Source organism: Sporosarcina sp. BI001-red (assembly GCF_003384035.1).
GTDB lineage: Bacteria > Bacillota > Bacilli > Bacillales_A > Planococcaceae > Sporosarcina.
In genome coordinates this window covers 346,029-403,699 of sequence record NZ_QQAK01000012.1, presented here as the reverse complement: position 1 = coordinate 403,699, position 57,671 = coordinate 346,029, and the positions used below count along the sequence as shown (strand labels likewise).

At 40.9% G+C, this 57,671-nt stretch carries 65 protein-coding genes (2 of these 65 cut by a window edge); 47 read left to right on the top strand and 18 right to left on the bottom strand.

All coding sequences use genetic code 11. The annotated features are described in order from the left end of the window. The 10 genes from DVB69_RS11485 to mce all read left to right on the top strand — a co-directional run. A protein-coding gene (locus DVB69_RS11485) for a GNAT family N-acetyltransferase (RefSeq protein WP_116019233.1) crosses the window boundary here: on the top strand, positions 1-133 show its final stretch. 404 nt of this gene lie to the left of the window's left edge; the window shows 133 of its 537 coding nt (coding positions 405-537); the start codon falls outside the window, past its left edge; it ends in the stop codon at positions 131-133. 259 nt (positions 134-392) lie between these two features. Continuing rightward, the gene (locus tag DVB69_RS17585; protein ID WP_158541085.1) at positions 393-554 is read left to right on the top strand and encodes a DUF5694 domain-containing protein; all 162 of its coding nucleotides are present in this window, start codon (positions 393-395) and stop codon (positions 552-554) included. 59 nt (positions 555-613) lie between these two features. Then, positions 614-781, top strand: a complete 168-nt coding sequence (locus tag DVB69_RS17955) for a DUF5694 domain-containing protein (RefSeq protein ID WP_370452970.1) — start codon at positions 614-616, stop codon at positions 779-781. Positions 782-1,559: 778 nt separating this feature from the next. Further along, positions 1,560-1,802: a GNAT family N-acetyltransferase gene (locus tag DVB69_RS17950; protein ID WP_370452966.1), complete on the top strand. Its 243-nt coding sequence runs from the start codon at positions 1,560-1,562 to the stop codon at positions 1,800-1,802. A gap of 112 nt (positions 1,803-1,914) precedes the next feature. Beyond that, positions 1,915-2,379, top strand: coding sequence for a GNAT family N-acetyltransferase (locus DVB69_RS11470; RefSeq protein WP_116019231.1), 465 nt, complete (start codon positions 1,915-1,917; stop codon positions 2,377-2,379). A gap of 43 nt (positions 2,380-2,422) precedes the next feature. Then, a complete protein-coding gene (locus DVB69_RS11465) occupies positions 2,423-3,022 on the top strand; it encodes a hypothetical protein (protein WP_116019230.1) in 600 nt (199 codons plus the stop codon). 25 nt (positions 3,023-3,047) lie between these two features. Next, positions 3,048-3,170 carry a DUF3784 domain-containing protein gene (locus tag DVB69_RS11460; RefSeq protein ID WP_158541084.1) on the top strand — a complete coding sequence of 41 codons (123 nt, stop codon included), beginning with the start codon at positions 3,048-3,050 and terminating at the stop codon, positions 3,168-3,170. A 228-nt stretch (positions 3,171-3,398) separates the two neighbouring features. Next, the gene (locus DVB69_RS11455) at positions 3,399-3,695 is read left to right on the top strand and encodes a helix-hairpin-helix domain-containing protein (protein ID WP_116019228.1); all 297 of its coding nucleotides are present in this window, start codon (positions 3,399-3,401) and stop codon (positions 3,693-3,695) included. Positions 3,696-3,768: 73 nt separating this feature from the next. Continuing rightward, positions 3,769-4,275, top strand: a complete 507-nt coding sequence (locus DVB69_RS11450) for a GrpB family protein (protein ID WP_158541083.1) — start codon at positions 3,769-3,771, stop codon at positions 4,273-4,275. Between the two features lie 29 nt (positions 4,276-4,304). Then, positions 4,305-4,718 carry a methylmalonyl-CoA epimerase gene (gene mce, locus DVB69_RS11445; protein ID WP_116019226.1) on the top strand — a complete coding sequence of 138 codons (414 nt, stop codon included), beginning with the start codon at positions 4,305-4,307 and terminating at the stop codon, positions 4,716-4,718. 77 nt (positions 4,719-4,795) lie between these two features. Here the strand turns inward: mce and DVB69_RS11440 are convergent, their stop codons facing one another. The 3 genes from DVB69_RS11440 to DVB69_RS11430 form a co-directional block, all read right to left on the bottom strand. Then, positions 4,796-5,824, bottom strand: a complete 1,029-nt coding sequence (locus DVB69_RS11440; protein WP_116019225.1) for a DUF4097 family beta strand repeat-containing protein — start codon at positions 5,822-5,824, stop codon at positions 4,796-4,798. Next, positions 5,817-6,140, bottom strand: a complete 324-nt coding sequence (locus DVB69_RS11435) for a PadR family transcriptional regulator (RefSeq protein ID WP_116019224.1) — start codon at positions 6,138-6,140, stop codon at positions 5,817-5,819. Before DVB69_RS11435 ends, DVB69_RS11440 begins: the two co-directional genes overlap by 8 nt. Before the next feature lie 284 nt (positions 6,141-6,424). Continuing rightward, positions 6,425-6,619, bottom strand: a complete 195-nt coding sequence (locus tag DVB69_RS11430; RefSeq protein ID WP_116019223.1) for a YjcZ family sporulation protein — start codon at positions 6,617-6,619, stop codon at positions 6,425-6,427. A 236-nt stretch (positions 6,620-6,855) separates the two neighbouring features. Here DVB69_RS11430 and DVB69_RS11425 point away from each other — a divergent pair, with 236 nt between their 5' ends. Then, positions 6,856-7,122, top strand: coding sequence for a hypothetical protein (locus tag DVB69_RS11425; protein ID WP_116019222.1), 267 nt, complete (start codon positions 6,856-6,858; stop codon positions 7,120-7,122). Between the two features lie 70 nt (positions 7,123-7,192). Here the strand turns inward: DVB69_RS11425 and DVB69_RS11420 are convergent, their stop codons facing one another. Beyond that, positions 7,193-7,984 (bottom strand): DUF2268 domain-containing putative Zn-dependent protease, encoded by a 792-nt coding sequence (locus tag DVB69_RS11420; RefSeq protein ID WP_158541082.1) that lies wholly within the window; start codon positions 7,982-7,984, stop codon positions 7,193-7,195. 134 nt (positions 7,985-8,118) lie between these two features. Between DVB69_RS11420 and DVB69_RS11415 the strand changes: the two genes are divergently transcribed. The 8 genes from DVB69_RS11415 (at position 8,119) to DVB69_RS11385 (ending at position 13,384) form a co-directional block, all read left to right on the top strand. Then, a complete protein-coding gene (locus DVB69_RS11415; protein ID WP_116019220.1) occupies positions 8,119-8,832 on the top strand; it encodes a class I SAM-dependent methyltransferase in 714 nt (237 codons plus the stop codon). A gap of 17 nt (positions 8,833-8,849) precedes the next feature. Further along, positions 8,850-9,293, top strand: coding sequence for a GNAT family N-acetyltransferase (locus DVB69_RS11410; protein ID WP_158541081.1), 444 nt, complete (start codon positions 8,850-8,852; stop codon positions 9,291-9,293). A 214-nt stretch (positions 9,294-9,507) separates the two neighbouring features. Continuing rightward, on the top strand, positions 9,508-9,891 hold the full coding sequence (locus tag DVB69_RS11405; RefSeq protein WP_116019287.1) for a VOC family protein: 384 nt from the start codon (positions 9,508-9,510) through the stop codon (positions 9,889-9,891). 36 nt (positions 9,892-9,927) lie between these two features. Then, positions 9,928-10,329 carry a VOC family protein gene (locus DVB69_RS11400; RefSeq protein ID WP_116019218.1) on the top strand — a complete coding sequence of 134 codons (402 nt, stop codon included), beginning with the start codon at positions 9,928-9,930 and terminating at the stop codon, positions 10,327-10,329. A gap of 47 nt (positions 10,330-10,376) precedes the next feature. Further along, positions 10,377-10,904, top strand: a complete 528-nt coding sequence (locus DVB69_RS11395) for an isochorismatase family protein (RefSeq protein ID WP_116019217.1) — start codon at positions 10,377-10,379, stop codon at positions 10,902-10,904. Positions 10,905-10,990: 86 nt separating this feature from the next. After that, positions 10,991-11,131 carry an RAxF-45 family protein gene (locus DVB69_RS17700; RefSeq protein ID WP_199562854.1) on the top strand — a complete coding sequence of 47 codons (141 nt, stop codon included), beginning with the start codon at positions 10,991-10,993 and terminating at the stop codon, positions 11,129-11,131. A gap of 87 nt (positions 11,132-11,218) precedes the next feature. After that, on the top strand, positions 11,219-12,832 hold the full coding sequence (gene abc-f, locus DVB69_RS11390; protein ID WP_116019216.1) for a ribosomal protection-like ABC-F family protein: 1,614 nt from the start codon (positions 11,219-11,221) through the stop codon (positions 12,830-12,832). A gap of 15 nt (positions 12,833-12,847) precedes the next feature. Continuing rightward, entirely contained in the window at positions 12,848-13,384 is a 537-nt protein-coding gene (locus DVB69_RS11385; protein WP_116019215.1) for a P-loop NTPase family protein, read from the top strand. A gap of 517 nt (positions 13,385-13,901) precedes the next feature. Here the strand turns inward: DVB69_RS11385 and DVB69_RS11380 are convergent. Further along, positions 13,902-14,723 carry a squalene/phytoene synthase family protein gene (locus tag DVB69_RS11380; RefSeq protein WP_116019214.1) on the bottom strand — a complete coding sequence of 274 codons (822 nt, stop codon included), beginning with the start codon at positions 14,721-14,723 and terminating at the stop codon, positions 13,902-13,904. A 190-nt stretch (positions 14,724-14,913) separates the two neighbouring features. Here DVB69_RS11380 and DVB69_RS11375 point away from each other — a divergent pair, with 190 nt between their 5' ends. The 11 genes from DVB69_RS11375 to DVB69_RS11325 all read left to right on the top strand — a co-directional run bounded on the left by DVB69_RS11375 (position 14,914) and on the right by DVB69_RS11325 (position 28,345). Beyond that, a complete protein-coding gene (locus tag DVB69_RS11375; RefSeq protein ID WP_116019213.1) occupies positions 14,914-15,363 on the top strand; it encodes a MarR family winged helix-turn-helix transcriptional regulator in 450 nt (149 codons plus the stop codon). Beyond that, entirely contained in the window at positions 15,363-16,973 is a 1,611-nt protein-coding gene (locus tag DVB69_RS11370) for an MDR family MFS transporter (RefSeq protein ID WP_116019212.1), read from the top strand. Before DVB69_RS11375 ends, DVB69_RS11370 begins: the two co-directional genes overlap by 1 nt. Positions 16,974-17,187: 214 nt before the next feature. Beyond that, on the top strand, positions 17,188-17,529 hold the full coding sequence (locus tag DVB69_RS11365; RefSeq protein WP_116019211.1) for a thioredoxin family protein: 342 nt from the start codon (positions 17,188-17,190) through the stop codon (positions 17,527-17,529). 96 nt (positions 17,530-17,625) lie between these two features. Next, complete coding sequence (locus DVB69_RS11360) at positions 17,626-19,332, top strand: ABC transporter ATP-binding protein (RefSeq protein ID WP_116019210.1); 1,707 nt, start codon at positions 17,626-17,628, stop codon at positions 19,330-19,332. 33 nt (positions 19,333-19,365) lie between these two features. Further along, positions 19,366-21,120 carry an ABC transporter ATP-binding protein gene (locus DVB69_RS11355; RefSeq protein ID WP_116019209.1) on the top strand — a complete coding sequence of 585 codons (1,755 nt, stop codon included), beginning with the start codon at positions 19,366-19,368 and terminating at the stop codon, positions 21,118-21,120. Positions 21,121-21,151: 31 nt separating this feature from the next. Then, a complete protein-coding gene (locus tag DVB69_RS11350) occupies positions 21,152-21,667 on the top strand; it encodes an LptM family lipoprotein (RefSeq protein WP_116019208.1) in 516 nt (171 codons plus the stop codon). A gap of 81 nt (positions 21,668-21,748) precedes the next feature. Continuing rightward, the gene (gene yfmF / locus DVB69_RS11345) at positions 21,749-23,044 is read left to right on the top strand and encodes an EF-P 5-aminopentanol modification-associated protein YfmF (RefSeq protein WP_116019207.1); all 1,296 of its coding nucleotides are present in this window, start codon (positions 21,749-21,751) and stop codon (positions 23,042-23,044) included. Then, positions 23,044-24,327, top strand: coding sequence for an EF-P 5-aminopentanol modification-associated protein YfmH (gene yfmH, locus DVB69_RS11340; RefSeq protein WP_116019206.1), 1,284 nt, complete (start codon positions 23,044-23,046; stop codon positions 24,325-24,327). Before yfmF ends, yfmH begins: the two co-directional genes overlap by 1 nt. A 114-nt stretch (positions 24,328-24,441) precedes the next feature. Then, positions 24,442-25,758, top strand: coding sequence for a sensor histidine kinase (locus DVB69_RS11335; RefSeq protein ID WP_116019205.1), 1,317 nt, complete (start codon positions 24,442-24,444; stop codon positions 25,756-25,758). A gap of 22 nt (positions 25,759-25,780) precedes the next feature. Further along, positions 25,781-26,518 carry a LytR/AlgR family response regulator transcription factor gene (locus tag DVB69_RS11330; RefSeq protein ID WP_116019204.1) on the top strand — a complete coding sequence of 246 codons (738 nt, stop codon included), beginning with the start codon at positions 25,781-25,783 and terminating at the stop codon, positions 26,516-26,518. A 231-nt stretch (positions 26,519-26,749) separates the two neighbouring features. Continuing rightward, positions 26,750-28,345: an acyl-CoA synthetase gene (locus DVB69_RS11325; protein WP_116019203.1), complete on the top strand. Its 1,596-nt coding sequence runs from the start codon at positions 26,750-26,752 to the stop codon at positions 28,343-28,345. Positions 28,346-28,365: 20 nt separating this feature from the next. Here DVB69_RS11325 and DVB69_RS17815 read toward each other — a convergent pair whose 3' ends face one another. Continuing rightward, a complete protein-coding gene (locus DVB69_RS17815; protein ID WP_116019202.1) occupies positions 28,366-28,707 on the bottom strand; it encodes a CHY zinc finger protein in 342 nt (113 codons plus the stop codon). A 142-nt stretch (positions 28,708-28,849) separates the two neighbouring features. Here DVB69_RS17815 and DVB69_RS11315 point away from each other — a divergent pair, with 142 nt between their 5' ends. Next, complete coding sequence (locus tag DVB69_RS11315) at positions 28,850-29,272, top strand: DUF948 domain-containing protein (RefSeq protein ID WP_116019201.1); 423 nt, start codon at positions 28,850-28,852, stop codon at positions 29,270-29,272. Between the two features lie 13 nt (positions 29,273-29,285). Beyond that, a complete protein-coding gene (locus tag DVB69_RS11310; RefSeq protein WP_116019200.1) occupies positions 29,286-29,837 on the top strand; it encodes a DUF948 domain-containing protein in 552 nt (183 codons plus the stop codon). Between the two features lie 214 nt (positions 29,838-30,051). Here the strand turns inward: DVB69_RS11310 and DVB69_RS11305 are convergent, their stop codons facing one another. From DVB69_RS11305 to DVB69_RS11295, 3 genes are all read right to left on the bottom strand, one after another. Then, positions 30,052-30,498, bottom strand: coding sequence for a DUF948 domain-containing protein (locus DVB69_RS11305; protein ID WP_116019199.1), 447 nt, complete (start codon positions 30,496-30,498; stop codon positions 30,052-30,054). Positions 30,499-30,514: 16 nt separating this feature from the next. Next, positions 30,515-31,036 (bottom strand): DUF948 domain-containing protein, encoded by a 522-nt coding sequence (locus DVB69_RS11300; protein WP_116019198.1) that lies wholly within the window; start codon positions 31,034-31,036, stop codon positions 30,515-30,517. Between the two features lie 99 nt (positions 31,037-31,135). After that, complete coding sequence (locus DVB69_RS11295; RefSeq protein ID WP_158541079.1) at positions 31,136-31,480, bottom strand: DUF3899 domain-containing protein; 345 nt, start codon at positions 31,478-31,480, stop codon at positions 31,136-31,138. Positions 31,481-31,723: 243 nt separating this feature from the next. On the opposite strand from DVB69_RS11295, the gene DVB69_RS11290 reads away from it, so the two are divergent. The 5 genes from DVB69_RS11290 (at position 31,724) to DVB69_RS11270 (ending at position 37,579) form a co-directional block, all read left to right on the top strand. Then, on the top strand, positions 31,724-33,445 hold the full coding sequence (locus tag DVB69_RS11290) for a peptide ABC transporter substrate-binding protein (RefSeq protein WP_116019196.1): 1,722 nt from the start codon (positions 31,724-31,726) through the stop codon (positions 33,443-33,445). Positions 33,446-33,606: 161 nt separating this feature from the next. Further along, a complete protein-coding gene (opp3b, locus tag DVB69_RS11285) occupies positions 33,607-34,539 on the top strand; it encodes an oligopeptide ABC transporter permease (RefSeq protein WP_116019195.1) in 933 nt (310 codons plus the stop codon). Beyond that, a complete protein-coding gene (gene opp3C, locus DVB69_RS11280) occupies positions 34,539-35,558 on the top strand; it encodes an oligopeptide ABC transporter permease (RefSeq protein ID WP_116019194.1) in 1,020 nt (339 codons plus the stop codon). The genes opp3b and opp3C overlap by 1 nt, the downstream gene beginning before the upstream one ends. Before the next feature lie 15 nt (positions 35,559-35,573). Beyond that, a complete protein-coding gene (locus DVB69_RS11275; protein ID WP_116019193.1) occupies positions 35,574-36,635 on the top strand; it encodes an ABC transporter ATP-binding protein in 1,062 nt (353 codons plus the stop codon). Beyond that, positions 36,635-37,579, top strand: coding sequence for an ABC transporter ATP-binding protein (locus DVB69_RS11270; RefSeq protein WP_116019192.1), 945 nt, complete (start codon positions 36,635-36,637; stop codon positions 37,577-37,579). The genes DVB69_RS11275 and DVB69_RS11270 overlap by 1 nt, the downstream gene beginning before the upstream one ends. A 68-nt stretch (positions 37,580-37,647) precedes the next feature. On the opposite strand, the gene glnA (DVB69_RS11265) is transcribed toward DVB69_RS11270, so the two are convergent. After that, positions 37,648-38,982, bottom strand: coding sequence for a type I glutamate--ammonia ligase (gene glnA, locus DVB69_RS11265; protein WP_116019286.1), 1,335 nt, complete (start codon positions 38,980-38,982; stop codon positions 37,648-37,650). 211 nt (positions 38,983-39,193) lie between these two features. Between glnA (DVB69_RS11265) and cax the strand changes: the two genes are divergently transcribed. Further along, positions 39,194-40,243 (top strand): calcium/proton exchanger, encoded by a 1,050-nt coding sequence (cax, locus tag DVB69_RS11260; protein WP_199562853.1) that lies wholly within the window; start codon positions 39,194-39,196, stop codon positions 40,241-40,243. A 91-nt stretch (positions 40,244-40,334) separates the two neighbouring features. On the opposite strand, the gene glnA (DVB69_RS11255) is transcribed toward cax, so the two are convergent. Both glnA (DVB69_RS11255) and msrA read right to left on the bottom strand, forming a co-directional pair. Further along, the gene (gene glnA / locus DVB69_RS11255) at positions 40,335-41,675 is read right to left on the bottom strand and encodes a type I glutamate--ammonia ligase (protein ID WP_116019190.1); all 1,341 of its coding nucleotides are present in this window, start codon (positions 41,673-41,675) and stop codon (positions 40,335-40,337) included. Positions 41,676-41,871: 196 nt separating this feature from the next. Further along, positions 41,872-42,405 carry a peptide-methionine (S)-S-oxide reductase MsrA gene (msrA, locus tag DVB69_RS11250; protein ID WP_116019189.1) on the bottom strand — a complete coding sequence of 178 codons (534 nt, stop codon included), beginning with the start codon at positions 42,403-42,405 and terminating at the stop codon, positions 41,872-41,874. A 157-nt stretch (positions 42,406-42,562) separates the two neighbouring features. On the opposite strand from msrA, the gene DVB69_RS11245 reads away from it, so the two are divergent. Together DVB69_RS11245 and DVB69_RS11240 are read left to right on the top strand one after the other, a co-directional pair. Next, on the top strand, positions 42,563-43,513 hold the full coding sequence (locus DVB69_RS11245) for an LCP family protein (protein ID WP_116019188.1): 951 nt from the start codon (positions 42,563-42,565) through the stop codon (positions 43,511-43,513). Between the two features lie 85 nt (positions 43,514-43,598). Then, a complete protein-coding gene (locus DVB69_RS11240) occupies positions 43,599-44,777 on the top strand; it encodes an AI-2E family transporter (protein ID WP_233505385.1) in 1,179 nt (392 codons plus the stop codon). Between the two features lie 116 nt (positions 44,778-44,893). Here DVB69_RS11240 and DVB69_RS11235 read toward each other — a convergent pair whose 3' ends face one another. Continuing rightward, positions 44,894-45,886: a helix-turn-helix transcriptional regulator gene (locus DVB69_RS11235; protein ID WP_233505377.1), complete on the bottom strand. Its 993-nt coding sequence runs from the start codon at positions 45,884-45,886 to the stop codon at positions 44,894-44,896. Positions 45,887-46,094: 208 nt separating this feature from the next. Between DVB69_RS11235 and modA the strand changes: the two genes are divergently transcribed. From modA to DVB69_RS11210, 5 genes are all read left to right on the top strand, one after another. After that, on the top strand, positions 46,095-46,865 hold the full coding sequence (gene modA, locus DVB69_RS11230; protein ID WP_233505376.1) for a molybdate ABC transporter substrate-binding protein: 771 nt from the start codon (positions 46,095-46,097) through the stop codon (positions 46,863-46,865). 9 nt (positions 46,866-46,874) lie between these two features. Beyond that, on the top strand, positions 46,875-47,564 hold the full coding sequence (gene modB, locus DVB69_RS11225; RefSeq protein WP_116019185.1) for a molybdate ABC transporter permease subunit: 690 nt from the start codon (positions 46,875-46,877) through the stop codon (positions 47,562-47,564). A 12-nt stretch (positions 47,565-47,576) separates the two neighbouring features. Next, the gene (locus DVB69_RS11220) at positions 47,577-48,248 is read left to right on the top strand and encodes an ATP-binding cassette domain-containing protein (RefSeq protein ID WP_116019184.1); all 672 of its coding nucleotides are present in this window, start codon (positions 47,577-47,579) and stop codon (positions 48,246-48,248) included. 68 nt (positions 48,249-48,316) lie between these two features. Further along, positions 48,317-48,709, top strand: coding sequence for a GNAT family N-acetyltransferase (locus DVB69_RS11215; protein WP_370452964.1), 393 nt, complete (start codon positions 48,317-48,319; stop codon positions 48,707-48,709). Between the two features lie 103 nt (positions 48,710-48,812). After that, the gene (locus tag DVB69_RS11210; RefSeq protein WP_116019283.1) at positions 48,813-49,184 is read left to right on the top strand and encodes an rRNA methyltransferase; all 372 of its coding nucleotides are present in this window, start codon (positions 48,813-48,815) and stop codon (positions 49,182-49,184) included. 183 nt (positions 49,185-49,367) lie between these two features. Here the strand turns inward: DVB69_RS11210 and DVB69_RS11205 are convergent, their stop codons facing one another. The 3 genes from DVB69_RS11205 to parE form a co-directional block, all read right to left on the bottom strand. Further along, entirely contained in the window at positions 49,368-50,600 is a 1,233-nt protein-coding gene (locus tag DVB69_RS11205; RefSeq protein ID WP_116019183.1) for an MFS transporter, read from the bottom strand. Positions 50,601-50,716: 116 nt separating this feature from the next. Next, the gene (gene parC, locus DVB69_RS11200; protein ID WP_116019182.1) at positions 50,717-53,161 is read right to left on the bottom strand and encodes a DNA topoisomerase IV subunit A; all 2,445 of its coding nucleotides are present in this window, start codon (positions 53,159-53,161) and stop codon (positions 50,717-50,719) included. Beyond that, positions 53,158-55,131, bottom strand: coding sequence for a DNA topoisomerase IV subunit B (gene parE, locus DVB69_RS11195; protein WP_116019181.1), 1,974 nt, complete (start codon positions 55,129-55,131; stop codon positions 53,158-53,160). The genes parC and parE overlap by 4 nt, the downstream gene beginning before the upstream one ends. 217 nt (positions 55,132-55,348) lie before the next feature. Between parE and plsY the strand changes: the two genes are divergently transcribed. Both plsY and DVB69_RS11185 read left to right on the top strand, forming a co-directional pair. Then, entirely contained in the window at positions 55,349-55,951 is a 603-nt protein-coding gene (plsY, locus tag DVB69_RS11190) for a glycerol-3-phosphate 1-O-acyltransferase PlsY (protein WP_116019180.1), read from the top strand. A gap of 38 nt (positions 55,952-55,989) precedes the next feature. After that, a complete protein-coding gene (locus DVB69_RS11185) occupies positions 55,990-56,286 on the top strand; it encodes a HesB/YadR/YfhF family protein (RefSeq protein ID WP_116019282.1) in 297 nt (98 codons plus the stop codon). Positions 56,287-56,486: 200 nt separating this feature from the next. Here DVB69_RS11185 and DVB69_RS17810 read toward each other — a convergent pair whose 3' ends face one another. Together DVB69_RS17810 and DVB69_RS11180 are read right to left on the bottom strand one after the other, a co-directional pair. After that, the gene (locus DVB69_RS17810; protein WP_233505375.1) at positions 56,487-56,582 is read right to left on the bottom strand and encodes a putative holin-like toxin; all 96 of its coding nucleotides are present in this window, start codon (positions 56,580-56,582) and stop codon (positions 56,487-56,489) included. Between the two features lie 715 nt (positions 56,583-57,297). Next, positions 57,298-57,671 carry the 3' portion of an acyl-CoA thioesterase gene (locus tag DVB69_RS11180; protein ID WP_116019179.1) on the bottom strand. Its footprint extends 52 nt past the window's final position, so only the last 374 of its 426 coding nucleotides appear in the window; its start codon lies off the right edge, out of view; it ends in the stop codon at positions 57,298-57,300.

The window sequence follows — 57,671 nt, the reverse complement described above, 5'->3', positions numbered from 1 at the left end:
AAATGAGTCATCGAACAAATTGTTGGTGAATCTTGGATTTGAAAGTGAAGGGATTTTGAAAAGTTATATGTATCAAGACGGTGTTGCTCATGATACTTATATTTATTCCTTAATAAGAAATAATTATCTATAAAAAGCTTGCCTTTATAGGGACGATTGAATGAACTAATGAAGTGAAAAAAGGGAGTGACAAAAGTGAGCCAGACTTCTCCACTACTTTTAATAGGAATAGCACACTTGGAGAGTAATAATAATGGAGATTTGCATGCTCCAAAGACTGAAGGGGTTTTTTAGAACCACAACAATGCCAAATCGAAACAATTGTCAAACGCCTGACGAAATTTAAACCGACAAAAGTTGTAGTAGAGTGCCCAAAAGAGTTTAATAGCAATTTGAATGAAGAATATCAGGAATATTTTAAAGATAACTTTGTACTCACCTCCAAAGAAGTACATCAAATTGGATTTCGATTAGCTAAAGAGTCAGGTCTGAATGAAGTTTTTGCGGTCGACTGGGATAAAGATGTACCTGGAGTGACGGATCTTGTGCAATGAGCTAAAGAAATTGATTCAACTATTTTTAATCAGTTAAATGCTAAAATGACGGTTTTGACATCTGGGATTATCGAAATTTATTAATCTACAAAAACATTGTGGATTTGCTCCAAAATGAAGGAGAACGGATTTTTGTCTTATATGGTTTTGGTCATGCGGCAATTTTACAGCAATATCTTCAGTTAAGCGGTCTGTTTTCTATTGAAACTTTTTCCGACTACTTATGAATAGTTTCTCATAGGAATTTGTAAAGAAATGGGCTGAATACTTGAAACGATTGAAAAAGAACTTCAAAGTAAATTTTACTGCTCAACAACCACCCTTTTTTCAAGTGAGTGAAAAAAGAAAAATGATCAGACCCTTTGGTGTTTTCAGGCATTCTCCATCACTCTTGAAAAATGTAATTTCCCATTTATTTAAAGGAAACTCTCAAATTGATGCTACATTTTTATACTCATACATACCAAATGGTCAGACTAAGTCTCGACGATTCGCAAAGGGATCTTTAAGCAGGTCCTTCACCATTTCAAATTGGAATGAGTACTCGAAAATAACTGAAGAGTTTAAGGATACAATACTCTACGTAACAATCGAGGATGTCAAAATGGGCGAAGTCGTTCATTATGCGAACTCACTACTAAGAAAGAAAAAGAATCTCTATATTGCTTTTTATAACGATAGCTATTACCTTCAAATCGATCATGACGAGCTAGTGATCATAGCAATTAGTAATGAATTAGCGGGTTCCTTGAAGAGGTCTTTCAAGTCTATGGAATAGGGATGAGGTGAAAACGAATACAGATTAGACATGTATATCTCGAGGATGCAGTACAGCTGTGTCAACTGATTCAGCAAGTTGAAAGTGATTCGGAGTATATGCTTTTTTAGCCAGGTGAACGAAAAATAACAGTTGAGCAGATGCAAACAAGAACTCGTTCGATGAAAAAAGAAAGACATTCAGCAATTTTTACAGCTGAATAGGATGGAGAACTAATCGGATATCTCATGGCAATCGGAGGAAGCTCCAAAAGAACACGTCATACGGTATATTTTGTTATTGGGATTTTGACTTCTCATAGAGGGCATGGAGTCGGAACTCACCTCTTCAAACACCTTGAGAAATGGGCAGTTCAACATAACATTCGCCGGCTGGAATTGACTGTTGCTCAGACGAATGAAGCAGGTATGCGGCTGTATCGGAAAATGAATTTTGAAATCGAGGGAAAAATCGTGATTCACTCATTATAAATGACGAATATGTAGATGAGTACTACATGTCAAAACTACTAAGGTGAAATAAGGAAATCGTGTTTCTTTATTAAGAATAATGGTTTTGACGATGTAAGGAAGGTGATAAACGATGGAAATCCGGAAACTGAAAGCGAATGAAAAGCCTCCAATGGACTTATTAATGTTGGCAGATCCATCGATAGATAGGATTGAGGAATACATTGAGGAGGGGGATTGTTTTGTAGCAGAGGATGAGCAGCAGATTGTTGGTGTTTATGTATTGTTGCAAACAAGTTCTGGAAATGTAGAGCTAATGAATGTAGCTGTAGCAGAAGATCTGCAGGGGAGAGGAATCGGTAAGAAATTAGTGTTGGATGCCATCCAAGTAGCTGAAACTAAAGGGTACACCACTCTTTTTGTCGCTACAGGTAATTCAAGCATTGGGCAGTTAGCGCTTTATCAAAAGTGTGGATTCAGGATAGTTGGTGTAGACCAAGACCATTTTGTTATTCATTATCCAGAAACAATTTTTGAGAATGGCATCCAATGCAGAGATCGCATCAAGCTGGAATTTAATTTGAAGGAAAGAGAATGACACTAACGCCAGCAGGATTTATGGTAGAAAAGGAGGTAATATTATGCGAAAGCAGCTATTTTTTCTATTAACTTTAATCGTTGTATTAAGTGGTTGTTCAGGTGTTCTTGATAAAAGAAATACACTCTCAGTTTCGGATTTAACGGATCGTGAACAAGGTCTTCTCTCTATATATTCAGACAATATGTTTGTGTATGATTATCATGTCGATAAAGATTTTAAAGAGGTTACTATTTGGGTAGAAAAGTATGAAGCTGGGAAGTTTATGGATGAACCAGTCTCCTCAATTATCACACCAGTTGAAGCAGAGGGTACCATCATGTTTTCTATGCAAAGACCGTTAGTTGAATATGATAAAAATGTATTAAATTTAGCGGTAACTAGGAAAGACGGCAGCGGCTCTGTACAAAATATTGATGAGCAGCCGGTAGGATTTCAAGAGATGGCCTCCACTTCTAGTTCATTTCCAGGTGAGCTGAGACCCCTTGAGGAAGAGAATGTGTTAGCAACTATTTGTTTTTCTAAAGAGAGTAATGGCATGAGTTCGATGACCTCTGAATTTTACGAAGATCCGGAGGGTTCTATCGAAAAGTTAGGTCAATATGATCTTGTCTATGTACTGAAAATTCAATTCAATAAATGAGATTCACGTAGTGGAGGTGGTAACTGTGATTGTCTTCATCTTGCTTATAATTTTATTTCTTGGGTTGGGAATCCTATTTATTAATGGGAAAGGACATTCGTTAATCGCTGGATACAATACGATGTCTGATGAAGAAAAAGAAAACTAGGAACCTATCCGCTTATGTAAATTTATGGGCAAGGTAATACTTGCACTAACATTCAGTATGTTCTTCTTCGTGCTGAGTGACTTGTTAGACAGATTTTGGCTCATGTACGTGGGTTTAGGAATGTTCCTTTGCATCGTAATATTCATGATTGTCTATATGTATACAGGAAAGCGATTTCAAAAAACAATTGTATAATGCTCTAATTCTTAGAAAGAAAAGGAGGCTGTCATGGGCATCTCGAATACTGACTTAAAAGCGTTCGAGCAAGGTCACCACTCTAATAAGAAAAGTGACTGCCCTACTTGCCCAATATGCGAAAAGGAAAGAAAACCTGAAAGTGGGTTTCTCTCTATACTTTCTGCTCCTGCAAGACGAGCATTAGAGAATAACGGCATTCAGTCATTTAAGATTCTCGCTACGTATACGGAGAAAGAACTGTTACAGTTTCATGGACTTGGACCTGCTTCCATTCCTAAACTGGAGCTAGCACTAAAAGAAAAGGGAATGGGTTTTAAGAACGAATGAACCATTCATGAAGTTAATAGTGAGGGAGGTAATTGCTATCATTTTAGGGTTAGTTAGAGATGAGATTAAACTCGTGGAGCCTCAAATTGGGTGGGAACCTGAATTTAAAAAGACCCAGCAGGCAATCCATGAGGTGACTGGCTTGGACTTCAATCGTATTGAACATATCGGCAGTACCTCTATTAAAGGAATTAAAGCAAAGCCGATGATCGATTTCGCGCTTGGAGTGGATGACATCCATCACGTAACTGTCGAATTGTTAAAAAGTTTAAAAACCATTCAATTTTACCGCCTCAAAGTCGTTTTAGAAAATGAAGTCGTTCTGGCGAAGTTTTTGGATAACGGGAAAATGGATACGAAGACGCATATCATTCATCTAGTTGAGCACGAAGGTCAAAAATGGAAAGACCTTCTTTCATTTAGAGATCAGCTTAATTCATCAGAGGCATTGGCTAAAGAATATGAAGCACTTAAACTGAGTTATTTGTTGACAGGTAATGGGGATATGAACGACTATACAAGGTATAAAGAGAATTTTGTTAAACGTGTAGTAGATAGAGCGAAGACTACCGATTCATAAAACTGGATGTACTCAAAAGGAGAACTACAATGAATTACGAACTCGATCATATCGGTATTGCAGTCAGAAGTATCGAAGAAGCGCTTCCTTTTTATCTAGAAGTTCTCAAAGGATCATTAGAAGATCGGTACACGAGTGACGTACCTGGGGTTGAAGTGCATGTAGCCGTTGTTCAAACCAACGGACAAACCATCGAACTCCTAGAACCGACAAATCGAGACTCTCCGATTGCGAGGTTTATCAAGCAAAAAGGGAAAGGCGTTCATCATGTCGCGTATCGAGTGGACGATTTAGATCAAGCAATTTTAGATGCAAGAGAAAAAGGTATCCGTTTTCTTGAAGACACCTTGCGCACGAATGCACGAGGACGGAGGCTTATCTACATCAATCCAGCCTCTACGGAAGGGACATTATTTGAGTTGTGCAGCTATCCTCAGGAGTAATTCGACTATTCTACCATACAAAAAAACAGAGACTTGTGATCTCTGTTTTTTAATTATCTTTTGTTGAAATTGACCACTTATTGAACGGTAATTCGACCATTATCTGATTTTAGCCGGATTTTATACTCGCCTGCTCCAATTTGGGTACGTGAATTCTTTTCTCCAAACACATCTACTCGCCCGTGGTCGGTTTTCACTTGAATGGTAACATTTGAGGGCTTTTCTTCAGACTGAATCAGTATGCTACCATTGTCTGTTTGCATATCGATGTTGCGATCCAGGCTACCGGTGAGCAATGTAATTCGACCATTGTCCGTTTCGCCGATGATGTTTCCGTTCACATGACTCAGCTCAATACGTCCGTTATCGGTTTCTACTCCAATTGCATCTGCATCGACATGACGCATTTCGATCCGACCATTATCGGTTTTCGCAATGATCCGGTCTGATTGAGTATTCGTGACTTCAATGCGCCCATTGTCTGTTTTTGACTCGAGTAATCGAGTTGCAATCTCACGTAATTGAATACGCCCGTTATCTGAAGTGACTCGAAGCGATTGACTTAGCAACTTTTCTGCGGAGATTCTGCCATTATCCGTTTTTAGCGAAATAGCATCATACAGTTTCTTAGGAATCGAAACTTTCATGATGACACTTTTCATTGAAAAGCTGAACATCATAAATCTCGGGCGAAGACTTTTCAGCTTAACAACAAGTGTATTCCCGTTCACCTCAGCGGACAGTTTCAACTTATCATTACTTCCCATCAGCTCTACTGTCGTGACATGATTTTCAGAAGGGGACAGCAGGAGTACACCGTGCTGAACGTCAATGGATATGTCCTTGAAACTGTCATCTTGGATGCGGATGACTTCAGTAGTAGCGTCCGTCTGAATTTCTTTACTCGGCTCAGGGTAAGATGCGAGTAGTTCACTGGCAATTGAGATAGGAGACCCTAAAGACACTGTGATTTCATCATCCGATTTACCGTCTTTTCGACCGTCAATGAAGTATTCTCGAATGTCTGTTACGATGTCTTGGCGCTCTTCTAAAGGGAGTCGGCTCAACAACCCTTCAAGTTCCGTAATGTATTGTTTTTCAGTCATTTTTAATACCCTCCTTGATAAGTGTGTTGACGCCTAATGAAAAATGCTTCCATTCTTCTAATTGTTCGTGGAGATATTCTCGTCCTGTATCCGTCAACTTGTAGTATTTACGTGGCGGACCTTCCGTGGATTCTTTTAGGTACGTCGTGAAATACCCTTCTTTAGTTAATCGACGTAACAGGGGATAGACAGATCCTTCTGAGATCGAAATTTGACCTGAAATTTTTTGTACCAATTCATAGCCATAGCGATCTTGTTTGTCGAGAAGGACTAGCACACAAAGGTTCAGGACACCTTTCTTAAACTGAATGTTCACAAATGTTTCCCACCTCTCGCTACTATTTAATGAACAGTACCAGTCCAAATGGAGTACCGTTATTAATAGAATAGCATTTAGTAGTGTTCATTGCAAGGTACTATAAATTTTTTTGTTTTGCTTCCATACAACCATTTTTACCAATCAGTGAATCAATATGTATCTTTCGTTCGAAAAGGAAATTATTACGAACTGGGAACTGTAGAAAGAGCCTGGCGAAAAATCGAAGGAATTAAAGAGGCTGAGTCCCATTATTATAACAATGGGACTCAGCCAGTTTTAAATTAGCACTCGTTTCTGTTAGGACAGTTGTCATTATTATTCGATACATAAGATGCACCGATGATGATTAAGAGAATGAATAGAACAACTAATAGCGCAAAGCCGCCTCCGTTACCACGACCTCCACCTCCGCCACCACAATTTCCACCGGGAGCACCGTATCCGCCATAGCCGCAAGGATCACATCCATAACCCATAGTTTTCACCTCCTCAAACGTTTAACTTTAAAAGAGTAGTCATAAGCAGTTCGAGTAAATGGATATCCAGACCCGCTCATCCCACCTCCACGTTGCCTATGTTGATAGAGTATGCGTACAGCATATCTGTGACAGGGACATTCACACAATTGATGATTTTTTTGGGTGTTGTCCCCTTCGATAGATGCTATGCGTTCATATACTGCTAGAGGGTGACTAAGAGGGGAGGGGTAAAAATGGCGAAAGAAAACATGCATCAGATGTGTAACCGTCATCGCGGGAAAGCAGTTGTGATTCGAACGAACGATGGTAGGGAGCATCGTGGAATTATCCAACACGTAGATAATCGACAAGTATATTTACAACCGATGAATGGTGGTAGAAATTTAGGTGGATTCGGTTACGGATATGGCGGCTATGGATATAGACGTAATGGATTCGGTTTAGGAATCGCGATAGGTTCTATTGCAACACTTGCGTTAATTCCATTCTTTTTTTGGTGAGTTGTTAAGGCATGACGAGGAAAGTGGCGCCTGGATTGGTTGGGCGGCGCCTTCCTTGTTTTTTTTGAAGTCATTTTTTCAGTTGAGTAAGGCCGGCGATGACTTCAGCGTTTTCACCCAATATGTCGAGAATGCATACTTTGTGCGTATTCATATATGTCTCAACTAAGTAATAGCCAACACAATATCCAGCCATTTTAGGGTGGCCGTTCCATCCATATAAGTATTGGTTGTGTAGGTGGTGAGATTTCTTTAGCATCCTTTTGGGTAAGATGGACTTTTCCCAAATCCTTGCGAGCTTTTCATGTGAATAGTAATTTGTCCAAGTTGCGGTGAAAGCTTCGCCTAATCGTTCACGCACCGCGTGCTCGGCTAGCCCTTCTAGAATGATTGAGTCGAGCAATGTGAATGAGTTCTCCTCTTTTTTTGTTAGCCACATTCGACATAGATGATTGTATTCATGGATGAATAAGGCTTTCAATTCATGCGCTAAAATGGTTTCGGGTACAAATAGAAATAGTTTATCGGCAAACGCCAAGCCCGCTTTCCCATTCGTATCACTCAACAGCTTCGGATCTGCTGTATTTGAAGGCAAAATAATAATTGGAACGTCTGGACCTTTCCACTTCTTTTGAAGTGCCTGATGTTCTCGTTCGACAATTCCCCAAATGTTGTTTTGTTTCATCGTTTGTACAAGCGTAGCTCCACTTTTAACTGCCTCTTGATACATTCCATGCAACCGAAAGTAGTCGTATATTTCATTAACGGAAACACGAGGGAAGAATGGTTTCATTTTTTTACACAACTTTAAAGGATCTTGATAATGTTCAAGCAACCACTCATTTGTTTTAATGACAGGCATCCCAATTCCTCCTTCCACTATCGTATGCAGTGGTGGGCTAGAAGGCCTTAATCTACTTGATAATGATTGGGGAAAAATGTTTTTCATTTATGAAAGTAATTGCATATCTATAGCAGGAGAGGAAGTGAAGGTATTTGGAGAAGACGTACTTAGATTGTCTAGCCGTTTTTGGGATAGGAGGAGCTCATCCCGGAGGTCTTTTACTTACTAAGAAATTGTTAGCTGAGGAACGGTTCCATGAAAACATGGTGGTATTGGATGCAGGATGTGGAACGGGTCAAACGGCCGGGTATCTCGCCACGGAATTTGAATGTCAGGTACTAGCGGTAGACTATAATCCTTTGATGGTTGAGAAAGCTACAGAACGTTTAGTAAAGTTACAGAAAGATATAAGGATTGAAGTTCAAGATATACAAAAGTTACCCTACGAGGAAAACTCTATTGATTTTGTTCTCTCTGAATCTGTAATTTCTTTTACTACTCCGACTATGAGTATTGCTGAGTTGACAAGAGTCTTGAAAGAAAATGGTAAACTTTTCGCAATCGAAATGGTTCTAGAACAGCCAGTGAGTGCGGAGGAGCGGAAAGAAATAATGGAGTTTTACGGGATGGAACAACTTTGGTCAGTAAATGAATGGATGGTGGCATTTCTTGCAGCAGGCTTAACCATCCAGTCAATCGATGTTCCTGAACTGGAAACCGATAATGAAGACAGTGAAACCGCTACTGATTTTTCACTCTCAGAATCCATAGAGGAAGACTTTCATAATATTTTAAGTCAACATTTGATAGTAACGGAAAACTATAAGAAACAATTAGGTGTACGCATTTTTAAATGCATAAAGTAAAAAAAAGGAGGGGAATTATGGAGATTCGAATGGCTACGGAGATGGAAACGTTAGAGATTTTATCTCATTGGCAAACAGTAATGTCGGAAGCGACTGTTGGGTACTTAGATAGGAAAAAGGAAAGTGAACTGACACCCTTAGCACCATTTTTTTATAATAATTTCGATTACCTGGTTTTTTTAGAAAAGGGAACCGTTCAAGGGTGGATTGGAGTAGGGGAGATTCGTGATGCATATATGGAGGGATCGAAAGGCTTTATATCCGAACTTTATGTACTCCCAGCGTTCAGAAATCAAGGAGTGGGTCGGAAACTTTGTCAAGAAGCCATCAAAAAGTTCAACAAAGAAAACTATAGATCGGTTCAACTGAACGTATTCAAAGGAAATGAAGCAAAATGCCTTTACGAAAATTTAGGATTTTCTGAAGTGAGTTGTCTGTTGGAGCTGAGTCTAGAAACGTAAATTGTCATACGTTGAGTGCTGTAAAAATAATAGAACCTCATTGTTTACGTGATTAGGGTTCGAAGAGGTGTCAATGAAAGTGGAGAAATCCCATTGGCACCTCCATTGAAATAAAGGAATATCAAGTGTTCACAACGAATGAGTTAATGAAATCGACTATGTATGGAGTTCGCCTGTTAAATGGACGTTACATAGAGTTGAAGGAGGCAGAATGTTGATTCAAAAACTTGGACAAGTGATGGTGTACGTCTCAGATCAAGACAGCGTGAAGAAGTTTTGGGTAGAGGATATCGGATTCAGTGTCATTTCAGAGGAAGACAACGGCGAGGGGATGCGTTGGATTGAAATTGCACCATCGGATGGTTCAGAAACAAGTATCATTCTTCACAACAAAGAGCTTATATCCAATATGCAACCGGAATTAAATATGGGGACACCTTCACTTATGTTTGTGACGGACAAGCTGGACGAACTCTATGAAAAATTCACTAACAAGGAAGTGACTGTTGGTGAAGTAGTAAGAATGCCATCTGGACGTGTCTTTAACTTTGCAGATCCAGAAGGAAATTACTTTGCGGTGAAGGAACAAGTTTACTAAATAGTAATGGTTATATACTGAAAGGAGTGATAACCAATGGGAAAAGTAACACCTTTCCTAATGTTTCAAGATGGTAGCGCAGAAGAAGCTATGAACTTTTATACGTCACTTATTGCCGATTCTAAAATTAACAGTATCTCACGATATGGAAAAGGACAATCTGGAGATGAAGGAAGCGTAATGAAAGCAACGTTCTCATTGAAGGGGCAAGACTTCATGTGCATAGATAGTAATGTCACCCATCAGTTTACCTTCACACCTTCTTTTTCCATTTACATCAATTGTGATTCTGAAGAGGAAATTCGATGTTTATACGAAAACCTGGTGAAAGGTGGGCAGCCACTCATGCCACTAGAAGATTATGGGTTTAGCCAACAATTTGGATGGGTAAATGATCGCTTTGGCGTTTCGTGGCAATTGGACCTTCCTCATTTGTGAATAGAGTTTCTGCGATAGAGAAATCTTGAAAAGGTAGGTGCATTTCCATGAGAGCACTTTTAGTCATCGATGTACAAAATGGTATTGTGAATTTCGGGAACTTTACAGAAGAATTAACGAACATTCAAAAAGCGATTCGTGAATTTAAAACTAAAGAACTCCCGATTTTCTTCATGAAGCATCTCAACAGTGAAGAGGACAGTGCATTATTGGAAGGTTCAGAAGGAGCAGAGTTACATGATTCAGTGAAAGAGTATGCCGATACCGTGATTGAAAAACGTACACCTAGCTCTTTTTACAAAACGGACTTAGCCGAGCGTTTAAAGGAATCGGATGTCGATCATCTGATAATCACGGGTTTTAACACGGAATATTGCTGTATGTTCACATCTATCGCTGCCTTTGACCGAGGATATCGGGTAACTTATATCGAAAATGCGACAGGAACAATGAATTCAGGGGAAACGTATGGACAGAAAGGGATTGACATTAAGGATTTTGTGGAAACGGTCCTCCATTGGTCGGATGCCATTGAAGTCATCTCCTATGAGGAGTATGTTGAAAAATATAACTGAATCTAGATGATTGAACGAAGTTTTCTTGCAAGTCAATCATTGGCGTGATAAAATTATAATAACTAATATGAACGGAGGTGGAAAGAATGAAGAAGACAGTCGCGCTGACAGGTGTACAGGTAGATACAGCAATGTATTTTGCACGTGTCATTACTTTCGATTTTTTGGAGAACGGGATACGTATGTCCATTTTTAGAAAACCAAAAAATCAATGCGCAACTGATTAACTTCACTCTTTTCACGAAAAGACTGCTTGTTAACAGGTGGTCTTTTTTTGTTTGCCTGAAATAAGTGCGCTCCTGGAGGCACTTATTATGCATATTAAAGCGGAAAACATTACAAAATCGTTTGGCGGTACGGTTGTACTTGAACAATTGACAATGGAAGTGAAATCTGGCGAACATGTGGCGCTGGTTGGACGTAATGGATGTGGGAAAACGACATTGTTAAGCTTACTCGCACGGGTCGAAACCCCTGACAACGGTCGTATTATCCAGTCAAAGGACAGCAAAATCGGTTATTTGCATCAGATTCCTTCCTACCCAGATCATCTTGTTAAAGATGTTTTGTTGGTGGCGTTTAGCGACCTGTTAGCAATCGAACGCCGCATGAAAGAATATGAATTACAAATGGCTACAGATGTTTCGGAACGAATTCTTAGTCAATATGGGGAACTTCAAGAGACGTTTATGGAACTTGGCGGCTACGAGATGGAGTCTAAACTAACAAGTATCGCAAATGGATTAGGGATTACACACTTTTTCCAGAAGGAGTTCGAAGACTTAAGTGGAGGCGAGAAAACAAAAGTAATGTTGGGCCAAATCTTACTGAAAAATCCGGATATCCTTCTTTTGGATGAACCGACGAATCATCTGGATTTATCTGCTATTGAATGGCTAGAGCAGCACATTCAACAATTTCCTGGGACTGTAATACTTGTTTCTCATGATCGGCAATTCATGAACCGTGTTGTCGGTAAAGTCATTGAGGTAGAAGATGGGCAATGCTGGGTAAGTCACGGGAATTATGATGCATTTCTAATGAATCGGGAAGCTAAATTGGAACAACAGTTTTCGGAGTACAAAGAACAGCAAAAGAAAATCAAAAAAATCAAGGAATCCATCCGTAGACTTCGTCAATGGGCAAATGAAGCTTCACCCCCAAATCCGGATTTATTTCGCAAGGCGAAGTCCATGGAGAAAATGCTCGCGAGAATGGAAGTCGTCAAAAAGCCGAAAACAGAGAAAGCGATGCGTCTGCAGTTAGAAGCGGGTGAACGTAGTGGGAAAGAAGTCGTACGGGTTGAGGAGCTTAGTCATCGTTTTAAATCGGAACAGCAAGTGATTTTTGATAACATTTCGATGTCTGTATACTGGCAAGATCGCTTAGCAATAGTTGGAGATAATGGCACAGGCAAGTCCACGCTTTTGAAGATGATCTTGAAAGAATTAGAACCATCAGAAGGTCTGATTCACACAGGTAGTAATGTCACAATCGGATACTTGGCACAACAATTTGAAACGGTAAACGATGAATTGCGTTTGATTGATGCCTTTCGTGAGGAAATAGCGATGACTGAACCCGATGCCCGACACGTTCTCGCGCAGTTTCTGTTTTATGGTCATGACGTTTTTAAGAAAGTGAAAGATTTGAGTGGCGGCGAAAAGATGCGCCTTCGACTCGCGCAGCTGATGCAACAAAATATTAACTTGCTCCTACTGGATGAACCAACGAATCATCTGGACATTGAGAGTCGGGAAGTGCTAGAAGAAACACTTGATAATTTTGAAGGGACGCTCATTGCAGTGAGTCATGACCGTTATTTTTTGCAAAAGCTATTTAATAAGATTGCGTGGATTGATCAAAAAAAGATGACTGTACACGATGGGGATTTTGAATTTGCTCGGCGAAAGCAAGTTGAAGTTTGAATGAGGGAGGTCGTTATGCAACGGATTCTAGTGATGGGAATTTCCGCGGGCGCGGGGAAGTCGACATTTGCTCGTTCCTTAGGAGAAATGCTCAATTATCCAGTTACTTATTTGGATAGTCTCTATTTTGAACCTGGATGGAAGGAGGTCCCTTTGGAAATATTTGAACAGCGTCAAGTTGAAGCAACGGCAGATTCGACTTGGATTATAGAAGGAAACTATTCCAGTACAGTGTCAGTTCGTGAAAAGCGTGCAGATACCATTGTGTACTTGGAACTTCCTCTTTACCTATGTTTGTATCGTGTGCTAAAACGGCGGATTCGTTATCATCGTCAAACGAGACCTGAACTCGGAAAAGACTGTCCTGAAAAATTGGACTGGGAATTCCTCAAGTATATCGTGACTACGTATGGGCGTAGAAAAGTGGGTATGCGGGGCAGGATGCTTCGATACGCGGAAGAAGGAAAAATGGTTTTCCATCTTCAATCCCGGCGACAAATTCGGGATTTTCTTCACGAACTAGATTCTTCAAAATTAGACGAGCTGCATTAGCAATTCGTCTAATTTGTTTTACATACTTAATTGGACACTATTGCCACCAATTAATAATGTTTTTGTGGAATAAATGTAGGATTGTTTAGCGGGTTTTCATCACGTTTCAGTGGGTATGAGCGATATTGGCTGGTTTATGATCACAATACTGAGGTTATGAGCGGAATCTGTGATTTATGATCACAATGCTGGAGTTATGAGCGGAATTCGAGATTTATGATCACAATGCTGAGGTTATGAGCGGAATCTGTGATTTATGATCACAATGCTGAGGTTATGAGCGGAATTCGAGATTTATGATCACAATGCTGGAGTTATGAGCGGAATTCGAGATTTATGATCACAATGCTGAGGTTATGAGCGGAATTCGAGATTTATGATCACAATGCTGGAGATATGAGCGGAATTCGAGGTTTATGATCACAATGCTGAGGTTATGAGCGGAATCCGCCATATTATGATCAACACCCTATCGCGAGCATTCCGCAAACTAAAAAGAGCAGCTGCGGCTGCTCTTTTATGTGGTTTCTTTTAAAATTTCATCTACTGTTGCGTTCACTTCTTCGCGCTTCATCTTTTCTTCACCTTTTTCAAGTGCAGACAATGTCTTTTTCGCGAGTGCTAGTGGGATTTTGCAGAATAGTGTAATGTTTTTCGTTTCGATTTGCTTCATATAGTCATCCGCCATGTTTAGATTTTCTTTGGCGTAGTCAAACATGTCATCACGCGTCCATCCTTCGGGTAAGAAGCGGACGCCTCGTTCTGCGTCTTCGTCTTGATTACGTAGCATATTGACTGCCTGTAATCCACGACCATATCCGATTGCTAATTCGCGATCGGTTTTTGTCCCATCGTATTGCTCCCAAATATCAGATAGCATGACACCAACGAGTCCTGCTACAAAGTACGTATATTCGTCTAAGTCTTCTTTAGTTCCAATTTGGAAGTCCTTTTCAACCCACTTCGCCATGCCATCTGCCATAATCGCAGTCACATTGCGCACGTTTTCATACAACTCCGAGGGGCATACTGCGAGCCAGTCCGCTAGACGACGTGTCACTTCGGGCAACTGTCCTTCAACAGGTTTTAAAAGGGCTTCATAATCTTCCTGGTTAAATCCATTTCGAAGCAACTCTGCTGTTGCACGAAGTAATGCAGTCTTTTTTACAGGATCCAGATGCTCGTGATCTTCAATTTCATCGATTGCACGTAAGCATAGATAAGCGGATCCAACCGTTTTACGCAGTGTCGAGTTCAATAATTTAATCGGTATGTAGAATGTGCGGCTCGTTGCTTTAAGTACGCGCATCGCATCTTTTTGTAAGGCAGCTTCATTCATGTCAAAATCCTTCTTTCCATAATACGATGTAGTAGACTCTAATGTTTATATCATACCGCTTACTCACTATCTTTTCCATTGAAAGCCTCTTGAATGCTTGACGCAGGCTAAACTGGAACTTATACTAGTAAATACTTCAATGATTAAAGTATTTAACAGGTGAAGTAAATTTGTTGGGAGGTAGAACACTATGTCTGAACGGAACAAAACGGATTTTGTTAGGTTTGAAGAATTATTCTGGAATGTGACGCGGGAAATGGGGAGGATGTGGAAACAAGTTTTCGAAGAGCATCTGCCGGGTTCACAGTCTCATCTAGTATTTACATTAGCGCGAAAAGGCCCACTTAAAATGTCGGAGCTCGCACAAATTCTAGGATTGACTGCTGGTGCCGTGACAGCTGCGTCTGATAAATTGATGAACCATGGATACGTCACTCGAATTCGAGACGAATCTGATCGGCGCATTGTACACCTTGCGATTACTGACGAGGGTAGAGAAATGCTGCAGCAATTGCGCGCAGTAGGAAGAACGAAAATGTCCGAAGCGTTCAGTCATCTTGATGAAGGTCAATTGCCGATGATGATAGAGGTCTTTGAACAGGCAGCTGTCAATATATCTATTATGAAAGGAAATGAGTAATGAACCACTTAACTGCAAAACAAAAAGTGACGATCATGATTGCGATTATGACGGCGATGTTTTTCTCTGCTATCAACCAAACGATTATTGGTGTTGCTATGCCTAGAATTATTTCACGACTGGGAGGCATGGATTATTACACGTGGGTCATTACGATTTATTTGCTAACAATGGCGGTTGCGACAATCCTAGTAGGGAAACTGTCTGATATTTACGGAAGAAAACCGTTTCTACTAGCGGGCATCGCAATCTTCATGGTCGGTGCATTCCTGTCAGGATTCTCTTCAACGATTTTCCAACTTATTATTTTCAGAGGGATTACAGGTATCGGTGGCGGTGTCATTATGTCTACCGCGTTTACTGCTGTTGGGGATTTATATTTACCAAGAGAACGGGCGAAATGGACGGGGGCAATGAGTGGAATCTTCGGGGTTTCTAGTGTCCTTGGACCTTTGATGGGAGGATACATTGTTGATCACCTCGATTGGCATTGGGTCTTCTGGATTTTCTTACCCCTCGGCTTAGTGGCTTTTGTATTAATTGCAAAACTGTTCCCGAAAGTTGCCAAAAGAGAAGGAGAGTCCATCGATTACTTCGGATCTCTATTTTTAACGGTTACGATTGTTTCTCTCTTGCTCGCATTCAGCTTGGCGGGTGAAGGTGTAGGCAAATACGGATGGTCCTCTTGGCAGATCATTGGACTCTTTGTAGTGACCGTTCTAGCGTTAATTGCGTTCATTATTACTGAAAGCAAAGTGAAAACACCAGTCTTGCCGCTTTCACTATTTAAAAATGACATTGTTACCATGTCCAATATCGCTGGGTTTTTATTAGGTGCGGGTATGATGGGGATCATGATTTATACGCCGTTCTTCATCCAAGGTGTAAAAGGCATTTCTCCTAGTGGATCTGGATATATTATGATGCCGATGTCGATTACAATGGTGTTTGCAACGACTTTCGCCGGAGGCTTTATGACGAAAACGGGTAGATATAAAGGGCTGGCCATCATTGGATTAGCCATTGGATCCATTGGCATCTTCTTGATGAGCTTCATTTCTATCAATACATCAGTTGCGTTGATAATCTTGTATTTGTGTATCGTAGGGATTGGTCTCGGTTTGAGCATGCCGGTATTTTCACTCACTGTCCAAAATGCTGTCAGCCTAAGGCAACTTGGTGTTGCCTCTGCCTCCTCACAGTTGTTCCGATCACTTGGGAACACAATCGGAATCGGCATATTCGGTGCCGTGATGAGTTCTGTTATGATGAAAAAAATGACTTCCGCATTTTCCGGACAAACGGACGGTGGATTATCTAATTTACCACCTGAAGAAGCAGGGAAGATTGGGCAACTTATGAATCCAGAAATCTTGTTAGATACCCCAAGACTTGAACAAGTAAAAGCGAGTTTACCAGCCGATATTCAACCAATTGCAGAACAACTTGTTGGAACAGTTAAAGGAGTTTTCAGCGAAGCACTGACGACCACTTTCTTTGTAGCAGCTTGTATCATGGTGTTGGGGGCAATCGTGGCGATATTTTTACGTGCGATTCCACTTGTCTCGGCAAATGATCCATCACATAAGAAAATTGAGAATGAAAAGTAACTAGAATATTAAGTTGCAGCCTTGTCCAACAATCGACAAGGCTGTTTTTTTATATCACGGACAAAATCGACATGATTTAGGACATTATAAGCTATAAATCTACCAAGGTATGCAGGAAGTATTGAATTACAGACATTCTAGACGTAAACTAACGTTAGTATTCAGAAAGTTTGAAAGATTGGTTTACTAATATTTACTAATTGGAGGAATTGAAATGGGAGAATTACGACAAGTAAGCAAAGAGGACTTTAATAATGAGGTATTAAACAGTAAAGTACCAGTAGTTATTGATTTTACAACAGACGGTTGTGGGCCGTGTGAATTGATTGTTCCAATCTTAAAGGACATTGACGAGAAATATACTGGTAAATTGAAAATTATTCAGCACAACGTGGATTTGGATGATTTGATGAACGAAGCTAACGATCATGTCAAGACATATGATGTTATGGGCTTCCCGACAATTGTTATTGTAAAAGATGGAAAAGCTGTTGACAACATCCTTGGAATTTATGATCAAGAAGAGATTGAACGAAGAGTTCAGCAAGTACTGTAACAACAATGTACTTTTAATGAGGGGAAGTGAACCATCTTGGTGACGGCAACTCAAAAGAGCGTGAAACGAGATATCCGGCGCCAGCAGGAGAGAGGCATGTGGAGATCGTATATACGACTCCTTTTTAAAACCAGGCTTCCATGGTTCTGGCTTGGACTTCTAACGGCACTCAATATTGCAGATATAACATTAGGTTTGTTACTACCAGCATATACAGCACAAGTTGCATCGGGAGTAATTACATCCACAGTTATTACAGGTGTTGTTGTTGTGATTGTTGTACGGGTTCTGTTTTCTGGAATAATTCGATACATTGGAAAAATCACATCGTATAAGATTGACATCCGTTATCGGAAGCTAATCTGGAATCGTCTGATGCGTTCGCCGATTAAACTTTATGACACCGTAAAACCGAACGAAATGGTAAGCCGTACCGTTAACGATACTTCTCAAATCAGTGCAGTCATTTCCGGTCTTTTACCTGCACTTGTTGGTATGGTTTACGGAACAGTATACATTGCCAAAGTTCTGTATGACTATGATTGGCGCTTAAGTGCTGGGTTAGTTTTGTATTCACCGGTTTATGTAATCGCCATTATCTTTTACGGGAAATGGAATTATCGAACACATAAATATACGCAGAATCGACTTGCCGGTTTGACTCAGTTTCTTTCGGAATTGCTCGTAAGTATTCCGCTAATCAAATCATTTGCGAATGAAAAGAAAGAAACCAATAGAGGAAAAGACAATATTCAGTTGTATTATAAAGCGAATATGAAACGCTCGTTGACTACCTGGGTGAATACACCATTAACTAGTCTCTTGAATCTATTTATGGAGTTATTTGTCATAATATTCGGAATTTACTTAGTGACTCAAGGAACTATCACGCTTCAAATCTGGATTGCATTCTTCATGTACGTTGGGATGTATTTTGGGATGTTGGAAACGTTTGGTGTCATGTACACGCAAATTAAACAAAGCCAGGGCGCGACATCTAGAATTGCTCATCTTGTTGAAAATGATCTAGAGCAATATCATCGTGAACAGGAAGTCCATAACAATCAGCTAGATCTTGAATTTGATCATCTAACGTTTGCATATGGTGACAAGCTCGTTCTTGACGATGTTTCATTTAAAATACCGTATGGTCAAGTGACAGCTATTGTTGGACCTAGTGGAGGTGGAAAGTCCACCATATTATCCTTACTCCAACAACTGTATCATCCAAATGATGGGCAGATCCTGTTTGGTGACACTCCAGTCGAGAAATTCCACTTAGATAGCTGGCGTGGTCTCTTCAGCTATGTCGCACAAGATAGTCCCTTATTTGCTGGGTCAATCCGGGAGAATATTGTTTATGGACTTGAACGTGAGGTAACTGAATCTGAGCTCGTACAAGCTGCAGAAAATGCCAATATTTTAGGTTTCATAAACGAACAACCAGAAAAATTTGATGCTCCTGTAGGTGAAGGGGGTTCTAGCCTATCCGGGGGACAACGTCAGCGTGTTGCAATTGCTCGGGCATTTTTGAGGAACTCAGATTTCTTATTGCTAGATGAAGCAATGGCAAGTCTAGACGTCCAGTCTGAAAAAGCAGTACAGGCAGCTATGAATGTCTTGATGGAAGGAAGAACAGCTGTCGTTGTGGCTCACGACCTTTCGATCATCCGGAATGCAGACCAAATTATTCTATTGAATGAAGGAAAAGTGGAAACAACAGGTTCACATGAAGAAGTACTAAAAGAAAGTGAACTATATAGACAGTTTGTTGAGTTTTTAAATAATACAACTGAGGGCTGATGACTGCTTGTAGAAAGAACGGGGGAATCAGCAATGAATGATCTGAAACGCAGAAGCTCTTGGGGAGAATTCTTCCATCTAATTCGAACAGCCAAACTGCCTTGGCATCTCTACATTTTTCAAATAGTTGCTTCTTTAGGAACGACAACACTCTTGCTTAGTATGCCTATTGTCATTCAACAGATTATGGAAGGGAACATTTTTGATAAAGCAATTGTTTGGAAATATGTGTACATGAATATTGCCAGTGTAGTTCTTGTAACGATTTCATCCCTTTTTGTTTTCTTGACTAGCCCAATTACGAAAAGGAATATCCAGCGAGTTATCTGGCCGAAGCTAATTCGATTGCCGATGAAAGAATATCGGGATAATAAGTCATTGAATATGATAAGTCGTGTAACACTAGATCCTGCATATATCGATAGTGCTATTTCAGATTTCACTAGTCTGTTCAACACAACTTACAGTTTGGTTGGATCGTTTGTCATCATGTACACTATGAATGTCAAATTGACACTTGCTTTGTTACCGGTCATTCCCTACATTATTATTGTATCTATCGTGGTTGGACACTTTACACAGAGGACTCAACACGGCGTGCAAAGTCAACTGTCCAATATGACCGCATTTTTCGCAGAACGTCTCCCTAAAATTAGACTTATCAAAACGTTCGGTAAGGAAGACTTTGAATTCGAAAAATCGAGCAGAGTCATTGAAAACCAATATACAGCGGATAAGAAACGTGCTTTTGTTGACCTTTTCGCTGAACCTCTTATGCAAAGCGTACAAGCAATTGTAGTAGGTACGGTTCTTGTCTACGGTGGATATTTGGTTTCCAAAGGGGACATGAAAGTCAGTCAAGTTATTTCGTTCTACTTGTATGTACAGTTTATACACAATAATGTGTTGAGGTATGGAATGTTCTGGCAAACGGTGAAACAAGCTAAAGGTGCTTCTGAAGAAATTGCAAAAATTCAAGAAGCAGGTGAAGAACAGCTTGAAAGGACGTATACGTTCAACGAGAAAGCTACACAACCAAATGCAGATTTGACGCTGGAGAATGTTTCGTTCAGCTATGACCAACGGCTTGCCTTGAATAATGTCAATCTAACCATTCCAAAAGGAAAACTAACAGCAATTGTTGGTCCAAGTGGCGGTGGGAAGTCTACCATTTTTGGCATGCTAGAACGATTGTATGAACCAAATGTTGGCCGTGTACTTATCGGTACAACTCCAGCAGACAAAGTTCATCTGGATGAATGGCGAGCAGGTATTGCCTATGTGTCACAAAATGCTCCGTTGCTATCCGGTACCATCCGGGAAAATATTCTTTATGGAATTCATGAAGAAGTCGATGACGAAATTGTTTGGCTTGCTGCAAGACATGCATCAGCAGAAGAATTCATTAAAGAATTCCCCGAAGGACTTGATAAAGATGTCGGAGAATTTGGTACGAAACTTTCTGGTGGTCAACGTCAACGAATCGCAATTGCACGTGCGTTCGTCATGGATCCTGAATATTTGCTGTTAGATGAGGCTATGGCAAGCCTGGATGCTCAAAGTGAACATGATATCAATCGCGCACTTAGATTGCTTATGAAGGGAAGAACAACTGCCCTGATTAGTCATAATTTACGAACTATGAAACAAATGGATCATATTATTGTTGTGAACAATGGTCAGGTGGAAGCATCTGGAACACATGTAGAATTGATGCAAACGAATGAATTATATGGAAACTTAATTGAGATTCAAAACGAAAAGAACCAAATGTTGTCGGCTACTTGATGAATTAAAAATAGAAAAAGGGGTGCTTAAAATGGAAAAAATGAAAAAAGCATTTTTAGTGTTGATGATGATGATTGTTGCGGGAGCATTAGCTGCTTGTGGAGATGATACTTCAAAAGACAAAACTACAAAACCAGAGACAGAGGCATCAGAACCCGGTGCAACTGAAGGAGATGGAGAAGCTAGTTCTGAAGACGTAGATCCGACAGATCCTAATTTCGATAAAATAATCGAACTGCTTGAAGCAGAGGGGCTTGAAGTGGGCGAGAAAACTTCTGGATTTGCTGACATCGATGGTACAACACAAGTAATGAATGTTGTCATTAATGGTGAAGATATGCTTCCTTTCCAAGTTTACATGATGAAATCAGACAGTGAAAACTTGAAATCAGCAAAAGACAAAGGCGAAGTCACAATGGAATTTGAAGGACAATCTGGTCAAATTCCAATGGAAGCAAAAGATGATTTCTTATACTTCATCGCTGATGGACATCCAGATCACGATAAAATATATGACGTGATGAAAAATGACTTCAATCAGGAATAAATAGGTTAATCTCAGGCATAGTCCACATAACCAGACTATGCCTAAGATTTATTGAGGGAAAATTGAAAGGGAGGCACAAAAATGAGTTTACTTAAATCGGCTGATGCCACTATGAATAATTTGAACGTTCATGTAATAGAAAACAAAAACTTCAAAACAGTAACTGTAGAATTGAAATTTCAAACGTTAGTAGATCGGGCTACAATAACGGAAAGGAATTTACTGCCGGGAGTTTTGAGAGCGGGTACTAAACGTTTTCCAACAGCTGCTGCAATACAGGATGAGCTAGATGATTTATATGGAGCATCACTTCTCCTATACCAAAGTGTCTCAGGTAACTGTCACATTCTGACGGTTCAAATAGAATTTGCAAACGAACGGTTTATTGAAAACGAAAATAGTCTTGAGGAAAACATTTTTGGTTTTCTGAACGAGTTGTTGTTCAATCCGAAAATAAGTCAAGATGGATTCGACAAACATACAGTTGCTCAAGAAAAAGAGAAGTTACGAAAAAACCTTAAAGCTAGTAAAGATGATAAATCATCATATGCAGGCGAGCGCTTAATAGATGAAATGGCAATCGGGGAACTGTATTCAATTCACCCAAGTGGTTATTTAGAAGACATTGATTCGATTACTGAGGCTGGACTTTATGCTACTTACAAAACTCTTTTGGAAACAGCTAGAATTGACGTATTCGTAGCAGGTGATGTTAATCCTGAAGAAACAAAAGAACTTATTGGAACGGTTCTGTCCGGAGTACCGGTTGGAAGTGAAAAGCGTTTACGTGGAGGCGCAGCATTACCGAGTGAAGTAAAGTTAGTAGAGACCGCTAAAACTATTCGTGAGACGGATGAAATCCAGCAAGCAAAGTTGCACATCGGATATCGGACTCAAACCATCTTTACGGATGAGGATTTTGAAGCACTAATGATCGGAAGTATGATTCTTGGTGGACATGCGGGTTCTTTACTGTTTACAACTGTTCGAGAACAGCATAGTTTAGCCTACTACGTTGGTGCGGATTTAGATTTATACAGTGATAAGATGATCATCTTCTGTGGAATCGCTCCAAAAGATTATGAGAAGACGGTTAAAATCATCGACGAACAAGTGGCGATTTTAAAGGCCGGTACATTCTCCGATGAAGTTCTTGAAGATACTAAAGCCATGATGATCGGTAGCTATCAGCAGGCGTTGGATGGTATCGGTGGAATTATTTCTACTGAATATCAGAAAATCTTAACGGGCACATCTAAATCACCACAAGACATGATAGAAAAGTTTAAATCTATTACTCGTGATGATATTCAAAGAGCTACGAGTAAGTTAGAGCGTGATACGACGTTCTTCTTAACGAGTAAGGGGGAAGAATAATGGAGAAATTGGATTTCACAACAATTGATGAAGTAGTGTATACGGAACAATTGCTAAATGGATTAAATGTCATCTTAATCCCTAAAAAGACGCTAAGCAAAACGTTCGGTATTTTCACCGCAGATTTTGGTGGTGCGGATTTAGAATTCATTCCTTACAATGAGACGGAAGCTGTTCAGATTCCATCAGGAACTGCTCATTATTTGGAACATAAGCTTTTTGATAAAGGCGATCACGATGTATACGCGGAATTTGGTAAGCTTGGTTCTGATGTGAATGCGTATACAAACGACTCTGAAACCTCTTATTATTTTACAACTGTTGGAAACGAAGTTGAAAATGTCGAGTTACTTTTGAATTTTGTGCAAGACCCCTTTTTGACAGATGAAACTGTAAACAAAGAAAAAGGGATTATTAGTCAAGAGTATCAAATGTATGCTGACATACCTGAACAACGTATCTACCTAGCTGTCCAAGAATCTTTGTTTGCAAAACATCCTGTTCGAAACGAAGTACTAGGTACACTTGAGTCAATTAATAATATGACGAAAGAACAATTACTAACAGCGTACGAGACGTTTTATCATCCAACAAATATGACGCTTGCTATTTCAGGTAATTTTGATACTGAGGAAATGATGACTGCAATCCGTAACAATCAGGAGTTGAAAAAGTTCCCTGAAATCGGTCCATTTACTCGTGTATATCCAAACGAACAGAAAGAAGTCCATGAATCACAACGTACCCAACATATGAATGTAAGTGTTCCTAAAGTGATGATAGGAATTAAGGAGTATGTCGGCCAGATTCCAGCAAAAGAACTTGGGATCCGTAAACTATTGACGAGTATGACCCTCGATTACTTTTATAGTAGGAGCGGTAAGTTCTATCAAGAACTTGCTGATTCGGAGCTAATAGATTCATCATTTATGTTTACATCGGTGATTGATAAAACCTTCGGATTCTCAATGATCGGCAGTAATTCTGCTCATCCTGAACAACTTGCTGACCAGATTAAGACACAGTTGAAGTCCTTAGCTACCGCTGAAATAGAAGAACAACAGTTCGAACGCTTGAAAAAGCGAACAATTGGTAAAACCTTGCGACGTATGAATTCGATTGAAAATAATGCACAAGGTATGATTTGGTATCGTAATCGTGCGTTATCTTACTTTGAAATAATTCCATCGATACAGCAACTGACTCTAAGCGATTGGAAGTCATTTCTTTCTTCTTGGATCGAAGAAGAGCGCTTAACAGTTTGCAACATCATGCCAGAATAACTATAAACCTCTTGTTCCCTTAGGGAACAAGAGGTTTTTTAATTTGCATGATTTCTCCAACTCGTATGGGTATGGTATAATTCGAACAATACACGTTGACAAGGTGATGAATACATGAGTATTCTTTCTGGAATTTTTTTAAGTATTACAGTTTTTGCAGGGCTTTTTCTAGGTCAATCTGCGGTAGGAATTCATCCGTTAAAATCTATAGTAAAAGTACTCCTCTCGGTAATAGCCGCAGTTACAGTTTTCGAAGTACTCCAATTTTTGACCAGGTGGGAGCTTGACCCAGGTATCGTATATATCGTGTTGCTACCTGCTTTCATTTGGTTCGTTCGCATGCCGATCCTCCAAGCAATTTTTACGATTTTGTTTGGGTGGACCTACCAAATTGCGATTGTCTATGTAACCCAACGAAATCTTTTTGAGTTAGCAATTTCACAAGCTAAATTAGACGCAGATTCCTTCATCATGATTATGATGGAGCTGTTTATACTCATGAATAATTTACTAATCATTTTATGGGTCTCGCGTTTAAAACCGATTTTGCTTCCAGGTGAGGTGTTTAAAGAATCTGGATCGCTAGATCAACCAAAATTCAGGCATCGTTCCACATTATTAGTTAGTGCAATTTTGCTTATTGTAATGGGCATATTTTTTCAATATACGTACTATGACCGTGAAATTTTCACTCCAGCGTATCGACTTTTCATCACAGGTTGGTCATTGGTGCTCCTAGCGATTTTAGTGTATTATTTGAAAACTTCACTTCGGCAAAAACTAGCACAAGAAAAATTCTATCTAGATCAGCAATATCAGAAAGATATGCTCTCATTCTTTACAGTAATCCGTTCGCAGCGTCATGATTTTAATTTTCACTTAACTTCTATTTATGGATTATTGAAAAAGAACCAGCATGATGAGGCCAGTGCGTATATTGGCCAAGTCGTACAACAAGTTCAAGATGTGAACGAATTGCTCCCGCTTTCTCATCCTGCAATGAGTGCACTACTAAATACGCAAAGTGAACTAGCTAAGCAAAAGGGAATTGAGATACACTATTCGATATTTGATGATTTACGTGGAATTCCTGTTTCAGTGTATGATGTCAATAAGATTCTTGGGAATCTCATTCAAAATGCAATAGAAGAACTTGAATTGTTACCACTTGTAGAACGTAAAATGCATGTAGAAATTACAAAAGAAAAACGGCATTACGTGATTCGTGTGAGTAATCGGACGACGGCTGACGAACACAGAGTCATGAGCATGTTCCAATCCGGCTTTTCAACGAAAAGTTCTCACGAAGGGATTGGTCTCGCAAGCGTCCAAAAAATCGTATCTGCGAACTTTGGGGTGATTTACCCTGAATTGAGTGAAGAGGGCTTGACCATTCATGTAAGGATACCGGAAAATACAGAAGATTACTGAGACGGTACAGGGGGAAGTTAGTATGCAAATTCGAACAATGATTGTAGATGATGACCAGCAAGCAATTGATTTATTAACAGCTGATCTTGCTTCTTTTCCTTTCATCTCTTTGATTAATACTGTAAATAGCGGTAAATCAGCATTGGATTTTTTGAGAACTGAAAAAATTGATTTATTATTTCTAGATATTGAAATTGGGGATATTACTGGGCTGGAATTAGCTGGGCATATTCAGTCTGTATACCCACACATTAAAATTATTTTTGTGACGGGTCATGCTGGATTCGCACTCGATGGTTATGACTATAGGCCACTCGATTTTCTAATTAAACCCATCAATTTTTTCCGAATGGAGAAAACAATGACTGCAGTTCAAACGATTTTTCAAGAACCGCAGAAATCCACTATCCCAGATCATAAAATCGGTATGAAGGTTTCGGGTGGGATACGTATCGTAAATGTATCGGATATTTTATATATCGAAAAAAGTGGACGTAAAATATCAATTGTCACATCGAATGATTCGTTTATCTCTGGTGGTTCCATGAAAGAAATCGAAATGATGTTTGATGGATATGGGTTCTATCGAGCGCACCAGTCGTTCATAGTCCCATTACATCATATAATTTCTGTACAGTCGGATTCCACAGCTCGTTCGTATACCATAGAGCTTTCAAATGGACAAAAAATTCCTCTAAGCCGAAACAAATATAGTGAACTCCAAACGTTACTGGAAGCAGAGGGAATTCAAATTGTTTAAGAAAGAACATTGCCACAATGTCTATTTACTTTGTATAGTGACGAACTGTCAATTCTAGAACATAGATGAAAAAAGTGCGTTTCATCAGAAACTATAGAAATACACTAAATGGAGTTCAAGGGTGACTAAAACAAGAGGAGCAGATGACTGTTAAAAGCATCTGCTCCTCTTGTTTTTAATAGTTATCTGAATTATCATTATAATGAGCACCTATAGTTGAGGAGGATGTTAATGACTAATCAATTCATTGTAGAAGGACTTATCGATCATTTACAATCTGTGCGGAGAAATACGTTAGGTGATTTGCTACTTCGAACGAGTAGACGTTTCCCGAAAAAGAGTGCACTGGTGTTTAAAAATCAAAGTCTCACATACGAAGAGTTGGATGCTTTAGTGAATCGGACTGCTAATGGACTTTTATCAAATGGAATTAAAAAAGGTGATTTTGTCACAGTCTTGTCTAGAAACAGTTTAGATTTTGTCGTCCTCAACTTTGCGTTAGCCCGCATAGGTTCAATTATGGTGCCAATCAATTATATGTTAACACAAGATGAGATTAGTTATATTATCGGACATGCTCGGATTCATGCAGTTTTTGCTTCTGTTGAATTCATAGCGTTAATGGAACAATCATTGGTTCAACATAACGTGGAACAAAAGATAGTCATCGGACAAAATGATGAAAATGCTCCTGAACATTGGGTGTCAATTAACAGAATTCGAAAGGAACATTCTTCAGTAGCTCCTGAAATTCAAATCGAAGATGATGATGTTGCTCAAGTGCTGTATACAAGTGGAACTGAATCGAGACCTAAGGGAGTGATGCTCAGTCACAAAAGCCTGATTAGTGAATATGTCAGTTGTATAGTAGATGGGAAAATGAGTGCTGATGATATTGTCATTCATGCACTTCCCTTATACCATAGCGCTCAATTGCACGTTTTCCTTGGGCCAAGTGTTTACTTGGGGTCCACTGGAGTCATTTTGGAATTCCCAACACCTGAGAAAATATTAACAACAATTGAGGAAGAGCATGCAACGTTACTGTTCTGTCCTCCTACCGTATGGATAGCACTTCTTCGTCATGAAGACTTCGATAAAAGGGATTTGTCATCATTAAAAAAATGCTATTATGGCGCTGCTATAATGCCGATGGAAATTTTGAAAGAATTGAAAACACGGTTACCCGGTGCATCTCTCTGGAATTTTTATGGTCAAACAGAAGTTGCGCCGTTAGCTACAGCGTTGCAACCTGAAGATCAGCTGAGAAAGCTCGGGTCAGCTGGATTACCGAGTTTGAACGTACAAACAAGGATTGTAAATGATCAAGATGAGGAAGTTCCTCGGGGAGAACTGGGGGAGATTGTCCATAGAACCCCACATGCCATGAAAGGATATTTACATGATGCAGAAAAAACCGCTGAAGCTTTTCGTGGAGGATGGTTCCATAGTGGTGATTTAGGAGTCATGGATGAAGAAGGTTATGTAACCATCGTGGATCGGAAAAAAGATATGATCAACACGGGCGGAGTGAACGTTTCCAGTAGGGAAGTGGAAGAAGTCATTTATGAAATGGAAGGCGTTTCAGAAGTAGCGGTCATTAGCATTCCCGATTCTTATTGGATTGAAGCGGTGACTGCAATAATTGTTCCAAAAGCAGGGGTAGTATTGCAAAAAGAGGAGGTCATTGAATTCTGTAAAAAACGAATGTCGTCCTTTAAAACCCCTAAGTATGTAGAATTCACAGATGAGCTACCTAAGAACCCAAGTGGAAAAGTATTGAAACGTTCGTTACGAACAGATTATACGAATAGAATCAGTAAATAAATGCACTTCCTGCCTGCTGACTAGGAGCCTATATCTGTTTCAAAGTATAAATGTGCATGTAAATTACATCCTGGATTAAATTCACTGTGACAGTTGGGACAGGTGGATTGGCAAGTTAAATACTGTGAAATAGTCAATTCATGTCCGCAACTGCCACAAAGTATGGCTTTTTCATCGAAGTAATTATTTGGCCATATTTTTGGCTGACCGCATCCACATTCTGTATGACATTTGTAACATGGGAAATACTGATGACAGCAATAGAATTTAATCGCGATCCGATCGATTTCTTTATGATAATGAGCGCATCTGGTCTCGGTATCCACTTGAATACCGAAAACAAGTCTACCATGAATGTTCATTAATCTTTCAACTCCTTCTTATTTATTGTGAAGTGACATGTGAATGTAGACGAAAAACGTGAATTTAAGTGAGTTCAAGTCATTATGATGCATACTACAACATGTTTTGTGGTATACACAAGTAGGAAGGAGGGATTGCTGAATGACATTTGTCCATATTGGCGTATTTTTAATCGCCGTATCGTTCGCGATCTTCGCAATTTATTTATGCATTGTACTTACAAGAATTTCAGGATTGCTGACGAAAGTCGGAAGTACTACGAAACGAATGGCAGACAAAACGGACGTCTCCATTAAAGAATTAGAGTTGACAATTGTTGAGGCGAGAACTTCAGCAACTGATGTACAAATGAAATTAGATGCTTTGAACAGCGTAGTAGAAACTGCGAAAAACATTGGAGATACTGCGTACAAAGCTTCAGAAAGTGTACATGGACTAGTCGAAACGTATGCGAAGCAACCGGATTTACCGGGAACTAAACCCTTTGTTGGGCTTATACAGCTTGCAGAGTTTACTTCAAGCCTTTTTTCTACATGGAAAAAAGCTGAAAACATAACAAAATGATGGAGGGATGAAAATGAGTTTAACCGGAATTGGAGTTCTCTTAATAGGCGTCGCCTTTCTCATTCTTGCGATTTACATAGCGCGTGTGTTGAATGGAGTAGCAGGCACACTTGGCGGAGTGAACAAAACTCTAGATCAACTTCCAGACCAACTCGATGGAGTTCTGGGAGAAACAGGACAATTAATCCGTCATTCTAATGATACATTGTCGGATGTGAATGAGAAGTTAGGGAATCTAACACCGATGTTTGAAGTAGTGGGTGATGTCGGAAATACAACGCGCAACTTAACCGCAACACTTCATAACATAACAGATGCAGGGAAACGTAAAGTTGACGGTTTGGACGAGGGAACTCGTAACAAATCCATTGGTGGTTTATATGGAACAGCAGCTTTAGGATATTTTGCAATACGGAAGAGCAAAGCGATGAAGAAGTCATCAAGTTATCTCCGTCCAGGAACAATGTTAAGTGAGGGCCAGCACCGCGCGAATGATATTCAGCGGATGAAAGCAGAAGCGGCAGCTGCTGCGAAGTCTGGTAAGTATGTAAAGAACGACTTATAAAGTGATGAAAAACGCTGGTAGTTGCCAGCGTTTTTGTTTGGAGAAATATAAAAAAATAACTTTCTTGTGACTTCAGAAAGTATGGGATGTTCAATTTGCATATACAGCTTCTTAAACTGAACATAGTCATATGGGCATTTAAGATGAAGTATATCTTCGAATCCATTATGAAAGCAAATAAAAAAGCCGGTGCATGAATGCACCGGCTCAAAACTTATTTCTTTAGAAGCTCAGCTTCTGCCTTCACTTCTTTTTTGTTTTGTTGAAGATAGAAGAGGAATGATAAGAAACCATAGAGACCTTGATACTTTTCGCGGCGTGTTAAGTTTGCTGCATTCCCAGTATTGTTTTTCAGTGTATTCGTTTTACTCAATGCACTTTGTGTAAGAGATCTTGCAGCTTCTCCAGTATCTCCAACGATCTTGAAAAGGGGAGTAATTTCGTTTACTTGCTGATTTACGTTTCCAATCGTTTCATTACTCGTATTCAATATGAGCTGTGCTTGCCCGGTTACGTCATCCATAACATTAGGTAACTTTTCAGTAGTCTGTTTCAAGTTCTCCATTACGTCTCCAAGGTTCTTCAGAGGCTTAATCAGAATCACGACTAAAACTGCAAAGGCGATTCCGATGACCAATACACCAATACCCATCCAATCCATCTACATCACCTCTTCGTTAGTTTTTTTGCTTTGGTTCCGGTAATCTCTTTTGAGGAGAAGGGAGTAAATCCATTCTCTCTGTGTGCGGTTTGTCCTGTCTTGCTGAATAAGATGCATTCGTTTGTTTTGATTTTTCCCGTTTCGCCCTGAAATAGATACTAGCAGCGATTCCGGTAATGGTATTCGCTTTCTGCATCAAGTCTTTGTACTTTGGATCAGGATTACTAATTTGTTCTGACAGTGATTGAAACGACTTATTTATATGTACCGTTGAATCGTCCAATTTTTCAGCTGTCTTTGAAACGCTATTCAATGATTGCATTTTACGTTCTACATCACCTGTAATGCGGTTTGTATTTGCAAGTAGTTCGTTTGCTTGATCGGTAATGCCGTTTAACTTTCCTTGCATACTTGTTAACGTTTCTGACACTTCATTCATCGTCGCTTTAGCGCTTTTTAAAGTAATGATCACGAATATTGCGATGAGAAGAAGTGATAGTGCCGCAATCGCTGCACTTACATACAAAAGTATTTCCATTCCACAACCCACTCCATTCTGACTGTCGTCTGCTACTTAGTCCACTTACCTAGTTGTACCACTATTCCATTGTGCATAAACACTTCAGGACATGCAAGTTCAACTATAGAAGAAAGCCATTGCGATGAACATCGTAATGAACATTGGAATACCTGTAATGAAAAATATTCTCGGGCTTATGGAAAATACTTCTGAAGGGGAGCGCATGGACTCCAAATCTTCTTTAGTATGCTTAAAGGACAATACTTTTCTCATGCTACTATTGAAAAAATCAAATGAGCCGGTTCGGAATATGTAGATAATTCCTCCTAGAAAGAGTAAAAGCCCTCCCAAGTAAAATGAATTATTAATATACGCTAACAATGATATCCCGTCATTTAAAGCTATGGATAGAATAAAAATAATAAGTTGACCAAATAAAAACAACAGCGTGATTTTTTTCAAATTTCTAACCTCTTTTTCTATATCCTAGTTATATTCACTATGTATAATACAATACTATTACAGTTTTAACAAAGAAAATACGCCAAGAAACCGCTTAACGACACAATTTAGCGGCAATTCACATTCGTCAATTGGTTATGGCTAGTAAAATTTCTTTTCAAAAACACTTTGACTTAAGAGAATTTAATTGTATAATGAAATAGTGTTAATTCTTCAGACAATTATAAAAAAGGGGGCTATAACTTGAAGAACACGAAATGGTTGTTACTAATGGCAATGACATTAGTACTAAGTATCTTCCTTGCTGCTTGTGGCGGTTCGGATGATAAAAAAGAAGATACAACTAAAGAAGACGGCAAGGATGGAAATGCAACTGAAACACCTAAAAAAGAAGACGGTGAGCCAGATGCTGAGCAGATCTTGAACTTAGCTGAATCTGCTGCAATTCCTTCAGTTGACTCTGCAATCGTTGAAGATGCAGTAGGATTTAACGTATTGAATAACGTAAACGAAGGTCTTTACCGTTTAGATGAAGAAAATGCTGCTATTCCAGCAATGGCATCTGAAGAAGCAACGGAAAGTGATGATGGACTTACTTATACGTTCAAACTTCGCGATGCAAAATGGTCGGATGGATCACCTGTAACTGCTGAAGATTTCGTATTTGCTTGGCAGCGTGCAATTGACCCTGCAACTGGATCACCTTACGGACCATTCATGATGTCTGGTACTGTTAAGAACGCTACAGCAATTAGTGAAGGTAAAATGGATAAGAAAGAACTTGGAATCGTAGCGAAAGACGAAAAGACTTTGGAAGTAACGCTTGAGCGTCCAGTTCCATATTTCCTTTCATTGATGTCTTTCGGAACATTCTACCCACAAAAAGAAGCATTCGTAACTGAAAAAGGCGATGCATATGCTACAAACTCTGATAGCCTTCTTTACAACGGACCATTCACACTTACTGACTGGGATGGAACTGGCGGAAGCTGGGTTTACAAGAAGAACGACGAGTATTGGGATGCAGAGAACGTAAAGCTTACACAAATCAATGTAAACGTTGTTCAGGATTCAGCAACTGCTGTTAAACTTTACAAAGATGGAAAGCTTGACCGCGCTGGAGTATCTGGCGACTTGGCAATGCAGTACTCTACAGATGAAGAAGCTGTACTACAGCCTGAAACATCAGTATTCTACTTCAAGTTCAACCAAGAAAAAGGCGGTAAAGAAACACCTCTTGCTAACGAAAACATTCGTAAAGCAATTGCGAAATCATTCCAAAAAGAAGACCTTGCTGACGTTGTTCTTGCTAACGGATCACTTCCAGCAAACTTCCTAGTACCAAAAGATTTCGCTTATGATGAAGATGGTAAGGATTTCCGAGATATTAGTGGAGATCACTTAGAGTACGATGCTGAAGAAGCAAAAGATCTATGGGCTACTGGACTAAAAGAACTTGGTGTTGATTCACTTGAGCTTGAAATCTTAGGTGGAGATACTGATCTTTCTAAAAAGATGGACGAGTACTTCCAGTCACAGCTTGAAACTAATCTTGAAGGTTTGACTATCAAACTTAAAGAAGTACCATTCGCAGTTCGCCTTGAGCTTGACGGTAACCAAGACTATGACATTCAAGTTTCTGGTTGGGGCCCTGACTTCCAAGACCCAATTTCATTCCTTGACTTGTTCGTTACTGATGGAACAAACAACTTAATGTCTTATTCTAACAAAGAATATGACCAATTGATTGCTGATTCAAAAGGAGATCTTGCTTTGAAGCCAGCAGAGCGTTATGAAGCATTTGCAAAAGCTGAAAAAATCCTTCTTGATGAAGATGCAGCGATTGCACCGATTTATCAGCGTGGATTGATTTTCCTTGAAAAACCATACTTCAAAGGTTTAGTAAGTCACCCATTCGGTGCTGACTATAGCTTCAAGTGGGCTTATATTTCAGGTAAAGAGTAAGCGTTAGACAGCTGAATAACGGGAGTATATGGTGGTTTGTCGCCATATACTCTCTTTTTAATAATAGCGAGTTTTGTGAATGTTTTGTAAGTGCTTTCATTTTGAAAAAAAACCAGCTCATTGGTTTAACATATATCAGTACATAGATCTGGAGGTGCACCATGGTTAAATATGTCGGAAAACGAATTATCTATATGTTCATAACAATGTTTTTAATTGCGACTGCAACATTTTTCTTAATGCAAACATTACCGGGTTCGCCAATTTCGTCTTACAACAAATTGAATGATAACCAAAAAGCAATTGTTGAGAAGAAGTACGGAATTGATAAGCCAAAACCCGTCCAATATGCAATTTATATGAAGAACTTAGCAAAAGGTGACTTAGGGACATCATTTGCATTCAAAGGGAAAAGCGTAAATGATCTCCTTGCTTCACGTATAAAACCTTCCTTTATACTTGGTGCCCAGGCGATGGTTTTCGGAACGATAATCGGGATATTGCTCGGTATGATTGCTGCATTAAAACAAAATACCTTCTGGGATTATGGAAGTACGTTCTTTGCGATATTAGGAATCTCGATTCCTTCATTTGTATTTGCGACGCTGCTACAATATTTTGTTGCTTCACAATGGCACCTTCTACCGGTTGGACTATGGAATGACGGTTGGAAATCGAGTATTCTTCCATCGATCGCATTGGCAATGGGACCTCTTGCATTGTCTGCACGTTTCATCCGTACAGAAATGATTGAGGTTATGGGATCTGATTACATTACTCTTGCGAAAGCAAAAGGTGCAAACGGATTTGAAATCGCATTTAAACACGCATTCCGAAATGCATTGATTCCATTGATTACTGTTTTAGGACCGGTTGCAGCAGGACTGGTTACAGGTTCACTCGTAGTTGAGCAAATATTCGCGATCCCTGGAATCGGAGAGCAGTTTGTATCTTCAATTATGGTGAATGACTTCGCAACAATTATGGGTACAACATTATTCTTCTCAGCATTCCTAATTGTTGTTATTTTCATCGTGGATATTTTATATGGAGTCATTGATCCTCGTATCCGCTTGTCTGGAGGGAAAGCATAATGAAAAAAGACATCGAAAAGCTGCCTCAAGACCAATTTGAACGGATTGAAATCGACAGCTCACATGCGGAACGTATCGAGAAACCGAGTTTAAGTTTCTGGCAAGATGCTTGGTTGCGTCTTCGGAAAAACAAAGCGGCGATTGTTAGTATGGTAGTACTTGTTTTACTAGTAATTATGGCGTTAGTCGGACCACATTTGAACGGCCATGACGGTGCAGCTCAAAACTTAAGACACGCTAATCTCCCACCTAAAATGCCTGGGATTGAAAAACTAGGGATTATGGATGGTGTAGGTAATTTAAGCGGTGAAAAAGTTGATTTGTACGCAATGAAAAAAGTGGATGAGTACTATTGGTTCGGGACAGACGGTTTAGGCCGTGACCTATTTACGCGTCTTTGGGAAGGTACTCAAATTTCACTGCTAATTGCATTTGTTGCAGCTCTAATTGACTTAGTGATCGGCGTTTTATACGGCGGAATTTCCGGATACTTTGGCGGTCGTACAGATGATGTTATGCAGCGTATCGTAGAAATTCTGATTGGTATACCAACACTTATAGTAGTCATACTCATGATCATGGTGATGGAACCAGGGATAGGGGCAATCATCATTGCCATCTCAATTACAGGATGGATTGGAATGTCGCGTATCGTCCGTGCACAAATTTTGAAATACAAAAACCAAGAATTTGTGTTAGCAGCTCGTACGCTCGGAACAAATGACTCTAGAATAATTGGTAAACACTTAATGCCAAATGTTTTGGGCATTATTGTCATTAACACAATGTTTACTATTCCAAATGCGATTTTCTTCGAAGCATTTCTAAGTTTCATTGGAATCGGGTTGCAGCCCCCAGCGGCATCACTAGGTACACTTATTAATGACGGATTTAAGGTTATGGAATTCCAACCTTACGTATTGTTATTCCCATGTATTGTTATTAGTGTCTTAATGATTGCCTTCAACTTAATTGGTGATGGTTTACGTGATGCACTCGATCCGAAAATGAAAGACTGATAGGAGGAAAGCGAAATGAGTAAAATATTACAAGTTAAAGATTTAGAGCTTTCCTTCCATACGTTTGCTGGTGAAGTGAAAGCGATTCGTGGAGTGAATTTCGACTTAAATAAAGGAGAAACACTTGCGATTGTTGGTGAGTCGGGATCGGGTAAGTCGGTTACGACAAAATCCATTATGCGTTTGCTACCCGAATCAAGTTCTGAATTTAAAAACGGAGAAATTCTCTTTGATGGCAAAGATTTGACGAAATTGCCAGAAAGAGAGATGCAAAAAATTCGTGGTAAAGATATTTCGATGATCTTCCAGGATCCAATGACTTCATTGAATCCAACGATGACGATAGGTAAACAAATTATGGAGCCGATTTTAAAACACCAAAAAGTGAGCAAAGCGAAAGCGCGTAAAGTGGCGATTGAACTGCTGAATATGGTCGGGATTCCTAATGCAGAAAACCGTTACAAAATGTATCCTCACCAATTTTCAGGAGGGCAGCGTCAGCGTATTGTTATTGCAACTGCGCTAGCGTGTAATCCACAGATTCTAATTGCGGATGAGCCAACTACTGCATTGGACGTTACGATTCAAGCTCAAATTTTAGAGCTGATGAAAGATATCCAAAAGAAAATTGATACGTCAATTATCTTCATTACACACGATTTGGGCGTAGTTGCAAACGTAGCAGACCGTGTTGCTGTTATGTACGGCGGCATGATTGTTGAAATCGGTACGGTCGATGAGATTTTCTATAATCCACAACATCCTTATACATGGGGGCTATTGAGTTCGATGCCTTCTATGGATGTCAATGAAGAGAAGTTATATGCTATCCCAGGAACACCTCCTGATCTGCTGAATCCTCCTAAGGGGGATGCATTTGCTCTTCGCAGTGAGTATGCCCTGAAGATTGATATGGAACAGCCACCGCCATTTTTCCGAGTGAGCGATACGCATTATGCCGCAACTTGGTTGTTGCATCCGCAAGCACCTCAGGTGGAACCGCCATCAGGAATTATTGAGCGTATGCGTACTTTCCCAGGCAGCAGATACTATGAAGCAACAGGAGGGCGTGCGTAATGTCTGATGTTTTATTAGAAGTTAAGAATCTAAAACAATATTTCAATGAAGGCAAGCCGTCCGAAGTCCGTGCGATTGACGACATCAGCTTCTCTATTAATCGCGGTGAAACATTTGGTCTTGTTGGAGAATCCGGTTGCGGAAAATCTACGACAGGTCGGACAATAATCCGTCTTTATGATGCAACAGATGGAGAAGTACTCTTTAATGGAATAAACGTTCAGGACAAGAAATCAAAAGCGGGAAACAAGGACTTCAACCGAAAAATGCAGATGATTTTCCAGGATCCTTATGCGTCATTGAATCCTCGAATGAAAGTTATGGATATTATTGCTGAAGGTATCGATAATAACGGTCTTGCGAAATCTAAAAAAGAGCGTAAAGAAAAAGTGATTTCCTTGCTTGAAACTGTTGGACTGAATCGCGAGCACGCGGAACGGTATCCGCACGAGTTCTCCGGCGGTCAGCGTCAGAGAATCGGGATTGCACGTGCACTCGCAGTGGATCCTGAATTCATCATCGCAGATGAGCCGATTTCCGCTTTGGATGTATCCATTCAGGCTCAAGTCGTTAACTTGCTTAAAGACTTGCAAGAAGAACGCGGACTGACGTATTTGTTCATCGCACACGATTTGTCGATGGTAAAATATATTTCTGACCGTATTGGTGTTATGTACTTTGGGAAACTCGTTGAAATGGCTCCTGCGGATGAGTTATATCGCAATCCGATGCACGCGTATACGAAGTCATTGCTTTCAGCGATACCACTTCCTGATCCAATCTACGAGCGTTCTCGCGTACGTACTCCTTACAATCCTAAAGATCATAACTATGGATCTGATGAGCATGTTGAGTTCCGTGAAATCGCACCTGAACATTTCGTTCTTTGTTCCGATAAGGAATTTGAAGAAATGAAAAAGAATCATGTTCCAAAAGAATCCTAATTTAAAAAGCCGGACACTCTGATAATTTCAGAGTGTCCGGCTTTTTGTATGCCATGCTATATTTGCGATTAGTACATCTTCATATAGCGTTCGATTTCCCATGCATGGACCGTAATCCGGTAGCTATCCCATTCCCTTTGCTTCGCTTCTTTGTAATTGGCGTAAATGTGACTACCTAATGCTTCTTGAATGATTGTATCTTCTCCAAGTGCTAACAATGCATGATCGAGGTCAGTCGGCAGTGTGACGATGCCTTCGTTTTCAAGTTCCATAGCATTCATTTCATAGATGTTACGATCACAAGGGTGACCCGGATCGAGATCACGTTGTATTCCATCCAGTCCAGACTTAAGAATCGCTGCCAGTGCTAGATAAGGATTGGCCACAGAATCGACAGAGCGTACTTCGATTCGTGTACTCAGGCCACGTGATGCCGGAATACGGATGAGCGGGCTACGGTTTTGTGCTGACCATGCAATGTAGCAAGGTGCTTCATATCCAGGGACTAAACGTTTGTAGGAGTTGACCGTTGGGTTCGTAATCGCAGTAAACCCTTCAACATGATCCAGCACGCCTGCCATGAACTGATACGCGGTCTTACTTAGCTTGCGCTCACCGTTTTCATCAAAGAATGCGTTGTCACCATCTTTGAACAAAGAAATATTACAGTGCATGCCTGACCCATTTACTCCAAAGATCGGTTTTGGCATGAACGTCGCATGCAAACCGTGTTTCCGAGCGATTGTCTTCACTACGAGTTTGAATGTCTGGATATTGTCACAAGCTGTTAACGCATCTGCATATTTAAAATCGATTTCGTGCTGACCAGGAGCTGCTTCGTGATGAGAAGCTTCCACTTCGAAACCGAGTGCTTCCAATTCAAGGACAATGTCCCGTCTGCAGTTTTCACCGAGATCGAGTGGAGCGAAGTCGAAATAATCTCCATGGTCGTTTAATTCCATGGTAGGTTCACCGTTACTATCTAATTTAAATAGGAAAAATTCAGGTTCAGGCCCTAAGTTGAAGTCCGTGAATCCCATGTCTTCCATTTCAGCTAAAATTCGTTTTAAGTTTCCTCTAGGGTCCCCAGGGAAAGGTTCTCCGTTCGCAAGGGACACGTCACAAATAAGACGCGCTACTTTCCCTGTGCCAGACGGCCAAGGAAAGACCATCCATGTATTTAAATCAGGAATTAGATACATATCCGATTCTTCAATTCTTACAAAGCCTTCGATGGATGAACCGTCAAACATCATTTTATTATCGAGCGCTTTTTCAAGCTGGCTGATAGGAATTTCAACGTTCTTGATCATTCCGAGAATATCTGTAAATTGCAAACGGATGAAATTTACATTATCCTCTATCACATATTTTCGAATGTCGTCTTTTGTTGTATTCCTCATCTGGCCACTTCCTTTTTCAAAATTAGTCATTATCATAGTTGCATAATAATTTTTTATAATACGCATATTCAACTCCATTTACAAGAATTTTTTTCAATTTAATTGAAATGATTCGTTTAAAAGTAAATGGAGGGGTTTGTTCATGCGATCAGTAGGGAATTAAAGGATAGGTTGAAATACTCTAATTTGTTCTTTAAAAGGGAGGATTATTATGAATCGTATTTTTTCAATCGTAGTTTTTATAGGCGTTCCAGTTGTTGCGCTGGGTGCTTTCTTAAATTGGTCAGATATTTTAATGTTTGTATTGAGCTGTGTAACGATTATTGGGTTATCTGGTTTCATCGGGCGAGCTACGGAAAGTCTAGCGATTGTGAGTGGACCACGAATCGGGGGTCTGCTGAACGCAACGTTTGGAAATGCAGTTGAACTGATTATTTCTATTTTTACGTTAAAAGCTGGTCTCATCGGAATTGTTCTTGCATCACTGACAGGGTCAGTTTTGGGGAATTTACTTCTCGTGCTCGGCCTGTCTTTCTTTGCAGGGGGTCTGAAGTTCAAGAAACAAAACTTCAGTCTCCAGGATTCTCGTTATAACTCTGGATTACTGATTTTTGCAGTTGTTGTCGCATTCGTTATTCCAGAAGTATTTTCGATGACAATGGACACTGACACAACGTTTCACTTAAGTATCGGAGTTGCAATAATCTTGATTGCCATCTATTTGTCTGGTCTGTTTTTCAAGTTGGTGACCCATCGAGGTGTTTTTGCTTCAGGTGATGAAACCGTAGAAGAAGAGATCCCGGAGTGGACGAAAGGGAAGTCTATGCTGGTCTTGTTGCTAAGTACAGTAGCCGTTGCATTTGTTTCAGAGCGTCTGGTTCATACGTTTGAAACGCTTGGAGAGCAATTTGGATGGTCGGAATTATTTATCGGGGTTATTATCGTAGCGATTGTCGGGAATGCTGCTGAGCACGTTTCTGCGATTACAATGGCCTTGAAAAATCGTATGAACGTAGCTGTAGAAATCGCAGTCGGTTCCACACTGCAAGTGGCGATGTTTGTCGCACCTGCATTAGTTCTTATTTCAATTTTAATGCCAGAACAAATGCCGCTTATCTTTACGATTCCAGAACTGGTCGCGATGGTGACTGCGGCACTTCTTGTCATCAGTTTATCCAACGACGGGGAATCGAATTGGTTTGAAGGACTCATTCTGTTCGCAGCTTACATCATCATGGGAATTGGATTCTTTCTATTGTAATGGAATTGAAGCTCAACTTCCCGTGAATAAACCCCGCACTCTGCAATGGAGTGCGGGGTTTATTATCTATCATGACACAACAATCAAGTCTTCAGTACATTCTTCGATACTGTTCAATTTCCCACGGATGGACGGTGATGCGATAGCTATCCCATTCTTTTTGCTTCACTTTTCTGAAGTTGGTATAGATATGGGTACCCAACGCCTCTTGCATCACTGGGTCTTTGTCTAAAGCAATCAACGCGTGGTCTAAGTCTGTTGGCAATGTTTCGATTCCTAATTCGTTGAGTTCATGTGCCTTCATTTCATAAATATTGCAATCACACGGCTCTCCAGGATCGAGTTTCTGTTCGATGCCACTTAACCCGGCTTTTAAAATAGCGGATAATGCCAAGTAGGGATTCGCAACTGAATCGACAGAGCGGACCTCGATTCGTGTGCTCAATCCGCGGGAAGCTGGAATTCGGATTGCCGGGCTTCTATTTTGCGCAGACCATGCAACATAGCAAGGGGCTTCGAAACCAGGAACGAGTCTTTTGTAAGAATTGACGGTAGGGTTGGTGATCGATGTGAATCCTCTAACATGCTTAAGTACACCTGCCATGAACTGATATGCAGTTTCACTAAGCTTTCGTTCTCCATGTTCATCGTAAAACGCATTTTCTCCGTCTTTGAATAACGAGATATTACAATGCATACCAGATCCATTGACTCCAAAGATTGGTTTTGGCATGAAGGTGGCGTGGAAGCCGTGTTCTCGTGCTATTGTCTTCACTACTAGTTTAAACGTTTGGATATTGTCACAAGCTCTTAAAGCGTCTGCATACTTGAAATCGATTTCGTGCTGACCCGGTGCTGACTCATGGTGGGAAGCTTCGACCTCAAATCCGAGCTCTTCCAGCTGCAAGACGATATCCCTTCTGCAATTTTCACCGAGATCAAGCGGAGCGAAGTCGAAGTAATCACCTTGGTCATTCAAGTGCATCGTTGGTTCTCCATGACGATCCAATTTAAATAAGAAAAATTCAGGTTCAGGTCCTAAGTTGAAGTCTGTAAAGCCCATGCGTTCCATCTCTTTAAGGATGCGTTTTAAATTCCCACGCGGGTCACCAGGAAAGGGAGCTCCGTCCGCTTGAGCGACATCACAGATGAGGCGAGCTACTTTACCCGCACCAGAAGGCCATGGGAAGACCATCCACGTATCTAAATCAGGAATTAAGTACATATCCGATTCTTCAATACTAGTGAATCCTTCGATAGAAGAGCCGTCGAACATCATTTTGTTGTCGAGGGCTTTATCGAGCTGGGTAACAGGTATTTCTACGCTCTTGATCATTCCGAGAATGTCAGTAATTTGGAGTCGGATGAAATTCACATTCTCGTCTTTAGCAAATTTCCGAATATCATCTTTTGTCATCTTACTCTTACTCATCAAGGCACGTCCTTTTTCAATAGTTTTTATTGTCTCATTTGAATGATAACTTATAATTATACATATGGTGACAAGCTATTTCAAGGATTCGACTTTTTTCACTAGATTATTAGGGTTTCGTTTCACTTTGGCATTATTGGTTATAATAAGAGAAAGGTCTCGATATCGATTTTTAAGGAATAGAAAAAAGACCACATTATTTGTGGTCTTCCCAGTTCGCTTGAATGAATTCGTCTCGACCTGATTGGACACGGTCTGCTTCATAGGCTTCTTTTTCTTTTTTATAAAAGTCTTGGTGGTAGTCTTCAGCGACATAGAACGTTTCAGCTGGACGGATTACCGTTACAATCGGTTTTGTGAAGCGACCGCTTTCTGCAAGCTCGTTCTTTGAGTGCTCCGCAGCAAGACGTTGCGATTCGTTTGTATAGAATATGGCAGTCGTATAGGAGTGACCACGATCCTGGAATTGTCCTCCTGCATCCGTAGGGTCGATTTGTGGCCAATAGAGTGCCAATAGGTCAACATATGAATAAAGTGCAGGGTCGAACGTGATTTCCACAACTTCCAAATGTCCTGAATTGCCTTCCTTCACTTGTTCGTATGTCGGGTGTTCAATCGTCCCACCCATATAACCGGAGACAACACTGTGAATCCCGTCCCATTCAGTAAATGGCTTGACCATACACCAAAAACATCCGCCAGCAAAAACTGCTTTTTCAAGTTGTCCCATTATGTCTACCTTCTTTCTATTCAGTCCGTTCTTACATCTTAGTCGTTCACTCTTTTAGTGTCCAGTGTTCAAGCATGATATAATAGAGTTCCACTATGCAACCAACGACTTACGAGAACGTCCTGTTTTGTGACTTCACTATTGGGGGAATACAATAATGTCAGAACACTATGAAGGCCCGGTGCCGAAACGACGGCGACGACGTAGATTGCGAAAAGGCAGAGTACTCGTCACTCTTTTTTTAGTCGGGTTTGTCGGAATAGGACTTTTTTCATCATACCAATATATGGCGGGCAAACGAATCGCCTCTAAAAATGCTATAGAGCCAGGGAACTTTGAAGGTGATTTGCTCGATCCTTCAACCTCATCTGTCGAAAACTATTTGTTACTCGGCGTCGATGATGACGGCAGTGGGAGATCCCGTACAGATACTATGATGGTCCTTTCGTGGGACAAGCAAGAAAAAACAATGAAACTTGTGTCGTTTATGCGTGATATTTATGCGGATATTCCTGGATACAAATCATACAAACTCAATACAGCCTATTATTTAGGTGGTGTCCAAAGTGCAAAGGACACAATCACGGGCATGTTCAACATTCCTATACACCATTATGCGATCGTAGACTTTGATAACTTTGAAACCATCGCAAACACTGCCTTTCCAGATGGAGTAGAAATGAATGTAAAGAAAGCAATGTCTGAGAAGATTGGTGTCACTCTGATGCCAGGAGTCCAGCAGTTAAATGGAAAAGAGTTATTGGGTTATGCTCGATTCCGTGCGGACGCTGAAGGTGATTTTGGACGGGTTCGCCGTCAACAGGAAGTTTTGTCCGCTGTTAAAAAGCAAGCGGTGACACCAAGCATGCTAGTTCGCGCGCCAAAAATTGCAGGTGTGATTTCTCAAACTGTGGAAACGGATTTGACATCTAAAGAAGAACTTTCTCGTCTGACGAACTTGTTAGTGAAGGGTGGAGCTGATATTGAGACTCTTACGGTTCCTGTAAAAGGTTCCTATTCGTTTGCCGACTACTCACATGCGGGATCGGTCATTGAAGTGAATCTGGAGCAGAACCAAGAGGCGATTCGTTCATTCATCGCAAACTGATAAAATAACATCTTTTGAAGGAGTGGGGGATTTGGCAGGTAAGAGGGAAGTGCATGAGAATCATGAGCAGGATGATGAATATGGAATTCCTCCTAAAAACCGGATTATTCGGTTCTTAGGGGGCAAGACCACACTCTTCATACTCATTGTATTAGTGCTTGTAGGTTTGAATGTGATGATATTCGATAAGGTGTCGTTCATCTTTTATCCAATTCAAGTACTGTTTTCAACTGTGGTGTTGCCGATTATTTTAGCATCGATTCTATATTATTTGCTCCGTCCACTTTTACAACTGATAGAAAAAATGAAAGTACCTAAAATATGGGGAATCTTCATTATCTTTTTAACAGCAGTTGGCCTCATCACCTTGCTCGTGTTTCTAGTCCTACCTTTTTTGAAAGTACAATTTTGGAAACTAGTTGATGAATTCCCGACATACTTCAATCAGCTCATTCTTACACTCGATTCATTTTTTAGCAACTCCATATTCGCACCGTACTACAATCAGTTGGACATTAACGCATCGGAGCTACTGGACTCGGGTCTTGAAAATATCGGGCAAATGGTGGCCGATGCTCTTGGCGGCATTGCATCCGGGTTGACGACGTTTATTTCTACATTGACTGGAATCATTCTCTCCATTGTTACGGTTCCGTTCATTTTGTTTTATCTCTTGAAGGATGGGGATAATTTACCGAAATACGTGATGAAGCTGTTGCCACCGAGAATGCGTGAAGATGCACAGGCGATTTTAAAGAACGCAGACCATCAGATTAGCGCATATATCCAAGGTCAAATTCTAGTTGCGATGTGTATCGGTACGATGGTGACGATTGGTTTCTTGATCATCGATATGAAATACGCTCTATTGCTCGGTGTGCTTGCCATGTTCACAAGTGTGGTCCCATATCTCGGTCCAGTCATTGCGATTACACCGGCAATCATCATTGCGATCGTCACTTCACCATTCATGCTCGTGAAACTTGCGATTGTATGGACTGTGGTTCAATTGGTTGAAGGGAAGTTCATTTCACCACAAATCATGGGAAAAACTCTACATATTCATCCAATCACGATTATTTTCGTCTTGTTGACAGCAGGTTCGTTATTTGGTGTGGCGGGTGTCATATTAGGGATACCTGGTTATGCGTTACTCAAAGTCTTCACGACGCATCTGTTCCAGTTATTGAAAGTGCGCTATAACAAATATGAAGTCGATATCCGTATGCATTATGAACGTCCGAAGTATGAGGACGAAAAGTAGAGGTAGGGACAGTCTTGCTAAACAGGCAAGGCTGTTTTTTTATGTCGGACTTTACCATAATAGTATTATGTAAAGCTGAGAAGGAAAAACACTCTTTCCAATTAGGAAAGAGTGTTTTAGGGGGTATCATATAAAATTCGTCCCATTTGAGAGAAGTCATATCCTTTAATAGTGGAAAGCTCTTTCTTGAAAGAGTCAGATTGTAAGATGCTGAGTACTGTTTCCCTAAATTCCTTATTGCTTTCATGCTTCAGCATGACTAAGTCATACTGCTCGTTGGTCATTGGGATGTAGTCAACATTGACTAGGTTGGCAATTTTTTCAATCCCCACACCGATATCCGCTTCTCCTGATGCTACTTTACTTGCTACTGCTAAATGGGTCATCTCAATATTTTCATAACCCATTATGGTCTTTGGAAGAACACCCTCAAGTCGCAGTCGTTCATCCGTTAATACTCGAATTCCGGATCCCAATTCACGATTGACAATCTGGACATCGTTACGGTTTAAATCACGCCAGCTTGTAATATTCTTCGGATTTCCAGGTTGTACGTAGAAACCAGCCGAACGAGAGAGTAGGTTGACAACTATATATTCACGCCCGATTAAAATCCGTCGTATGTAAGGGATGTTATAAGAACCTGTGTCTCCATCAAATAGATGAGTACTGACGAGATCTGCTTCTCCTTGAACGAGTGCAAGCAAACTATTTAAACTGCCGGTGTTGGAACGAAGCGTTCGATAGTTACTAGAAGTTGCGGAAATTGCGTTTGCCAACAAATCGAGTGTAACATCTTGCCCACTAATGATTACGTGTTGCATTGTACGTGGCGGAGAAAAAGGAGGGAGAGATTGTTTCTCCAAAACGGTTGGAGCGACAGGTTCATTTTTTTGTAATGGAGGTGGTTCTGCCACGGAGCGGTCTGCACCGCCTTTCATACGGTCTTTATACGCTTCGAAGTCAGAAGCGTCGATCCTCATTTGCCTTCCAACCCGGTAGGCAACGATTTCCCCTTTTTTTATAAGGTCATACACGGTTAGCTTTGATACTTGAAGCAAGTCAGCGAGATCTTCAGTCGTATACGATGCTTTATGTTGTGCATTCAACCTAAAAACCTCCATTTCTTTCTTCTATCTTCTCTCATTTTTAGAATTATTGCAATAGACATAACGAGTTATAAGTAATAATAGTTAGAATTATTTAATTATATATAGATAAAGAGAGTTCCCTTATGTTATAACTAGTTATATGTAGTTATAATTAAGTATAAATAGGGAAAGGGAGATTGATTTGAGTAAAAGGAGTATTGTGATTATGATGGGAGTTATGCTGCTATTGCTGGCGGGGTGTTCAAAGGAGAAACCAGCATCTGAAGGGAGTGGAACAAGTACTGTAGATAAAGTGGAACTCCATATTTCTGCAGCAGCCAGTTTAACAGACTCATTGGACGATTTTAAGAAAACGTATGAAAAAGAACATGAAAACGTGGAGTTGACGTTCATGTATGGCGGCTCTGGAAAGCTTGCTACCTCGATTGAAAACGGAGCGCCTGCCGATGTGTTTTTATCTGCAAGTAAAAAAGATATGGATACTCTTGAGGGGAAAGACTTATTAGACGTTTCTACACGGACAGATTTCACAAAAAACGTGTTAGTTTTGATTGCAAATCAAGATTCAAATTCAGCGATTAACAGTTTTGAAGATATTGACCCTGCAACGGTTCGTCATTTCGTCATTGGTGAACCAGAAAGTGTCCCTGTTGGACGTTATACAAAGGAAGTGTTCGAACACCTTAAGCTCTGGCAACCGATGCAGGACAAGCTTGTGCTTGCGTCAGACGTGCGACAAGTGCTCACGCAAGTTGAACTCGGGAATGCGGATTACGGGGTTGTCTATTCGAGTGATGCGTTCATTTCTGATAAAGTCAAAGTGCTAGCTGAATCAGATCCGAGCTGGCATGAGCCGATTGTCTATCCCGGCGCAGTCTTGAAAGAGTCTAAGCATGCACACGAAGCCCAGCAGTTTTTAGATGCGTTACTCGATGAACAAGGTCAAGAAACCCTTGCAAAGTACGGGTTCAAGTAAGAGAGGGAGGTGGATGATGTGGATTTAAGTCCTTTATTGCTTTCAGTTAAAGTGGCGGTCATCTCCACTGCTATAGTGTTTGTGCTCGGTGTGTTTCTTGCACACCTGTTTGCGAAACGGCAATTTTTCGGGAAATCAATTTTTGAATCATTATTTTTGTTGCCGCTTGTGCTACCACCAACCGTTGTCGGATTCGGTTTGCTCATATTGCTAGGCAAAAAAGGTTGGATTGGTAGTTGGTTACTGGAAACGTTCGATATTCAAATCGTATTCACTTGGACGGCTGCGGTTATTGCATCCGTTGTCGTCAGTTTTCCACTCATGTACCAGAGTGCAGCTGCAGCTTTTGATAGTCTGGATAATAAGTTAGGGGATGCAGCGCGGACAATGGGCGCTTCTGAATGGCGGGTTTTCAGAACCATCACGTTTCCGCTTGCGTGGCCAGGATTGCTGGCGGGACTCGTTCTGTCGTTTGCTCGGGGCCTTGGGGAATTTGGTGCGACTCTGATGCTTGCTGGATACATACCTGGTAAGACGGATACAATTCCAATGGCGATCTATTTTGCTGTGGAGGCGGGGAAGATGGAGAAAGCGACGTTTTGGGTTGTCATTATTACAGCGCTCGGATTCAGTACAATCCTATGGTTAAACTGGTGGAGCAAACGGAACTTGAGACGATTCGCTTCTGAAAAACGATAGGTAGGTGATTCGATGTTAGACGTAGCAATCAGAAAACAGTTAGATCATTTCGAGTTGGATGTCAGTTTTCAAGCACATGATGAAATTATCGTACTTGCGGGGTCTTCAGGTGCGGGGAAAACAACTATTTTACAAGCGATCGCTGGACTGGCTGAACCTGACAGTGGAACAATCACTCTCAATGAAAAGCGTTTCTTTGATGGCAAGAAGAATTCATTACCCGCCCGATCCCGTAATATCGGGTACTTATTTCAAGAGTATGCGCTATTTCCGCATATGACAGTCGAGCGTAATATTCACTATGGCATTCATAAGCAAAAAACTGTGGCGACTGGTTTCATCATCGAACAATTACTGACGGTGCTTGGCATCAGCCATCTCTTGAACAAGTACCCTCATCAGATATCCGGTGGTGAGAAACAGAGGGTCGCACTCGCTCGTGCGCTTGCTGCAGAGCCTGATTTGCTTTTGTTGGATGAACCTTTATCCGCTTTAGATGAAGAGACACGAGAAGAGTGTCAAGATGAGTTACTTCGTTTGCATGAGCTCTGGAAAATTCCATTTCTAATTGTGACGCATAGCCGATCGGAGGCTGAAAAATTGGGGGATCGGGTGCTCCATTTGAAAAAGGGCTTGATTGTCAATGAGAGTCGTGGAACAATGAAAGAAATCCCTGTGCACTAAGCGGCGGGGTTTCGGAGGCGATTCCACTGGATGAAAGTACAATTGTTCCACTAACGACGGAAGAAGATTTGATTGAAGCTTTTCCGATTATGAATCAGCTCCGCACCCATTTAAATATGGAAGAGTACTTGGAACTCGTGTATGAATCTGGAGCAAAAGAACGTTACCAGATGTTCGGATTGCGGGTTAATGACGTGTTAAAAGCGGTGACCGGCTTTAAACCGATGATTACGCTCTATTATGGGCGCTCGATATGGGTATGTGACTTAGTAACGGACAAATCGGCTCGATCTAAGGGCTATGGCGATAAGTTACTAGCACACGTTGAGCAATGGGGGAAAAAACACAATTACGAATCGATTGCACTATCTTCAGGGTTGCAGCGTACTAGTGCACACCATTTTTATGAAGAAAAAATGGGCTACAGTAAAGTGAGTTTCGTCTTTAAAAAGGAATTTTAACACAGAGAGTGCCGATTTCACGGGTATGCGAACAGATATGCGAACAGCCGGCGGAGCCTTTCAATTTGCCGGTTTTACTAATGATGAAGGAGTTGTAGAACAAATGTGGGTTAACGAGAATGGAATGCTGAGACAAACGTCAGATGAAACGCGTGTGAAATTCAGAACATCTATCAGCCAAGAGATCTTGGAGCAACTGAAACAGTTAGCAGATCAGCATGGAACGTTTGTGAATTATTTGCTGGAAGATGGGATGAAAGTTGTATTGCAGCAAGGTTCGATTACATTCAATAAAGAAACGCGTCCTAAAGACCGGATTCAATATAAGACGACTTATGATAAGAAGTTGTTGGAAAGCGTGCGCACGTTAGCGAGTGAGCATAAGTTGTACATGAATGACGTGATTGAGTATGGGGTGCAGTTTATAGATGTTGAGCGGGCAAAAGTAGGGCAACATAGATATCGAATTGAATAATCGTTGCTTTCTTTTGACGCCCCCGTCATAATATATATTATAGGAAGCTACGTATCATCATTAAGTATACTTAGGATAGTGAGACAAGACAGCGAAATTAAGCTTTATCCATGTAATTTATAAAACGCGACTTTTTCTGCTAAAGTCGCGTTTTATTGTGGTTTCTATTTAGTTCACGTTCATTTAAACGCTTTTCATCGGAATTATTGAATCCGCAGTTACTGGCTCTTCTAGCTGAATCTTACGCTGTTTCATTTGTAAGAAAAATATCCCCGTCAAACTGATGCTGATTACACCAAATACTACGACCATCACTTGCAATCCTACAATATCCAGAAATGCCCCAGTCGCCAGTAATACCACCTGGAATACGACTCGTTCTAACATATTTCGGAATGAGAAAAATCTTCCGTGGTACGCTTTCGGCATCTGTTTCTGGAAAATCACCATAGCTGTTGGGAAAAAACATCCTAAACTGAATCCTAGTACTGTAAATGCTGCTAACGTTGCAAACTGGCTCTGTGCGAAGAATAATAAGAATTCTGCGACTGCCACCATACTTGCAAAGAAAAATAGTATGACTGTTGTTCGCCATTTCAATGCTATTTTCTTAACCGCAAATGACCCGATCATGAACGCGACACCTTCACACGTGTAAATCAGTCCCTTTATGGACGCTGAATCTTGAATTTCACTAATGTTGATGACAACTAAATTAAAAGAACCTAGAAATAATAGCGGAATTAAAGTCATCACAAGTGTCATACCGACTGCTGGATACGCTTTTAGCACTGGAAACACTTCCATAAAGCCGCCTTTAGCGCCTTCAGTTTTAACAACAGCCTCTGTCCCCTCCCCTTCATCAATACGTAGCATGAATGTGAAGATGAGTAATAAGCCATAGGCAATGATTGAAATCCAATAAAGCGATGATAACGACCAGTAGACTAAGATAACTCCTGCTAACGCGGTCCCTGTGACGCGTGCAATGGTCGCTACGTTCATGTGCATCCCGTTCATCGTCAATAGGTCATTGTCCTTCACAACGAGCGGAATTGCCGCTTGTAGCGCTGGGAAGTAAAACGTTGCCGCGAGTTGAATGCTGACGACAAATGCAATCATCCACCAGACAGAATCCGTTGCAATGGCGATGAGCATGAAGACAACGCTAATGAGACGGCCAGCTCCTGCGATAACTAAAATGCGTTTCTTTGCGTGCTGATCAATAATCTTTCCAGCTAGGGGTCCAACTAGAATTCCCGCTAAAAGTCCGACTGAAAGGATCAGTGCTTTCACAAAGTCCGAAGGGATCTTTTCTTGCATAAACTCCAAATTTCCAATGATACCGGTCCATAACCCAATCCCGGCGATCAGTTCTCCAGATAGAATGATCCAAACATTGCGATTTTTCCACATACACCGTCCCACTTTCTCTATCGTATACTAATTCGCTTTCCGAATTAGTATACGATAGAAACACAAAAAGCACACGAGAATTTTAATAGCCCCGTGTGCTTTTCATCTTTTACTTGTTATTTAGATGTAGGTTTATCGGTTTTGGCGGTAGGTTCATAGTACAACCGACTCGCTGCCCCATTTTTCGCTTCATCTGACACTGCGCTGCCGTTGGATTGGCGATCCGACAATCTCAGGCTATTCGGCTCGATTTCAGTTTTAACATCTTTTACTGTTGTAAGAATGAGCTTTTCAGAAGATCCCGTGATCCTAGCTCCAATCACTCGGTATGGATTTTTCTTCAGCTCTTTCAAAATCATTAATCCGCGTTGAGCACGTGAACCGACTTCAATTTCTTTTAACGCTGTGCGTTTCACAGTACCACGCTGTGTTGCAATCACAATAGAAGCTGAGCTATCCGTAATGACATCCATCGATACGACTTGGTCTTCCGCTTTCAGGTTGATGCCTTTGACACCGCCTGTTCGAACTCCTGTCGTACCAACATCGCTGAGTGGAAAACGTAAAATGTAAGCCTGATTCGTGACTATGACTGCATCTTCACTTCCCTTTACGATGCGAGCATCTAGCAATCTGTCGCCCTTTTTAACATTCATCCCTTTGTACGCACGACCAAAGCGCTGAACGTGGAAGTCAGCTAGCTTGGATAGTTTCACAAACCCGTTAGCTGTAACCGTCAAGATCGAGTGGATGTCATCGAATTGTTCCAGACCGATCGCCGCCACAATCGACTCACTCGGCTCCATAGATACGATACTTGAAATATGCTGTCCAAGATCACGCCATTTAATATCAGGAAGCTCATGGATTGGTTGATAAATGTAGTTCCCGAGGGACGTAAACAGCAACAAGTGATGCTGCGTATTCATCGTACGCTCGAGTACAGGATAGTCGGACTCTTTCATAGTCATGCCAGTCCCGTTCGAAGCTCCATACGAACGTAAGCCTGTACGTTTTACATATCCTTCTTTCGTGACTGAAACGACAACTTCTTCACTTGGAATCAGAATATCGAGATCAACTTTCAATTCTTCGATTTTCTCTTCGATGACAGAGTTCCGAGGTTCCGCGAAACGCTTACGGACATCGTGTAACTCTTTCTGGATCAAACGGGATAGCTTAGCGGGACTGTTTAAAATCGCATTGAGATCTTCAACCAGCTTACGCAACTCGTCTTGTTCCTGTTTCAACTCAGTGATATCGGTATTTGTCAGACGATAAAGCTGCAAGGAAACAATCGCTTCCGCTTGGATCTCAGAGAATTCAAATCGACTGATCAAGTTGTTCTTTGCGTCACGCTTGTCATTCGAGCTACGGATTGTCTGAATGACTTCATCCAAAATAGATAAGGCCTTCATCAATCCTTCTACGATATGTAGACGATCTTGAGCTTTTCGGACATCGTACTCAGAGCGTCGAGTGACCACTTCTTTCTGATGCTCGATATAAGCATCAAGAAGCATAGCTAAAGACATTAGCTTTGGACGTCTATCCGAAATTGCGACCATATTGAAGTTATATGCGACTTGGAGGTCGGAGTTCTTCAACATGTATTTCAAAATCGGCTCGCCATCTATGTCTTTTTTTAGTTCAATAACAACACGGAGTCCGGTCCGGTCCGATTCATCGCGTACTTCTGCAATCCCGTCAAGCTTCCGATCAACGCGTAGTTCATCCATCTTTTTCACAAGATTGGCTTTGTTGACGTCATAAGGGATTTCTGTGATGACAATCTGGGATTTACCGGCTTTCAACTGTTCGATTTCAGTTTTGGAACGGACAATGACTCGTCCTTTTCCTGTCTCATATGCAGCTTTGATGCCATCCGTACCTTGGATAATTCCGCCAGTCGGGAAATCAGGGCCTTTTAGGACAGTCATCAGTTCATCTACTGTCGCTTCTGGATTGTCCATACGCATAAGGACTGCATCAATCGCTTCATGCAAGGCATGAGGTGGAATATCTGTTGCATATCCTGCTGAAATTCCTGTCGATCCATTGACGATTAAGTTCGGGAACCGGGCAGGTAACACAGTTGGTTCTGGCTCTGTATCGTCAAAGTTTGGGATGAAATCTACAGTCTCTTTGTTGAGATCCCGTAACATTTCACCTGCAATTGATGAAAGACGTGCTTCTGTATAACGCATTGCAGCGGCAGAATCGCCATCAACTGAACCATTATTACCATGCATTTCGATCATCATATGACGTAGTTTCCAGTCCTGACTCATACGCACCATCGCTTCATATACGGAAGAATCTCCATGTGGATGGTAGTTACCGATTACGTTACCGACCGTTTTTGCGGATTTACGGAACGCTTTTTCGTGTGTATTGCCCTCATTGTACATAGCGTACAAAATACGTCGTTGTACAGGCTTTAAGCCGTCCCGTGCATCGGGTAATGCACGATCTTGAATAATATATTTACTATATCGACCAAAGCGATCGCCGATAACTTCCTCTAACGGAAGGTCCTGAAAGCGTTCTGTTGCAGTCATTCCACTTCCTCCTCAACATGCAGGAATTCGTTTTCCAATATCGTGCTTCCTTCTTCTAAACCGAAGTCAACATTGCTTTCAATCCAACGACGACGGGGTTCTACTTTGTCCCCCATTAATGTCGTCACTCTACGCTCAGATTGCGCGCCATCTTCAATCGTAACCCGGATAAGCGTACGTGTTTCTGGATTCATGGTCGTATCCCATAGCTGTCCAGCGTTCATCTCCCCAAGTCCTTTATAGCGCTGGAGCATATAGCCTTTACCAATTTTGCTAGTTGCAGCGCCAAGTTCACGCTCCGTCCATGCATACTCGACCTTTTCTTTTTTCCCGATCCCTTTAGAGACTTTATAAAGTGGCGGTAGCGCTATGAAAACTTTCCCCGCTTCAATAAGCGGTTTCATGTAGCGATAGAAGAACGTCAGTAAGAGCACTTGGATGTGCGCGCCATCCGTGTCGGCATCAGTCATGATAATGACTTTATCGTAAGCGGCATCTTCAATTGTGAAGTCTGCGCCAACGCCGCCACCGATTGCATGGATGATTGTATTTATTTCTTCGTTTTTCATAATGTCTTCGAGTTTTGCTTTTTCCGTGTTGATGACTTTTCCGCGCAATGGCAAGATTGCTTGGAAGGTACGGTCGCGTCCTTGCTTCGCAGAACCGCCAGCAGAATCCCCCTCGACGAGGTACAATTCGTTCTTTTTGGCGTTTCTTGATTGAGCCGGTGTCAGCTTGCCTGAAAGGAGGGTGTCCCCTTTCTTCCGCTTCTTACCTGAACGTGCGTCTTCCCGTGCTTTACGAGCAGCCTCGCGCGCCTGATGTGCACGTACTGCCTTGCGGATCAGATTGGCACTCAATTCTGCGTTTTCTTCTAAGAAATAGAGCAAACGCTGCGAAATGACGGCATCTGTGATCGTTCGTGCTTCACTTGTACCAAGCTTACCTTTTGTCTGCCCTTCAAATTGCAGGATTTCTTCAGGAATGCGCACAGAAACGATGGCTGCGATTCCTTCGCGGATATCAGAGCCATCCAAATTCTTGTCTTTTTCTTTCAATAAACCTGTCTTCCTCGCATATTCATTAAATACACGAGTCATTGCAGTTTTTGCACCGGTTTCGTGTGTCCCGCCATCTTTGGTACGCACGTTGTTCACAAACGATAAAATCGTCTCTGAATACCCATCGTTAAATTGGAACGCGTACTCCACTTCAATGCCGTCTGTCTCGCCTTCGAGATAAGCCACTTCATGAAGCGTGTCCTTTTCTTCATTCAAATAAGAGACAAATGCTTTTATGCCTGTTTCGTAAAGAAAGGTCTCTGTCTTTTCTGTACTTTCTTCTGTCAGGACAATTTTGAGTCCTTTTAACAGGAATGCCGATTCTCGCAACCGCTCTGCGAGAATGTCATATTGATATTTAGTCGTAGAAAAGATCGTGGGATCGGGTTTGAAGTGAATGGTCGTACCTGTTTCCTTCGTTTTCCCGATGACTTCGAGTCCTGTTGCGGGTTTTCCACCGTGTTCGAAGCGTTGTTTGAATATCTGTCCCTCACGATGAATAATAACGTCCAGCCATTCAGACAGCGCGTTCACGACAGAAGCACCAACACCATGAAGACCGCCACTCGTTTTATAGCCACCTTGGCCGAACTTACCTCCAGCGTGTAGGACAGTCAATATGATTTCTGTTGTAGGTCTCCCTGTTTTATGGGTTCCTGTTGGCATACCTCGTCCATAATCTCGTACGCTGATGCTGTTATCTGAGTGGATCGTGACATTTATTTCAGATCCGAATCCACTGAGTGCTTCATCGACTGCGTTATCCACAATTTCAAATACAAGGTGATGCAATCCTCTTGCATCCGTCGAACCGATATACATACCTGGTCGTTTGCGTACTGCTTCCAAGCCTTCAAGCACTTGGATTGAATCATCATTATACACATTCAATTCTTTTTGTTTCGTCAAGATGAAACCTCCATCAAACAAATGTTCTTATTTATCTAATGATACGCCGCCAATTTTTTCGTGTCAACAAGACCCGTTGGCGCTTTGCTTAAATAATTGTATAGAAGAAAGTCTTTTATTGCAATGACTGGCCTCATAGGATTTATCTGCAATTGTCGTTCAGTGCGTGTTCTGCTAAAATGAAAGAGATACATAATTTTTCGCGAAGGGGCTTGTCATGGAAATTATTTTATTACTGGTACTCGCATATTTAATCGGCTCTCTCCCATCTGCGCTTTGGATCGGAAAACTGTTTTATAAAACGGATATCCGGGAACATGGCAGCGGAAATATGGGAGCGACCAATACATTTCGTGTACTCGGCAAAAAAGCCGGAATTGCCGTTACTGTATTTGATATTCTTAAGGGGACAGCTGCTGTACTTCTAGCCTCCCTACCTTATTTTGGAGATACACACATTCATCCATTAGTTGTGGGTGTCGTTGCTGTGATCGGTCATATGTTTCCCATTTTTGCGAAGTTTAAAGGGGGTAAGGCCGTTGCGACTTCTGGCGGCGTATTACTCGGGTACAGTTGGCCAATATTTGTACTCGTCATACTCACTTTCTTACTTACGTTGAAGATTACAAAGATGGTTTCACTCACGTCGATGATTGTCGCAGTGATGGGCTTAATCTACGGGGTTATTTACTATTTCATAACAGGAGATATCTACTTGGCATTGGTGATCTTTTTAATGGGGGTATTCATCTTTTATCGCCACCGAGCCAATATTGCACGGATCAAAGCAGGAACCGAGCCAAAATTGAAGTGGTTGTAATATAATCAAAGGCAGCATAGGAAGGCGGGTTTTCAATGTTGACGATACGTATTTCAGACGAAGCAACTCAGTGGTTTGTTGAAGAAATGGACGTTGAAGCTGGGGATTCCATACGATTTTTCGCAAGGTACGGCGGTAGCAGCCCGCTGCATGAAGGGTTTTCATTAGGTGTTATTCGTGAACAACCGGACGAAGTGGCTATAGAAACCGTTTTGGATGATGTCCGCTACTACATTGAAACTCGTGATCTTTGGTACTTTGATGGGCATGATTTGCAGGTCGCTGTGAATCATGATCTTGGTGAATTGCAGTACGACTATGTGAAGTCGGAGTAAGCGAAGTAGGATGCCACGTGACTCCCCTAACTAGACAGACAATTCTTCTTTTGGTATAATAGCCTTAGAAAATGGATATTGTAAAAAGACCAAGAAGATGTAATGATCCTCTTGGCCTTGTAATAGAATAGCGTTCGCTTCAAAGGCGAATCGCATAGTGCGAAGTAAACCGCTCCATTGCTTGGAGGCTCATGGGCGGTTTACTTTTTTCTTGAAAAAGTATATGACAAAGCAAGAATGGTCACGATCAAACTTCCAAAGCCGATCATGAGACTCAGTGCTTCAAATGGTGTCATACGCATCACCTCCTCCTGTTCCTGATACGTTCTTTTCAGGAAATTGGGATTACAGGTCTGCGAACCGCCTATGAGCTCGTGCTATTCTAGTACATCATTAAGTATAACATATTTTAATAGCTCGTACATACGTTCTTGATGGCTGGTTAAGGGCATTTGTTAGTTATAAAACACCTCGATTAGGACTGCGAGGTGTTTTTTTTGTGGTTATATTTGGTGAGAGGCTTGATTGATTGGTTGAATGTGGCTGGGTTATGATCATATTTGGGGATTTATGAGCGGAATGGATGGGTTATGATCATATTTGAAGATTTATGAGCGGAACGGCGAGGTTATGATCATATTTTGAGATTTATGAGCGGAATGGATGGGTTATGATCACAATTTGAGATTTATGAGCGGAATGGCTGGGTTATGATCATATTTTGAGATTTATGAGCGGAATGGCGGGGTTATGATCATATTTTGAGATTTATGAGCGGAATGGCGAGGTTATGATCACAATTTGAGATTTATGAGCGGAACGGCTGGGTTATGATCACAATTTGAGATTTATGAGCGGAATGGCGAGGTTATGATCACAATTTGAGATTTATGAGCGGAATGGCGGAGTTAGGATCACATTTTGAAATTTATGAGCGATTCATGATGCTTCACACCTCTATCCCAATACAAAAAGGCTTCCAGAGCAATTCAGGAAGCCTTTTTTCTCTAATCAATCGACTCTTTTTGCGATTTCGACATACTTTGCATCCCATGCAGGATCTATTTTCCGTAGCGAAACCGGTCGGAATGTGTCTTTTCGTACGACTACGTGTTCCGAAGTTGCGGTTGCCGCCACTTTACCATCTGCATGCAAGATTTCGTAGCCATACGTTGTGCGCAACTTTCCGTGGGATTCGATCCATGTACGGACAGTGGCGTTCCCGCCATACCGCATCGCTGCCTTGTACTTGATGGATAGATCTGTGACTGGCGATAAATACCCGTCTGCTTCGAGTCCAGCATACGTGAACCCAAGGTCCTCGATAAGCTTTGTTCGTCCAATCTCCATCCAGACTAAATAATTCGCATGATAGACGACACCCA

Excerpts from the sequence above, each read along its gene's own strand:
- DVB69_RS17950 (WP_370452966.1), top strand. The coding sequence starts at position 1,560 with ATGGCAATCGGAGGAAGCTCCAAAAGAACACGTCATACGGTATATTTT.
- DVB69_RS11470 (WP_116019231.1), top strand. The coding sequence starts at position 1,915 with ATGGAAATCCGGAAACTGAAAGCGAATGAAAAGCCTCCAATGGACTTA.
- DVB69_RS11465 (WP_116019230.1), top strand. The coding sequence starts at position 2,423 with ATGCGAAAGCAGCTATTTTTTCTATTAACTTTAATCGTTGTATTAAGT.
- DVB69_RS11455 (WP_116019228.1), top strand. The coding sequence starts at position 3,399 with ATGGGCATCTCGAATACTGACTTAAAAGCGTTCGAGCAAGGTCACCAC.
- mce (WP_116019226.1), top strand. The coding sequence starts at position 4,305 with ATGAATTACGAACTCGATCATATCGGTATTGCAGTCAGAAGTATCGAA.
- DVB69_RS11440 (WP_116019225.1), bottom strand. The coding sequence starts at position 5,824 with ATGACTGAAAAACAATACATTACGGAACTTGAAGGGTTGTTGAGCCGA.
- DVB69_RS11430 (WP_116019223.1), bottom strand. The coding sequence starts at position 6,619 with ATGGGTTATGGATGTGATCCTTGCGGCTATGGCGGATACGGTGCTCCC.
- DVB69_RS11425 (WP_116019222.1), top strand. The coding sequence starts at position 6,856 with ATGGCGAAAGAAAACATGCATCAGATGTGTAACCGTCATCGCGGGAAA.
- DVB69_RS11420 (WP_158541082.1), bottom strand. The coding sequence starts at position 7,984 with ATGCCTGTCATTAAAACAAATGAGTGGTTGCTTGAACATTATCAAGAT.
- DVB69_RS11410 (WP_158541081.1), top strand. The coding sequence starts at position 8,850 with ATGGAGATTCGAATGGCTACGGAGATGGAAACGTTAGAGATTTTATCT.
- DVB69_RS11400 (WP_116019218.1), top strand. The coding sequence starts at position 9,928 with ATGGGAAAAGTAACACCTTTCCTAATGTTTCAAGATGGTAGCGCAGAA.
- DVB69_RS11395 (WP_116019217.1), top strand. The coding sequence starts at position 10,377 with ATGAGAGCACTTTTAGTCATCGATGTACAAAATGGTATTGTGAATTTC.
- DVB69_RS17700 (WP_199562854.1), top strand. The coding sequence starts at position 10,991 with ATGAAGAAGACAGTCGCGCTGACAGGTGTACAGGTAGATACAGCAATG.
- abc-f (WP_116019216.1), top strand. The coding sequence starts at position 11,219 with ATGCATATTAAAGCGGAAAACATTACAAAATCGTTTGGCGGTACGGTT.
- DVB69_RS11385 (WP_116019215.1), top strand. The coding sequence starts at position 12,848 with ATGCAACGGATTCTAGTGATGGGAATTTCCGCGGGCGCGGGGAAGTCG.
- DVB69_RS11380 (WP_116019214.1), bottom strand. The coding sequence starts at position 14,723 with ATGAATGAAGCTGCCTTACAAAAAGATGCGATGCGCGTACTTAAAGCA.
- DVB69_RS11375 (WP_116019213.1), top strand. The coding sequence starts at position 14,914 with ATGTCTGAACGGAACAAAACGGATTTTGTTAGGTTTGAAGAATTATTC.
- DVB69_RS11370 (WP_116019212.1), top strand. The coding sequence starts at position 15,363 with ATGAACCACTTAACTGCAAAACAAAAAGTGACGATCATGATTGCGATT.
- DVB69_RS11365 (WP_116019211.1), top strand. The coding sequence starts at position 17,188 with ATGGGAGAATTACGACAAGTAAGCAAAGAGGACTTTAATAATGAGGTA.
- DVB69_RS11360 (WP_116019210.1), top strand. The coding sequence starts at position 17,626 with ATGTGGAGATCGTATATACGACTCCTTTTTAAAACCAGGCTTCCATGG.
- DVB69_RS11355 (WP_116019209.1), top strand. The coding sequence starts at position 19,366 with ATGAATGATCTGAAACGCAGAAGCTCTTGGGGAGAATTCTTCCATCTA.
- DVB69_RS11350 (WP_116019208.1), top strand. The coding sequence starts at position 21,152 with ATGGAAAAAATGAAAAAAGCATTTTTAGTGTTGATGATGATGATTGTT.
- yfmF (WP_116019207.1), top strand. The coding sequence starts at position 21,749 with ATGAGTTTACTTAAATCGGCTGATGCCACTATGAATAATTTGAACGTT.
- yfmH (WP_116019206.1), top strand. The coding sequence starts at position 23,044 with ATGGAGAAATTGGATTTCACAACAATTGATGAAGTAGTGTATACGGAA.
- DVB69_RS11335 (WP_116019205.1), top strand. The coding sequence starts at position 24,442 with ATGAGTATTCTTTCTGGAATTTTTTTAAGTATTACAGTTTTTGCAGGG.
- DVB69_RS11330 (WP_116019204.1), top strand. The coding sequence starts at position 25,781 with ATGCAAATTCGAACAATGATTGTAGATGATGACCAGCAAGCAATTGAT.
- DVB69_RS11325 (WP_116019203.1), top strand. The coding sequence starts at position 26,750 with ATGACTAATCAATTCATTGTAGAAGGACTTATCGATCATTTACAATCT.
- DVB69_RS17815 (WP_116019202.1), bottom strand. The coding sequence starts at position 28,707 with ATGAACATTCATGGTAGACTTGTTTTCGGTATTCAAGTGGATACCGAG.
- DVB69_RS11315 (WP_116019201.1), top strand. The coding sequence starts at position 28,850 with ATGACATTTGTCCATATTGGCGTATTTTTAATCGCCGTATCGTTCGCG.
- DVB69_RS11310 (WP_116019200.1), top strand. The coding sequence starts at position 29,286 with ATGAGTTTAACCGGAATTGGAGTTCTCTTAATAGGCGTCGCCTTTCTC.
- DVB69_RS11305 (WP_116019199.1), bottom strand. The coding sequence starts at position 30,498 with ATGGATTGGATGGGTATTGGTGTATTGGTCATCGGAATCGCCTTTGCA.
- DVB69_RS11300 (WP_116019198.1), bottom strand. The coding sequence starts at position 31,036 with ATGGAAATACTTTTGTATGTAAGTGCAGCGATTGCGGCACTATCACTT.
- opp3b (WP_116019195.1), top strand. The coding sequence starts at position 33,607 with ATGGTTAAATATGTCGGAAAACGAATTATCTATATGTTCATAACAATG.
- opp3C (WP_116019194.1), top strand. The coding sequence starts at position 34,539 with ATGAAAAAAGACATCGAAAAGCTGCCTCAAGACCAATTTGAACGGATT.
- DVB69_RS11275 (WP_116019193.1), top strand. The coding sequence starts at position 35,574 with ATGAGTAAAATATTACAAGTTAAAGATTTAGAGCTTTCCTTCCATACG.
- DVB69_RS11270 (WP_116019192.1), top strand. The coding sequence starts at position 36,635 with ATGTCTGATGTTTTATTAGAAGTTAAGAATCTAAAACAATATTTCAAT.
- glnA (WP_116019286.1), bottom strand. The coding sequence starts at position 38,982 with ATGAGGAATACAACAAAAGACGACATTCGAAAATATGTGATAGAGGAT.
- cax (WP_199562853.1), top strand. The coding sequence starts at position 39,194 with ATGAATCGTATTTTTTCAATCGTAGTTTTTATAGGCGTTCCAGTTGTT.
- glnA (WP_116019190.1), bottom strand. The coding sequence starts at position 41,675 with ATGAGTAAGAGTAAGATGACAAAAGATGATATTCGGAAATTTGCTAAA.
- msrA (WP_116019189.1), bottom strand. The coding sequence starts at position 42,405 with ATGGGACAACTTGAAAAAGCAGTTTTTGCTGGCGGATGTTTTTGGTGT.
- DVB69_RS11245 (WP_116019188.1), top strand. The coding sequence starts at position 42,563 with ATGTCAGAACACTATGAAGGCCCGGTGCCGAAACGACGGCGACGACGT.
- modA (WP_233505376.1), top strand. The coding sequence starts at position 46,095 with ATGATGGGAGTTATGCTGCTATTGCTGGCGGGGTGTTCAAAGGAGAAA.
- DVB69_RS11220 (WP_116019184.1), top strand. The coding sequence starts at position 47,577 with ATGTTAGACGTAGCAATCAGAAAACAGTTAGATCATTTCGAGTTGGAT.
- DVB69_RS11210 (WP_116019283.1), top strand. The coding sequence starts at position 48,813 with ATGTGGGTTAACGAGAATGGAATGCTGAGACAAACGTCAGATGAAACG.
- DVB69_RS11205 (WP_116019183.1), bottom strand. The coding sequence starts at position 50,600 with ATGTGGAAAAATCGCAATGTTTGGATCATTCTATCTGGAGAACTGATC.
- parC (WP_116019182.1), bottom strand. The coding sequence starts at position 53,161 with ATGACTGCAACAGAACGCTTTCAGGACCTTCCGTTAGAGGAAGTTATC.
- plsY (WP_116019180.1), top strand. The coding sequence starts at position 55,349 with ATGGAAATTATTTTATTACTGGTACTCGCATATTTAATCGGCTCTCTC.
- DVB69_RS17810 (WP_233505375.1), bottom strand. The coding sequence starts at position 56,582 with ATGACACCATTTGAAGCACTGAGTCTCATGATCGGCTTTGGAAGTTTG.